Genomic DNA, 56,445 nt, shown 5'->3' on the forward strand with positions numbered 1-56,445 from the left:
CAGGGCGACAGCGCCTTTGCGGTTTGGGAAGTGAGCGGCGCGGCGGGAAGCGAGCGCTACATCGGCCGTTTCCGCGTAAGTGCGGCGAACGGCGTCGACGCGGTCACCGGCACCGACGGGCTCGATGCCTGGTCAGGCCCGATCGGCCAGTTCCCGCGCGGGCTCGTCGTGACGCAGGACGACGTCAACGAAGGCGGCTCGCAGAATTTCAAGCTCGTCGACTGGGGGGCGGTGCGAGCCAAGCTGATCCCCTGATCAAGGTGGGGGCAAGCTGACACCTTGCCCCCAAGCTCAGCCGGCCACGGGCAGGCGCAAGCTCCCGTCGGGTTCATAATGGAGCTGGCTGTACGCCGTCACGGCATCGAGCGGCAGCGGGGCATAGAGATGCGGGAAGAGCTGCCCGCCGCGCGACGGCTCCCATTTGACTGCTTCGCCCAGCGCATCGAGGTCGACTGCCGCAAGCCAGAGGTCCTGCTGACCTGCGAAATGCTTGTCGATCGTTTCCTGAAGCTGCGCCGCGGTGGAAAGATGGATGTAGCCGTCGGCGAGGTCCACGGGCGCGCCGCGGAACACTCGCTCGTGCTCCAGTACCGACATCTGCTCGGCGGTCAGAACCTTGTAGGCAGTCGAATCGGGCATGACGCGCTCTCCTGAATCCCTCTCCCGCAAGCGGGAGAGGGGAGGTGTTTACTGCCCGTCCTCCGGTCCCGCGGCCAGATCTTCGTTCGTGGTCGCGTCCGGCGTCGGCTCGCCAACGGTTGGGCCCTCGCCGAGGTTCACTTCGGCCTCATCTTCGCTCTCCTCGATCCGCGCCGCGGAGACGACATGTTCGTTCTCGGCGACGTTGAAGAGGCGCACGCCCGCCGATCCGCGCCCGATGACACGCAGATCGCCCAGCGACATCCGGATCATCTTCGCCTGATCGGTGACGAGCATCAGCTGGTGGCCCTTGCTCGCGGGGAAGCTCGCCACCACCGGACCGTTGCGGGCGATGTTGTCGATGTTGGTGATGCCCTGGCCGCCGCGGCCTGTCCGGCGATATTCGTAGGATGACGAAAGCTTGCCATAGCCGTTGGCGCAGACCGTGAGGATGAACTGCTCGCGGTCCCTGAGTTCCTCGTAACGCGCATCGTCCATCAGGCGCGGCGCGCGATCGGCATCCTCGCCCTTCCAGGGAGCGTGGCGCAGATAGTCGTCGCGCTCTTCCTGGTCGCGGATGCCCGCGCGGTGAAGGATCGAGAGCGAAATGACCTCGTCGCCCTCGGCAAGCCGCATGCCGCGTACGCCGGTCGAGGCGCGGCTCTGGAACTCGCGAACGTCGTCACCGGGGAAGCGGATCGCCTTGCCCTGGCGGGTGGCGAGCAGCACGTCGTCCTGCTCGTCGAGCAGCGCCACGCCGATGAGGCGATCGTCGGCGTCCTCGCCTTCGAACTTCATCGCGATCTTGCCGTTCGAGGGCACGTTGGTGAACGCGTCCATAGAATTGCGGCGGACGCTGCCCTTGCAGGTCGCGAACATGACGTGGAGCTTGCCCCACTCGCTCTCGTCCTCGGGCAGCGGCAGCACCGTGGAGATCGTCTCGCCGTCGGCGAGCGGAAGCAGGTTGATCATCGGCCGGCCACGGGTGGCGGGGCCGCCCTCGGGCAGCTTCCACACCTTCATCCGATAGACCTTGCCCAGCGTCGAGAAGAACAGCACCGGCGTGTGCGTCGACGTGACGAACAGCTCGGTGACCGCATCTTCTTCCTTGGTCGCCATGCCCGCCCGGCCCTTGCCGCCGCGGTTCTGCGCGCGGAAGCTGTCGAGGCTGGTGCGCTTAATATAGCCCTGCACCGTCACGGTGACGACCATGTCCTCGCGCTCGATCAGGTCCTCGTCCTCGATGCCATCGGCCGCCGGGGCGATCTCGGTGCGGCGCGGCGTCGCGTACTGATCGCGCACCGCAGTCAGCTCCTCGACGATGACTTCGTAGAGCTTGGCGCGGTTGCTGAGGATCTCGAGCAGCTCGGCGATCGATTCGGCGAGTTTGGCGAGCTCGTCTCCGATCTCGTCGCGGCCGAGCGCAGTCAGGCGGTGCAGGCGCAGGTCGAGGATCGCGCGAACCTGGATGTCGCTCAGGCGATAGCTGTCGCCGGTAACTTCGGTGTCGACCGCTTCGACGAGGCGGATATAGGGCGCGATTTCGGCGATCGGCCATTCGCGGGTGAGCAGCCGGTCCCGCGCAACTGCCGGGCTCGGCGACGAGCGGATGATCTTCACCATCTCGTCGAGGTTCGTCACCGCGATTACGAGACCGAGCAAGATGTGCGCGCGGTCACGAGCCTTGGCGAGCTCGAACTTCGAGCGCCGCGTGATCACTTCCTCGCGGAACTTGACGAACGCTTCGATAATGTCGCGCAGGTTGAGCAGCTCGGGGCGGCCACCGCGGATCGCGAGAATGTTGGCCGGGAAGCTCGATTGGGCAGGGGTGTTGCGCCAGATCTGGTTGAGCACCACCTCCGGGGTCGCGTCGCGCTTGAGATCGATGACGATGCGGACGCCCTCGCGCGACGATTCGTCGCGGATGTCGTTCACGCCTTCGATCCGCTTTTCCTTGGCGGCCTCGGCGATCTTCTCGACCAGCGCGTTCTTGCCCTGCTGGTAGGGGATCTCGGTGAGCACGATCGAACGCCGCTCGCCGCGCTGCTCGAAAGTGTGGCGCGAGCGCACGATGATCGAGCCGCGGCCGGTCTGATAGGCGTTGCGGCATCCGGTGCGGCCGAGGATCAGCGCGCCGGTCGGGAAGTCCGGCCCCGGCACGATCTCCATCAGCTCTTCGAGGCTGATCGCGCCGTTCTCGATATACGCCAGGCAGGCGTCGATCACTTCGCCCAGATTGTGCGGCGGAATGTTGGTCGCCATGCCGACTGCGATGCCGCCGGCGCCGTTGACCAGCAGATTGGGGAAGCGGGCGGGAAGGACCGTAGGCTCACTCTCCGAGCCGTCGTAATTGTCCTGGAAGTCGACGGTGTCCTTGTCGATGTCGTCGAGCAGCGCCGATGCGACGCGGGCGAGCCGCGCTTCGGTGTAGCGCATCGCCGCGGGCGGATCGGGGTCCATCGAACCGAAGTTCCCCTGGCCGTCGATCAGCGGCACGCGCATCGCCCAATCCTGGGCCATGCGCGCCATCGCGTCGTAGATCGAGCTGTCACCGTGCGGGTGGTACTTACCCATCACGTCGCCGACCAGGCGGGCGGATTTGCGATAGGCGCGGCCGGCGACATAGCCGCCTTCCTGCGCGGCATAGAGGATGCGGCGGTGGACGGGCTTCAGGCCGTCGCGAACGTCGGGCAGCGCGCGCGCCACGATCACGCTCATCGCGTAATCAAGGTACGAGGTCTTCATCTCGTCGACGATCGAGATCGGAGTAATGTCGGAGGGGTCGGCGAGCAGGGTCTCGTCGGTCAAGTTATCATGCTTTCGGAATGAATCTCGTGTCTGAACGGCTCTAGCGGGCCAGAGGCATCCTGCCAACCCCGCGCGCCCGCGCGTACGCGCACGCGAGGGCGCCGATCGAGGTCAGATGCCCGTTACGCCGCATGCACGGCCGATCGTCTGGATGTTGCCGAGCGAAAGCGAAGCCTTCAGCTGCTCCTCCATGGCGGAAAGGAACGCTGCCTCGCCGACGATCCCGCGCTTGGCGAGCGTCTCTCCGTCGAACCGCTGGGCCAGCGGCTTGAGCGCGGCATCGATGCGCGCGGCGGCGCTTCCGTCGGGTCCGCTGCCGCGCAATTCCTCCGCGGGGCCTCTTAGAACCGACAGCGCGCCCAGGCACATGACATCGCGATCGAATGCGTTCGCCGGCAGGCGCGGCGGAATCGAGGCCCGGGCGAGGGGATAGCTGCGGTCACAGCTGGCGATGAGCGTCTTTGCCGCTTCGGGCGCCAGCGCTTCTCCCTTTGTGATACTGGCGACCAGCTCGGTCATGCGATCGAAGAAGGGCTTGCCGCCGGGATCGGCCTTCGCCGCCTGCATGACGAAATACATGAAGTGCGACGTGGCTTGCAGTGAGGGCATGGATTCGCCGTTGGTCGCGATGATCGCGCTTCCGCATTTCAGCGCGGTTTCGGCGCTCGGGGTGGGGACGGAGGCAGTCTGGATCGCCAGCGCCAGCAAGGTCAGCATTATGGTGTTCCATCCCCGTTCGAATCGGCTGGCCTGCCAAAGCTGCGGCCGGCCTGCTCCGGGCCTGCATAGGCGGGAGTGCCCCGGCCATTCAATTGCGGTTCATGCGCCGATTGGCACCCGGCGTGCGACGCTCGCGCTTGAACGCGGCGAGAGGGCCATCTAGAGGGCGGCGGACTCCGTCTGCCACCCCCACAGGAGAGTTTCCAGATGACGTTCGTTTCCAAGCTCGCGCTGTCTGCGGTGCTTACGCTCGGTACCCCGATGCTGGTGGCGACGCCGGCTGCTGCACAGAAGAAGGACGAAAAGGCCCCCGAGCTCAAGGTGAGCGAGGAGTTCCGCACGCCCGCCGCCGCGGCCGACGCTGCGCTCAAGGCCAAGGACCTGGCCACCGCCGACACGCAGCTCACGGCTGCCGAAGGCGTTGCCAAGAACGACGACGAGCGTTTCTTCGCCGCGTCGCTGCGCCTCCAGCTCGAACTCGAGCGCAAGAACGTGGCCGGCCAGCTGAAGGCGCTGCAGGTTCTTTCGACCAGCCCGAAGACCCCCGCCGACAAGGCCAAGGTCTATGGCGCGGTCTACAACTACATGCTCGGCGACCAGCTGCTCGCGCAGAAGAAGCCGGCCGAGGCGCTTCCGGCGCTGCTCAAGGCGCGCGAGCTGGGCTCCGACCAGCCCGATCTGCCCGTGTTGCTCGCCAACGCCTATGCAGGCACCGGCAAGCAGGCAGAGGCCGTGGCTGAAGTCGATCGTGCGATCCAGGCGAGCAAGGCCGCCGGCCGCAAGGCGCCGGCCGAATGGTACAAGTTCGCGATTCCGCGCGTGCACCAGCTCGGCGACCGGGCGGCGACCGCGACGTGGCTGACTCGCTTCATCCAGGAATATCCCACCGTCCAGAACTGGCGCTGGGGGATTTCGGTATTCGGCCTGGGCGCCAGCGACGACAAGTTCGAGAAGATGAACCTCTATCGCCTGATGCGCTCGACCAATTCGCTGGCGGGCCGCAGCGACTATGCCAACTATGCCTATGCGGCGCAGCAGGCGGGCCTGCCCTGGGAAGCGGTGGCGGTGATCGACGACGGCCGCAAGACCGGCGCGATCCCCTCGGGCGATGCCGATGCGCAGCGGACCTACACGGCGTCGCAGGCAGCGGTGAAGGCCGAGGGTTCGCTCGACGGGCTTGCCAAGAAGGCGGCAGCTGCGGCGACCGGCAAGAATGCAGTGGGCACGGCCGACGCCTTCCTCGCGAGCGGCGACAATGCGCGCGCGCTGGAGCTCTATGATCTCGCCCTCCAGAAGGGCGGAGTGAGCGCGGACCAGGTCAACTTGAACCGCGGCATCGCGCTCCAGCGGCTCGGCCGCAAGGGAGAGGCCAAGGCCGCGTTCCAGCAGGTACAGGCTGGCCCCTATGCCAACCTTGCGCTGCTGTGGGCCGCGTCGGTGGATTTCCCGCCGCTCGCCGCCTGACGAAATCGCCTGGGTCCAGAGAGGGGCGGCCGCGTGCCGCCCCTTTTCTTTTCACATCTCGGGGACGGGAACGCCGGGCAGCGCCTTGGACGTGCGAATCGTGAGCGATGTCTTCACATGCTCCACGTTGGGCGCAGTGGTCAGCCGCGTCGTCAGGATCTGCTGAAAGCTCTGCAGGTCCTGTGCGACGATCTTGAGGATGAAATCGATCTCGCCGTTGAGCATGTGGCATTCGCGCACTTCGGGGATTCCGGCCACGAGCTGCTCGAAGGCGCGCAGGTCGCTTTCCGCCTGGCTCTTGAGGCTCACCATCGCGAAGACGGTGAGGTTGTATCCGAGTGCCGCGGGCTCCAGCGCGGCATGATAGCCGGTGATCGCGCCCTGCTGCTCCAGCGCCCGAACCCGCCGCAGACACGGCGGCGCGGTGAGGCCCACCCGTTCGGCAAGTTCGACATTGGTCATCCGGCCATTGTCTTGCAGAAGACCGAGAATTCGCACGTCGATGTCGTCGAACCGCATTTATTTGATTCTCCGCTTTGGGTTCGTTGCAATGGGGCTCGGATAACCGCAATATTATTTCAAGGCAACGCAATTGTCCCACATTGCGACGTGCCGAAATGAGCGGTTCCGGCGGCTCTCCGCACAGGTTAAGGAATCGTTACGACGCCCGGTACCGGTGCGTACTGCGGGGATGAGCTTGCGATTCGACGATACTCTGGAGACGGTGCTCGCCGCCGATCTGACCACGCCGCACGGCGTGCAGTCGGCGTGGCGCCAGCTCACCGATCTGGTCGGGCGCGGGCGGGTCGCCGCCGAGCCGAGGGTAATGGCGGTGCTGCACGCCATCCGCGCCGATGTTCCCCTGGAAATCCGAATCGCCAGCGCGCGCGCACTCGAGTTCGCCGATCCTCCCCTTGCGCTGGCGGAGCTCTTCGCACTCGACAGTTGCGGATCGGGCTCTGAGCGCGAGGAAGGTGCTGGCCCTTCCGGAATTGCGCAGGCGGCGGCCCGGATCGACGCCTATTGGTGCGACCGTGAGACGAACCCGGCGGACCGGGACGGTGCCGCACGGGCCACGCAGTTCCGGTTCGAAACCGATGCCGAGGGCGTGATCCGCTGGGTCGAGGGGATCAGCCGCGGCCCGTTGATCGGCCTCGGCCTGCGATCGCAGCCACTGGGTGACGGATCGCGCATCGATGCATCGGCCGCGGGGGCATTCCGGCACCGGACCGACATCACGAAGGCGCGGATGCGGATCGCAGGCGAATCCGAAGCCGCCGGCGAATGGCTCGTCTCCGCAGTTCCGGTGTTCGATCCGGCGAGCGGCCGGTTCACCGGCTATCGGGGCACCGGGCGGCGCCCGCGCGCGGACGAGCGGGTTGAGCCTGTCGCCGGCAGGCCTGCCTCGGCCGATTCGCTCCGCCAGCTGGTGCATGAGCTTCGCACGCCCACCAATGCGATCGCCGGATTCGCCGAGATGATCGAGAGCGAGATGCTGGGGCCCGTGCCCGAAGCCTATCGCCGGCGTGCCGAGGCGATCCGCATGCAGGCGCGCGAGCTGCTCGGCGCGATCGACGATCTCGACCTCGCCGCGCGGATCGACAGCGCCGCGCTGGCGCTGGTTCCGGGTGCCGTGCCGCTTCGGCCGCTGCTCGCCGCGATCGTCGACGATCTCGCGCCGCTGGCTGAGCTTCGCTGTGCGATGGTAGCGCTTCCGGTCGACGATTTCGCGGTGGTGGGGGACGGGCGCGCAGTCGAGCGCCTGCTGTCGCGCCTGATGGCGACGCTGGTTTCAGCGAGCGCAGCGGGAGAGCGGATCGAAGTGCGGACTGCCCTCGAAGGCTCCGACATGGTGGCGATCGCCTTCGATCGTCCGCGCGCTCTTGCGGAATATCCCGGCGATTCGGTGCTCGGCATCGACGATGAGCGCGAGGACGCGTCGCTGCTCGGTACGGGGTTCGCGCTCCGCCTGGCGCGCAACCTGGCGCGCGAACTCGGCGGAAGCCTGGTAATCGAGGCGACGAGCCTCACCCTGCGCCTTCGCGCCGCCGTGATCTCACCCACCGAGCAGGCGCATTCGAGCTGAGCCGGAGCGACCGGCGCCCCTCGAAATCCTCGACTCGGCTTGCGGCGCCCCCGCCACCTCCGCTAGGGCGGCTGGCGCTGGGGGCCTGTAGCTCAATGGTTAGAGCTGGCCGCTCATAACGGCTAGGTTGCGGGTTCGAGTCCTGCCGGGCCCACCAGCGCGCCGGCCGAAGCAGTAACGAAGCTATGCGTGGCTTCGCCACGCCGCGCTTGTATCCAACGTCGCTAGCCTCTAAGCGCGCTCAGCGTCGGGGAGTGGCGCAGTCCGGTAGCGCGCCTGCTTTGGGAGCAGGATGTCGCAGGTTCGAATCCTGTCTCCCCGACCATTCCTCAATCCGGATCGGTCTCCGCCGGCGGCGCCGCCGGCAGCGCGTCGGGGGTACCCGCCAGCGCACGATCGAGCGCACCCTTGTCGAGCGCGCCTTCCCAGCGGGCCACCACCACAGTCGCAACGGCGTTGCCGATGAAGTTGGTGAGGCTGCGGCACTCGCTCATGAAGCGGTCGATCCCCAGGATCAGCGCCATTCCGGCGAGCGGCACCTTGGGCACGATCGCGAGCGTGGCGGCCAGGGTGATGAAGCCCGCGCCGGTCACGCCCGCGGCGCCTTTCGAGCTCAGCATCGCCACCGCCAGCAGCCCGAGCTGCTCGCCGAACGTCAGCTCTACGCCGGTCGCCTGGGCGATGAACAGTGCGGCCAGGGTCATGTAGATATTAGTGCCGTCGAGGTTGAACGAATAGCCGGTGGGCACGACCAGGCCGACCACTTCCTTGCGACAGCCGGCGCGCTCCATCTTCTCGATCAGCGCGGGCAGAGCGGCCTCGGAGGAGGAAGTGCCCAGCACCAGCAGCAGCTCGGCCTTGAGATAGCGGATCAGCTTCAGGATCGAGAAACCGTTCACCGCGGCAACCGCACCCAGCACCACCAGCACGAAGAACAGCGACGTAAAATAGAAGGTGGCGACCAGCGCGCCGAGGTTGATCAGCGTGCCGATGCCGTATCTGCCGATCGTGAAGGCCATCGCGCCGAACGCGCCGATCGGCGCCGCGCGCATCACGATCGCGACGATTCGGAACACCACCAGCCCGATCCGCTCGAGCATGTCCGTCACTGGCCGCGCTGGCTCGCCGGCGACCACCAGCCCGGCGCCGAAGAGCACCGCGACCAGCAGCACCTGGAGGATCGAGCCGCTGGTGAAGGCGGAGAGCAGCGTGGTGGGGATGATTGCGAGCAGGAAGCCGGTCAGACTCGTCTCGTGCGCTTGCTTCTCATAGCTGTGGACCGCAGCGGCATCGAGGGTGGCGACGTCGACGTTCATGCCCGCGCCCGGCTGGACGAGGTGCGCAACGATCAGGCCCAGCACCAGCGCCAGCGTCGAGAAGAACAGGAAATAGGCGAACGCCTTGAATGCGACTCGGCCGACCGATCCCAGCCCATGGCCGCCCGCGATCCCGGTGACGACCGTGAGGAAGATCACCGGAGCGATGATCATCTTCACCAGCGCGATGAAGGCGTCGCCGAGCGGCTTGAGCGCGGCGCCCGTGGAAGGCGAGAGCGCTCCCAGCAGCACGCCCGCGGCGATCGCGATCAGCACCTGCACGTAGAGATGGCCGAGCATCGCCGACAGGCGTTTGCGGGGCGCGTCTTGTTCTGCCGCTCGTGCGATCGTGCCCGTTCCCATATCCAACCGAGTCATACGCCGATCCGGCCAAAGAAAAAGGGCGCCCCGCGAGGAGCGCCCTTTCTAACTCTCAGCTCCGGCCCATTCGGACCGGAAGTCCGATCAATGCGCGTTCGCCTCGGCGGCGTCAGCGGCATTCTCTGCGACTTCGGCGGCGTTCTCGAGAACGTTCTCGGCGATCGCATTGGTGGTGTTGTCGGCAGCCTCTTCGTACATCGCGGCGTTCGCTTCGTGCGACTCTGCGACGTTCTCGGCGACGGTGTTGGTGGTCTCGCCGCCGCAAGCCGCGAGCGACATCAGGCCGGCGGTCGCCGCAACAATGAGGATCTTCTTCATTCGGGTAGCTCCCATTGGAACGTAAACGTTTCGCACCCGGCCCGACAGCCGACGCGAAGCCGCTGACATAACGGTCGTTGCGCGCGCGTCAATCGAAAATGCGACGAGCTGCAAAGATTCGGCCGTGTTTCTGCCACAATTGCGCCGCTTGAGTGCCTGTTTCCGTGGCGTCAGCGCGGCGCGGCGGGAACCGGTCCGATCTCCTCGGGTGCATTGGCTGCAACTGCCAGCATCGCCGTCCAGGCCGCCACATTCTGCCGCAGCTGCTCGGGATCGACCTTGTCGAGCGTGTCGTCGGGCGTGTGGTGATAATCGAAATAGCGCAGCCCCGATTGCTCGAGGTCGACCGCGGTGACGCCCGAGGCGATCACCGCGCCTACATCGGCGCCGCCGGTCGCGCGATCGGTGCTGCGGCCGATGCCGAGCGGAGCGAGCGCTGCAGCGATCCGATCTCCCACGGGCTTCGCGCTGTCGGACCAATTTGCCTTGAACTGCCACACGCGATCGGCACCGAAATCGGATTCGGACGCGAGCACGTGCCGTTCGTTCTTGTGCGCCTCGAAATAGGCACGGCCGCCGAACACGCCAGGCTCTTCCGCGCCCGCCCAGAGCAGGCGGATCGTGCGGCGCGGCGTGCCTGCCTCCATGATCCGCTTGGCCGCCGCGGTGATGATGCCGCAGCCGGAGGCGTCGTCGATCGCGCCGGTGCCCAGATCCCAGCTGTCGAGGTGGCAGGCGATCACGACGATCCCAGCGGCGGGATCGCTGCCCGGCACTTCGGCGATGACGTTGCCCGAGGTGCCTTCACCCTTGAACTCCGGGGTCATATTGAGCTTCAGCCGCACCGGGCCGCGCTTCAGCAGCCGCTGGAGCTGCTCGGCATCGGGCAGCGCGAGCGCGGCGGCGGGGATCGGCTTCACGCCCTGGGCCCAGTTGGTGCCGCCGGTGTGCGGATTGCGATGATAGTCGGTGCCGATCGAGCGGATCAGCGTTGCGACCGCGCCCTTGCTCGCCGCGACCGTCGGCCCCGAACGCCGGGCCGCGCCGAAGACGCCATAGCTCGAGCCGTCCTGCGTCGGCGCCATACGGTGGTCGATGAAGACGATCTTGCCCTTCACGCTATCCGCCGGCGCGGCCTGGAGATCGGCGAAGGTCGGGAAATAGGCGACTTCCGCCTCGATGCCTTTCGGCCCGGTCGAGCCTGAATTGCCCAGCGCGGCGAGAGCGAGTTTCTGCGCCATCGGGCCGATCACTTCGGCACTCTCGTCGCCGCGGACCCATACCGGCATCTTGAACGGCTCGTTGCGCACATTCTGGAAGCCGAGCGCGGTGAGCTTCTTCACTGCCCAATCGCGCGCCCGCGCCTCGGCCTCGGTCGCGGCCAGACGCTGGCCGATCTCGGTGGTCAGCCCCTCGGTGATCTCCCAGGCGAGGTCGTCCTTGAGCGCGGCGTCGCGGAGCGCTGCGGCATCGTGGGTCTGGGCGAGAGCGGGGAGGGGAAGGGCGAGCGCAGCGGCGGCGGCGAGCAGGATGTGCTTGGTCATGGCCGGGATTGCTAACCACCCCCGAAACATTTGCCAATCGCCGCGTGCGTTTCCGGTGCGATTCAGCCGCGCGCGTTGCCAATCGCGCGGCGCATCGCTACATGCGCGGCCAACTTCCCGCATCCAGATATACCCATCGGAGACCCTATCGTGGCCGCCCAATACGCCTTCGTCATGAAGGACATGACCAAGACCTTCCCCGGCGCTCCCAAGCCGGTGCTGAGCAACATCAACCTGCAATTCTATCAGGGCGCCAAGATCGGCATCGTCGGCCCGAACGGCGCCGGCAAATCGACGCTGATGAAGATCATGGCGGGTGTCGACAAGGATTTCACCGGCGAGGCATGGCCCGGCGAGAACATCACCGTTGGTTATCTCGAGCAGGAGCCTCAGCTCGATCCGACCAAGAACGTGCTCGAGAACGTCAAGGACGGCGCGCGCGAAATTGCCGACATGGTCGATCGCTTCAACGCGATCTCGGCCGAAATGGGCGATCCCAAGGACGACACCGATTTCGATGCGCTGATGGAAGAGATGGGCGAGCTTCAGGGCAAGATCGACGCCGTCGACGGCTGGACGCTCGACAACCAACTCGAGATCGCGATGGAGGCCCTGCGCTGCCCGCCTTCGGACTGGTCGGTCGAGAATCTCTCGGGCGGTGAGAAGCGCCGTGTCGCGCTCACCCGGCTGCTGATCCAGAAGCCCTCGATCCTGCTGCTCGACGAGCCGACCAACCATCTCGATGCCGAGAGCGTCGAGTGGCTGGAAAACCATCTCAAGGAATATCCGGGCGCGGTGCTGATGATCACCCACGACCGCTATTTCCTGGATAACGTGGTCGGCTGGATCCTCGAGATCGATCGCGGCAAATACTTCCCTTACGAAGGCAATTACTCGACCTACCTCGAGAAGAAGTCCAAGCGCCTCGAGCAGGAGGAGCGCGAGGAGTCCGGACGCCAGAAGGCGATCAAGGACGAGCTCGAATGGATCCGGCAGGGCCCCAAGGGCCGCCAGACCAAGTCCAAGGCGCGTATCGCCAAGTTCGACCAACTCGTCGAAGCGCAGCAGAACCGCACGCCGGGCAAGGCCCAGATCGTCATCCAGGTGCCCGAGCGCCTCGGCGGCAAGGTCATCGAGGTCGAGAACATCTCCAAGGCCTATGGCGACAAGCTGCTGTTCGAGAATCTCTCGTTCACGCTGCCTGCCGGCGGCATCGTCGGCGTGATCGGCCCCAACGGCGCCGGCAAGTCGACGCTGTTCAAGCTGATCACCGGTCAGGAGCAGCCCGACACCGGCAAGATCGAGATGGGGTCCACCGTGCGTCTCGGCTATGTCGACCAGAGCCGCGATCACCTCGATCCCTCGAAGAACGTGTGGGAAGAGATCTCGGACGGGCTCGACTACATGAAGGTCAACGGCCACGATCAGTCGACTCGCGCCTATGTCGGCGCGTTCAACTTCAAGGGCGCCGACCAGCAGAAGAACGTCGGCAAGCTCTCGGGCGGCGAGCGCAACCGCGTCAACATCGCCAAGATGCTCAAGCGCGGCGGCAACGTGCTGCTGCTCGACGAGCCGACCAACGATCTCGACGTCGAGACGCTGGGTGCGCTGGAAGAGGCTATCGAGAATTTCGCGGGCTGCGCCGTGGTGATCAGCCACGATCGCTTCTTCCTCGATCGTCTCGCCACGCACATCCTCGCTTTCGAGGGCAACAGCCATGTCGAATGGTTCGAAGGGAACTTCGAGGCCTATGAGGAAGACAAGCGCCGCCGCCTCGGCGACGCCGCTGATCGTCCGACCGCGCTGGCGTACAAGAAACTGACGCGCTGAGCCGATAACGTCCGGCGGGTGGGATGCATCCCACCCGCACGGAGCGGGGTTGCGAAGGTGTGATACTACATTAATACGGTGCGATGATCCGCACTCTCTGCGCCGCAGCGGCGCTCCTCGTCGCTGCGTCGGCAACCGCCCAGCCAGCGCCCACCCCGTCCTTCGCGTCGTACGTCGATGCGTTCGACACCTTCGCGACCGAAACCGCGACGATGCCCGAGGCCGAACGTGCCCGTGCGTTCAGCGCGCGCTTCAATGCCTTGGTCCCGGGATTCTATGCGCCGCGTAACGGCGCGACCGAGGCGAAGTACGACGCGCGAGTCGCGCGCGTGCTCGCCTATTATCCCGCGCATCGCGAACGATTTCTGGCCGCTGCGCGCAACTTCACGACCAGCTATGCGACGGCGAACGATCGATTCCGCCAGGTCTTTCCTGACTATGCGCCGACGATGCCGATCTACCTGCTTCACTCGCTAGGGGAGATGGACGGGGGCACGCGCGAGCTGGAAGGCAGGGTTGTCGCGGTATTTGGCGGAGATGTGATCGCCCGGATCCACGATAGCTCTACCATTGCGCCGTTTCTTGATCATGAGCTGTTCCATTTCCATCACGCGCGATTCTTCCCAGACTGCGAAGCGCTATGGTGTTCGCTGTGGCAGGAGGGGCTCGCCACCTATGTCGCGGCGCGGATGAATCCCGAAGCGGACGACCGCGCGCTGCTGCTGACCATTCCGCGGCCGATCCGCGCAGAAGTCGATCCGCGTCTGGGCGAAGCAATGTGCCTCACCCTCGCCAAACTCGATTCGACCGCGCCGGACGATTATTCGGGTTTCTTCTTCGGCGACGGGAAGGGGACAGGCTTCCCGCCGCGCTTCGGCTATTATGTCGGCTATCGCCTGGCGCAGAAGCTCGGCGAGGGTAGGAGCCTACAGCAGCTCGCTGCCTTGTCGCCCGACAAGGTTCGCCTGATGCTCCGGGCAGCGATCGAAGATTTCGCCGCCTGCCCTCAATAAGTGACGATCTTGACCTTCTCCCCCGGCCGCAACGTTGCGTTGCGCGCAAGACCGTTGAGCACCAGGAAGCGCTCCGCCCGCGCCTGATCGAATGCCATTCGCGAGGCGAGCGACGCGACCGTGTCGCCCGGTTTGACGGTAACGACCCGCAGATAGCGCGGCCGCGCGCGCGAAGCCTCGGTGCCGCTCAGCGGGCGGAAGGATTCGAGCATCGAAGTTGCGGCGCCCAGTCCCCGTCCGGCGGGCGTCAGCACCACGAAGTGATAGGCGTTGCCATTCAGCGCATAGGCGAACACCGTCGCGTCCACGCGGGTTTTGCCGCTGTTGGCCTGCGTCTGCGCATAGGCTGCCGGCACGCCGTTTACCGTCGTCGTGCGCACGGTGGCATCGCTCACGCCAGTGGCACCCCCCAGCAGCGATTGAAGCAGCGCGGCGACGTGCGCGCGCAGGTTGCCCGAATAGCGTGCGCTGGAGAACTGCGCCTGAGTGTCGGGCCCGCTGATCGACACGGCGCGCGTGCCGTTCGTCATCTTGAAGCCCTGCGGGATCGTGAAGGCGAGCTTGAGCTCCGGGTGCAGGAAGTCACGACCCACGATCATACCCTGGCGCGGATTGTCACCATACAGCATGCCGTCGATCGCGGCGAGGAAGGCGTCGCGATTGCGGGGAAGGTTGGTTCCGCCCACCGCCTGCGCCCGCGACGTCGCACGCCGGATGCGGGAGGAGGGATCGGGGTGGGTGCTCGCCCATTCCGGCATCGAGCGCGCGTCGCCGGCGAGCTGCTGGTTTAGGCTGTTCTGCGCCGCAAGGCTCCCGAGCATCGAAGCGAGCCCGTCGGTATCGTAGCCCGCGCCGCGCAGATAGGTGACTCCCAGGTCGTCGGATTCGGTTTCCTGGCTGCGCGAATAGCCGAGCGTCGCGAGCTGGGCGCCGGTGTTGATGCCCTGGCCCAGCAGCTGGCCGAGCCCTGAATCGCCCGCGACGGCGCCCACCAGCACCTGCCCGAGCACGCTGAGGATCGAGTTGCGCTGCGCGGTCTGCTGCCGGCGCTGGCTGTGGCGCGCCGCGACATGCGCAACTTCGTGCCCCAGCACCCCGGCGAGCTCGGCCTCGTCGTTCATCAGCGCGAGCAACCCCCGGGTCACATAGACATAGCCGCCCGGCGTCGCGAACGCGTTGTCGACCGGACTGTCGAGCAGGACGACGGTGAAGTCGGAAGGGTTGGAGGAAAGGCTGGACTGGACCGCCACGCGGCGCGCCACATTGGCGACATAGCTCGCCTGCCGTCCCTGATAGGCGCCGCCGAACTCCGCGATCAGCGCGGCGCTGGCCTGCTGCCCCTGGCTTCGCTCGCTGGCGGAGATCGGCGCCGCCTGCCCGCGGTTGGCCTGGGGCCCACCAAGGCTGTTGGCGCTGCACAAAAGTGCCGCGGGTACGGTGCATGCTAGAAGCGCTCGACGGAACTTCATGGTCCCTCCTGTTCTCTCCCTGACAGGAGCGAAAAAGCCGAAACAGGGCGATCGTTCCGCGCGTGGAGCGATCCGGCTTTGGCGCGCGCCATCACATGCGGAAAACGCCGAAGGCCGGTCGCTCGGGGACAGGTGCGTTGAGGCTCGTCGCGAGTGCCAGCCCGAGCACGTCACGGGTCTGGGCGGGGTCAATGATTCCGTCGTCCCATAGCCGCGCGGTGGCGTGCCAGGGGTTGCCCTCGTCCTCGTAACGCTGACGGATCGGCGCCTTGAAAGCCTCGGCTTCCGCCTCGCTCCATTTGTCCGCGTCGCGGTGGACGGTGGCGAGCACCGAGGCTGCCTGTTCGCCGCCCATTACGCTGATCCGGCTGTTAGGCCAGGTGAACAGGAAGCGCGGGGAATAGGCGCGGCCGCACATGCCGTAATTGCCCGCGCCGAAGCTGCCGCCGATCAGCACGGTGATCTTGGGCACGGTCGCAGTGGCCACGGCGGTCACCAGCTTTGCGCCATGTTTCGCAATGCCTTCGGCCTCATATTTTCCACCGACCATGAAGCCGGAGATGTTCTGGAGGAAGAGCAGAGGGATGCGCCGCTGGCACGCGAGCTCGATGAAATGCGCACCCTTCACGGCGCTCTCGCTGAACAGCACGCCGTTGTTGGCGATGATGCCCACCGGCATGCCCCAGATGTGCGCGAAGCCGCAGACCAGGCTGGTGCCGTAGAGCGGCTTGAACGCGTGGAACTCGCTGCCGTCGACGATCCGCGCGATCACTTCATGAACGTCATAGGGCGCGCGCACGTCCTGCGGCACGATGCCGTACAGCTCCTCCGCGGCATATTTCGGTGGGCGCGGATCGATCAGCTTCACGTCGGGGGTGCGATCGGCGGGGAGATGGCTGACGATGTCCCGCACGATCGTCAGTGCATGCTCATCGTTCTCGGCGAGGTGATCGACCACGCCCGATTTGCGCGCGTGCAGGTCGCCGCCGCCCAGATCCTCGGCCGAGATGATTTCGCCGGTTGCAGCCTTTACCAGCGGCGGGCCCGCGAGGAAGATCGTGCCCTGGTTGCGTACGATCACGCTCTCGTCGCTCATCGCGGGCACATAGGCGCCGCCCGCGGTGCAGCTTCCCATCACGCAGGCGATCTGTGGGATGCCCTTGGCGCTCATGTTCGCCTGGTTGAAGAAGATGCGGCCGAAATGGTCGCGATCGGGGAAGACTTCAGCCTGGTGGGGGAGGTTGGCGCCGCCTGAGTCGACCAGATAGATGCAGGGGAGGCGGTTCTGCTCGGCGATCTCCTGCGCGCGCAGATGCTTCTTCACCGTCATCGGATAATAGGTGCCGCCCTTCACCGTGGCGTCGTTGCACACGATCATCACCTGCCGCCCCGAAACGCGGCCGATGCCAGCGATCATCCCGGCGCCGGGAACTTCGCCCTCATACATGTCGCAGGCGGCGAGCTGGCCGATCTCGAGGAAGGGCGAGCCCGGATCGAGCAGCCGCTCCACACGCTCGCGCGGGAGCAGCTTGCCGCGGCTGGTGTGGCGCTCGCGCGCGGCCTCGCTGCCGCCCAGCGCCGCGCGTGCCACATCGGCGCGCAGCCGCTCGACGAGCGCGTGGTTGTGCGCGGCATTGGCGCGATAGCCCTCGCCGTCGCGCACCACCCTGGTATCGAGCACGGGAGCGCTCATTAGGGCATCCTTCCTGACCTATTTTGGCCGTGCTTACACCGCGACCAGCCGCTTGGGAAGGTACTGGCGCGCAGCGGCGGGCGGGAGTAGCAGCGGGGCAGGACAATTCGGAGAGTAGCTACGTGAACAGCCGCGCAATCCTGCTGGCCGCACTTCTCGCCACTGCCGCGTGCACACCGGGTGGCGACGCCGGCAACCAGTCTTCCGCGACGGCAACCCCCACGATCGGCGTCGATGTGGAGGGGCTCAACAAGCAGGTGCGCCCCGGGGACGATTTCGACGAGTATGCCAACGGCGGCTGGCGGGCGCGGACCGAGATTCCGGCCGACCGGTCGAGCACCGGATCGTTCCTGCAGGTGTTCAACAAGGCCGAGGCGAACAACGCCGCGATCATCAAGGCAGCGCTCGAGGCGAGTGCGGGGGCTGGCAGCGATCAGCGCCGGATCGCCGACTGGTATCGCGCCTATACCGACACCGCGGGAATCGAGACGCGGGGTCTTGCCCCGCTCGGAAGCGAGCTCGACGCAATCGCCCGGCTTGGCGACAAGAAGGCGCTGTCGGCGATGCTTGGCGCGAATGTCCGCGCCGATGTCGATCCGCTCAACGCGACCGATTTCGAGACCGAAAATCTCTTCGGCATCTTCGTGACCCAGGCATTCGGCCAGCCCGAGGCAACGGTCCCCTATCTGCTCCAGGGCGGCCTTGGGCTTCCCGAGCGCGACTATTACCTCTCGGGCGAGTCCGAGATGGCGGAGATCCGCGACCAGTATCGCGCGTACATCGGCAAGCTGCTGAGCCTCGCCAATGTCACCGAGCCCGATGCGCGCGCGCAGCGGGTATTCAATCTCGAGCTCAAGATCGCGCGGGCCCACGCCGATCAGGTGGCCAGCCAGGACGCGAACAAGGCCAACAACCCTTGGAAGAAGGCCGATTTCGCGCGCAAGGCGCCGGGGATCGACTGGGACGCCTTCTGGAGCGCCGCGCAACTCGGCAACCAGCAGGACTTCATCGTCTGGCAGCCGGACGCTGTGGCGGGAATGGCGAAGCTGGTGGCAAGCGAGCCGCTTCAGGCGTGGCAGGACTGGCTCGTCTTCCACCGCATCAACGAAGTCACCGAGGTGCTGCCCGCGGCGTTCGATCAGGCGCATTTCGAGTTCTACAATCAGACGCTGCGTGGCCAGCTCAAGCCGCGCCCGCGTGACAAGCGCGCGATAGCCAGCGTCGACACCTGGCTCGGCGACGCCGTCGGCCAGCTGTACGTGAAGGATTATTTTCCGGCCTCGTCCAAGGCGGACATCCAGAACATGGTGAAGGGCATCCTCGCCGCTTTCGACAAGCGCGTCGCAGGGCTGCCGTGGATGGCGGAGAGCACCAAGGCGGAGGCGCGCAAGAAGATCGCGACGATGCGTGTGGGCATCGGCTATCCCGAGACGTGGCGCAGCTATGCGTCGCTCGACGTGAAGGCAGACGATCCGGTCGGCAATCTGCGCCGCGCCGAGCTCGCAGAATACCGCCACCAGCTCGCAAAGATCGGCAAGCCGGTCGATCGCGGCGAATGGTGGATGACGCCGCAGACGGTCAATGCCGTCAACCTGCCGCTCCAGAACGCGCTCAACTTCCCCGCGGCGATCCTGCAGGCGCCCTTTTACGATCCGAATGCCGATGCTGCTGCGAAATACGGCTCGATCGGCGCGGTGATCGGGCACGAGATCAGCCACGGCTTCGACGATCTGGGCGCGAATTTCGACGCGAGCGGGCGGCTGCGCAACTGGTGGACCCCGGCCGATCTCGCGCGCTTCAAGGCTAGCGGGCAGGCGCTGGTCGAGCAGTATAACGCCTATGAGGCGCTGCCGGGGCTCAAGCTCAACGGCAAGCTGACGCTGAGCGAGAACATCGCCGACGTCGCGGGGCTCGCCGCTGCCTATGACGCCTATAAGGCGTCGCTCGGCGGCAAGGAGGCGCCGGTGATCGGCGGACTCACCGGCGATCAGCGCTTCTTCCTCGCTTTCGCGCAAAGCTGGCGCGAGAAGCAGCGCGAGCAGCAGCTGCGCAACCGCGTAGCCACCGACGCGCACGCACCGGCACGCTGGCGCGCCCAGACCGTGCGCAACCTCGACGCCTGGTATCCGGCGTTCGACGTACAGCCGGGCCAGAAACTCTATCTCGCGCCCGAAAAACGCGTGAAGGTCTGGTGAGCCAGGGAGAGCTGCGAGCTAGCCAAAAATCCTCCCCCGACAGGGGGAGGTGTCGCCGAAGGCGAGGGAGGGGGATGAAGCACAACGATGATTGATCGCCGTCCGCCCCCTCCGCCACGCTGCGCGTGCCACCTCCCCCTGGCGAGGGAGGATTGGATTGCTCCTGCGGCGTTCCCGTTTGCAATGGATATGGACGCTGACGGAAAAGGGAGAGCAGAATGAAGGGTTTGCAAACGGTTGTTGCGGCGGCGCTCGTGTTTGGCGTGTCCGTGCCGGCACATGCGCAGCATTGGACGCCCGCATGGACGGCCAGCATGTGGGAAGGGCATGGGGACCGCAGCGTGGCGGTCGAGAATGCCACGATTCGTGCAGCTGTTCGTATTGGCGCGGGCGGCAAGTCGATCCGGCTCCGGCTCGCCAATGATTATGGTCCCGCGTTCGAGATCGGCGCCGCTACGGTACGCGTCCGCGGCGGCCAGACTGTCCGCGTATCGTTCGACGGCCGCCCGTCGGTGCAGGTGCCGGAGGGAGCGCCCCTCGTCAGCGATCCCGTTGCGCTGTCCACCAAGGCATTCGATGTGGTGGAGGTTTCGATCTATCTTCCCGGGGCGGTGCGGCTCGCCACGGTGCACGATGCCGCGGGCCAGCCGACGCAGATTTCAGCTACCGGCGATCACAGCGCCACCGATTTCGCCCCGGCATCGTCTACACGGTTCCGCCCGCTGATCGCCGGGATCGACGTCGAGACGCCGAAGCAGCGCCCGGTGGTCGTCGCCTATGGCGATTCGATCACCGATAATGTGGGCTGCCGGATCGATGCGAAGCCGATCTGCCGCTGGGGCGATGCGCTCGGCCGGCGGCTGGCTGCCGCGGGCAAGCCCCACGTCGTCGTCACCCAGGCGATCTCGGGCAACCGGGTGCTCGCCACTGGTGCGGGACCGAGCGCGCTCGCCCGCTTCGACCGTGACGTGCTGGCGATGCCCGGTGTCAGCCATGTCGTTCTGCTCGAAGGGATCAACGACATCGGCAATTCGGGCAAGGAGCGGAACGGGGAAAAGGCTCCGGTGGTGACGGCCGACGCGTTGATCCAGGGTTATCGCCAGCTCGTCCGCCGCGCGCACGACCACGGCATCAAGGTGATCGCGATGACGATCCTGCCTTATGAAGGCGCCGGCTATTATTCGCCCGAAGGCGAGGCGACGCGCGTGGCGGTCAACAACTGGATTCGCACCTCGAAAACCTTCGATGCAGTGATCGACATGGAAAAGGCCGTCGCCGATCCCGCCAACCCGAAGCGGCTGGCGGCGCATATCCAGGGCGAGAAGGGGGACAACCTTCATCCGAACGGAGCCGGCGAGACTGCGATGGGCGAGGCGATCCCGCTCGATCTGTTCCGCTGAGCTCCCGTTCCCGGAGCGGGACTAGGCCGTATCGACGTTCACTTTCCCCCTCCCTGCAGGCAGGGAGGGGAGATTAAACTCAGCCCGCGCCCACCAACTCGCGCCCGATCAGCATGCGCCGTATCTCATTGGTCCCCGCCCCGATGTCGAGCAGCTTGGCGTCGCGCGCGAAGCGTTCGACCGGCCAATCCTTGGTGTAGCCCGCGCCGCCCAGCGCCTGGATCGCCTCGAGGCTGACCTTCACGGCATTCTCGCTCGCCAGCAGGATCGCGCCCGCCGCATCGAACCGCGTGGTCCGCCCTGCGTCGCAGTTCTTCGCCACTGCATAGACGTAAGCGCGCGCCGAATTGAGCGCGACATACATGTCCGCCACCTTGGCCTGCATCAGCTGGAAGCTCCCGATCGGCTGGCCGAACTGCTTCCGCTCGCGCAGATAGGGCAGCACCACATCGAGGCACGCCTGCATGATGCCCAGTTGGATGCCGGCGAGCACGGTGCGCTCATAGTCGAGCCCGCTCATCAGCACGCCCACGCCGCCGTTGACCGGGCCCATGACGTTCTCGTCGGGCACCTCGCAGTCGTCGAACACCAGCTCGGCGGTGGGGGAGCCGCGCATCCCCATCTTGTCGATCTTCTGCCCGATCGAGAAGCCGGACATGCCCTTCTCGATCAGGAAGGTGGTGATCCCGCGCGATCCTTCACCGGTCTTGGCGTAGACCACCAAAGTGTCAGCATAGGCCGCGTTGGTGATCCAGAATTTGGTGCCGTTGAGAACATAGCCGCGGTCGGTCTTCTCCGCCCGCAGCTTCATGCTCACCACGTCGGACCCGGCGCCTGCCTCGGACATCGCCAGGCTGCCGACATGCTCGCCCGAGACGAGCTTGGGGAGGTATTTCGCCTTCTGCTCCTCGCTCGCCCAGCGGCGGATCTGGTTGACGCACAGGTTCGAATGCGCCCCGTAGCTCAACCCGATCGAGGCCGATGCACGGCTGACTTCCTCGCACGCGATGACATGCTCGAGATAGCCGAGCCCGAGCCCGCCCCATTCTTCCTCTACCGTGATTCCGTGCAGCCCCAGCTCGCCCATCGCAGGCCAGAGCTCGTGGCGCGGGAACCAGTCGTCGGCGTCGATCCGCGCGGCGAGCGGTTCGATCCGCTCCTTGGCGAAGCGCTGAGTGGTTTCGCGGATCATGTCCGCCGTTTCGCCCAGGCCGAAATCGAGCGTGGGTTCCATGTCGCATTCTCTCCCGAATCGTTCGTCCGGCCTTGTCGAGGCGCGGGTGATGTCCCTAGGCTTGGAGAAAGTGCGCGGCTTCGACAAGCGCATGCCGGCAGGGGGACGAACATGACGAGCCTTTTTCGACGCAAGACCATTCTCGCCGCCGAGGAGCAGCCTGCGGCGCACCGCATGGCGCGCACGCTTTCCTGGCCGCATCTGGTTGCGCTCGGCGTCGGCGCGATCGTCGGCACCGGCATCCTGACGCTGATCGGCGTGGGCGCCGACCGTGCCGGGCCCGCGGTGCTGCTGAGCTTCGTGGTTGCCGGCGCGGTCTGCGCCGCCGCGGCGCTCTGCTATGCGGAGATGGCGACGATGATCCCCGCATCGGGAAGCGCCTACACCTACAGCTATGCGACGCTTGGCGAGATCGTCGCCTGGGTGGTCGGCTGGTCGCTGATCCTCGAATATTCGCTGGTGGTGGCGACGGTGGCGGTCGGCTGGTCGGGTTATGCCGTGGGATTCCTCACCGGGCTCGGCATCCACTTGCCCGAATTCCTGACCCACGGGCCCACCGCGGACGGCAGGTTCGGCATCAATCTGCCCGCGATTGTCATCATCGGCGTGGTCGCCGGCCTGCTGATGCTCGGCACGCGCGAGAGCGCCCGGGTCAACTCCGCGCTGGTAGTGCTCAAGCTGGTGACGCTCGCGCTGTTCGTCGCGGTCGCACTCCCGCATTTCGATCCCGCCAACCTCGAACCCTTCGCGCCGTTCGGTTACGGCAGCGTGGCGGGCGAGGCTGGTGTGAAGTTCGGCGTGATGGGCGCCGCGGCGATCATCTTCTTCGCCTTCTACGGCTTCGATGCGATCTCGACTGCGGCGGAGGAAGCCAAGAACCCCGAGCGCGATCTTGCGATCGGCATCGTCGGATCGATGGTCGCCTGCACCGTGATCTACATGGTCGTCGCGGCTGCCGCAGTGGGCGCGCTCAGCTACACCCGTTTCTCGAACAGCGCAGAGCCGCTTGCGCTGATTCTGCGCGAGATCGGCCAGGGCCGTGTCGCGACGATCGTCGCGGCGGCGGCGGCGATCGCGCTGCCTACCGTGCTGCTCGCCTTCCTCTACGGGCAGAGCCGCATCTTCCTAGTGATGGCGCGCGACGGCTTTCTGCCTGCCAGCCTCGCCAAGATTTCGTCGCGCGGCACGCCGGTGCGGATCACGCTGGTGACGGCGGTGGTGGTGGCAGTGCTCGCCGCGCTGACTCCGCTCGACATGATCGCGAGCCTGGCCAACGCCGGGACGCTCTGCGCCTTCATCGCCGTCGCGATCTGCGTGCTCGTCTCGCGCCGCCGCGATCCGGGGGCGAAGCGGCCGTTCAAGACGCCGCTACCGTGGCTGGTGGCGCCTATCGCGGTGCTCGGCTGCCTCTATCTGTTCAGCAGCCTGCAGGAAGTGACGCAGTGGTCGTTCCTGGCGTGGAATGTCTTCGGGCTCGCAGTCTACCTGCTCTACGCGCGCCGCCGGGCGACGCTCACGCAGTGACGATCGTCCCGTCGATGACGGTGACGGGCCAAGGCTGAAGCGCCGCGCCTGCGCAGGGGCCACCCACGCATGCGCCGTCATGGATCCGGAACAGCGCGCCGTGCCATGAGCAGGCGATTAGGCTGGCGTCCTCGGTCAGGTACGCGTCGAGCTTCTGCGCAAGCGGTAGGCCCATATGCGGGCAGCGGTCGACATAGCCGTGCACGGCCTCGCCCCGCCGCACGACGAAGCCGTGGAAATGCCCGGCGCGGAGCTCGAGCACGAAGTTGCGTGCCTTGCCGTCGGAGATCACGTCGAGCGGCCCGAGCGCGACGCCGGCAGGGGTGGAATAAACCCGCTCACCCATTCCCGTTCGCCCTGAGCTTGTCGAAGGGCCGTTCTTCTCTTCTCCGGCGGCACGAAGAAATACCGCCCTTCGACAAGCTCAGGGCGAACGGAGGAAATGGCCGCGGAATCACTTCGGCAGCTTAGCCTTTGGAAACCCCGCCCAGGCCGCGTCGTAATCCGGTTGCGCCCGCTCCAGGGCGAACCGCGTCGGGCGGTACGGCCAGCAAGTCTCGACCATGAACGCCAGCGTGCCTTCGATCTTGTGCGGCTTCAGCTCGGCCTCGCTAGCGCCGCGCCAGCTCGCGACATCGGGGCCGTGCCCGGACATGAGGTTGTGAAGCGAGAGCCCGCCCGGCGCGAACCCTTCGGCTTTGGCGTCATAGGCGCCGTGGATCAGCCCCATCGCCTCGCTCATCACGTTGCGGTGGAACCAGGGCGGACGGAACGTGTCCTCGGCGACCATCCAGCGCGGCGGGAAGATCACGAAATCGGCGTTGGCGCGGCCCGGCACGTCGCTTGGACTGGTCAGCACGGTGAAGATCGAGGGATCCGGATGGTCGAAGCTCACCGTGTTCATCGTGTTGAACCGCGCGAGGTCATAGCGCCACGGGGCCAGATTGCCGTGCCACGCCACCACGTCGAGCGGGCTGTGGTCGAGATCGGTGATCCACAGACTCCCCAGCGATTTCTGGATCACTTCGAAGGGCGCGTCCCGGTCCTCGAACCACGCGCAAGGCGTCTCGAAGTCGCGCGGATTAGCCAAGCCGTTGGCGCCGATCGGCCCCAGATCGGGCAGGCGGAACAGCGCGCCGTGGTTCTCCGCGACATAGCCGCGTGCTTCGCCGTCCGGCAGCAGTGCACGGAACTTCACTCCGCGCGGCACCAGTGCGATCTGTCCGGGTGCGACGTCGATCCGCCCCAGTTCGGTCAGCAGCGTCAGCCGCCCTGCCTGGGGCACGAACAGCAACTCGCCGTCGGCATCGACGAACACGCGCGCCACCATGTCCTTGTTGGCGACATAGACATGCATCGCGACACCCTCGAGATCGGCGGGATCGCGGTTCACCAGCATCGTCGTCATGCCGTCGATCAGGTCGACGGGCGCGGTTGGGGAGGGGAGGGGATCCCAGCGCAGCCGGTTGGGCGCCAGCGGCTCCTGCACTATGCCGGGCGCGAAGTTCTTCGCGCCTTCATAGCGCCGATAGGGCGGATGCTCGGCAGTCGGCCGCAGCCGGTACAGCCAAGAGCGCCGATTCTCGTGCCGAGGCGCGGTGAAGGCAGTCCCCGAAAGCTGCTCGGCATAGAGCCCGAACGCCGGCTTCTGTGGCGAATTGCGCCCGATCGGAAGCGCACCGGGCACAGCCTCGGTCGAGACGTGATTGCCGAAGCCGGGGAAATAGTCGGTAGCCATCGAGCAATCCTCTAAGCCTTCTCCCTTGATGGGAGAAGGATAGCGTAGCTTGGATGAGGGTGATGGCGGGGCTTGAGGCGACGTCACCCTCACCCTCCCACCGCCTTCGGCGGCGGGCCCCTCCCTCTCCCATCAAGGGAGAGGGCACGAAGGAAGTTCGGCCGGACTCGCCCGCGAACACCACTGGCGGCGCGGTCCGGCTCTTCCTCTCCAAACTATGCGTCGACCTTGATGACGCCCCGCCGGATCTGGTCCAGCTCGATGCTCTCGAACAGCGCCTGGAAGTTTCCGTTCCCGAAGCCTTCGTTGCCCTTGCGCTGGATGATCTCGAAGAAGATCGGGCCGAACATGTTCTCGGTGAAGATCTGGAGCAGGATGCCTTCGCCGTTCTCGACCGAGCCGTCGATCAGGATGCGGTTCTTGCGCAGCCGTTCCAGGTCCTCGCCGTGCCCAGGCACGCGCTTGTTGACCAGCTCGTAATAGGTCTCGATCGTGTCCTGCAGCTTCACGCCGCGTGCGCGCAGCCGCTCGACCGTGTCGTAGATATCGTCCGTCGTCAGCGCCAGGTGCTGGATGCCCTCGCCATGATATTCGCGGATGAACTCCTCGATCTGGCTCTTGTCGTCCTGGCTCTCGTTGAGCGGGATTCGGATCGCCTTGTCCGGCGCGATCATCGCCTGGCTGAACAGGCCAGTGGCCTGGCCCTTGATGTCGAAATACTTCTGCTCCTCGAAGCCGAACAGCGTCCTGTAGAACTCCGACCACACGCGCATCTGTCCGCGGCGGACATTGTGGGTCAGGTGATCGAGCAGGTCGAGCCCGACATTGTTCTCGGCCTCCGCCTGCTGCCAGCCGGGAACTTCCTCCCAATCGGCATAGAGGTCGCTGCCGTCCTTGATGAAATAGAGGTACGAGCCGCCGATGCCCTCGATGACGGTGTCGTCCTCGATCGTGCGCTTGGCGCCATGCTCGAGCGCCCACTGCATCGCCGCCTCGGGATCGGCGACGCGGAACGCCATCGCGCTGGCCGAGGGGCCATGCGCCGCGCGGAACTCGGCGACCCGGCCGGTCTCGTCGCGGTTGAGCATCAGATTGATGCGCCCCTGTTTGTAGCGGGTGATGTTCTTGCGCGGATGCCGGTGGCTCGCGACGAAGCCCATCTGCTCGAACTGGCGCGCCATCGCGTCCGGATCGGGGGAGGTGAATTCGACGAACTCGAAGCCGTTGAGGCCGAGGGGATTTGCGGGATCGGTCATGCGCCGATTGTATCGTCTGCGACCGGATAGTGTCAAATGATACTAACGCACTTGGTACACCCTTCGTCATGCTCCCTGCGTTCTCTGCGCCTCCGCGCGAACAAAGCCGTGCGAATATCTAAAGCCCTTCGCCGCCCACCCAATGCGCATTGGACAGGCGCCGCGCGACGTTCCACGTCTGCGTCCGTATGTCGGGCACGGCGACGATCTCCCAAAAAGCGCCCCGCGTCATCGGTCCCAGCGCGTAGAGATTGGCATTGGGCAGGCCCTCGGCATCGATCGTCTGTCCCTGATTGTCCACGTCGATCCCGAGATGCGCGGCGTCCGGCCGGATCACGCCGCGCGCAGCCAGCTTCTGGAGCAGCGGTTCGTCGGTCCGGGCGAGGTCTCCGAGCGGGCCCGTGCAGTTGACGATTCGCTGGACGCGCAGCGTTTCGGCCGTATCGCTGCCGCGGCGGCGCAGCCTCACATCGACGCCGTCGCGGCCTTCGCCGAAGCCGAGCGTCCTGCCGGCGATCACTTCGAGCTGTCCGCGATCGACGACAGCGGTCAGCCGCGCGTGGACCTCGGGCGCCAGGCGGTGGCGGTGGACGTCCCACCACGGCCGCAGATGGCGGAGGAAGCGGCCGCGCTCGGCTTCGCCGGCATTGCCCCACATCGCCTGCGTGAAGGGGCGGAGCTCGTCGACCGCGTTGCGCCAGCCGATCTCCGCGGCGCGGCGGCGGACGTTCCGGACCAGTTGGGAAGCCAACGTCGCGGGGCGCTCGGCGAGCTTCAGCCAGTCGGCGCCCGGAGCATGGCTGCGCGGCAGCAGCCCGCGCCGCGAGAGCGCGACGATCTTCCCCTTGAAGCCCCTCGCGTCGAGCAGCAGCACCACGTCGACCATGGTGAGCCCGGTGCCGATGATGAGGACGGTGTCGCCGTCCGAAAGACCTTCGGGCACGCTCGGGTCCCACGGGTCGCCCTTGTAGCGTTCTGCAGAAAGCTTCTCGGGGTCCAGCCCGGGCGGATCGTGAGGAGGAAGATTGCCCACCGCGAGCACCGCCGCATCGGCGTCGATCGTCCGGTCGCGCAGGTGTACCCGCACTCGGTTTGCGAATTCCAGGTCCTGCACTTCGTCGCGCATCAGCGTGAGCCGCCCGTTCGAGTCGCGCAGCGCCGCCTCGAGCAGCTCGCGCAGATATTCGCCATAGGTCACGCGCGGGATGAAGGCGTTCGCTGCGTTCGCCACGCCACGCGCTTCCAGCCAGCGCACGAAGTGTGACGGATCGTCGGGGAACGCACTCATGTTCGCGGCGCGCACGTTGAGCACATGGCTCGGATGCGCAGCGCCATAGGCGAGACCGGTGCCCGCCACCGGCGCACGTTCGATCAACGTGGCGCGGGGGCCTTCGTGGCGCAGCAGGTTGATGGCCTGCAGCGTGCCCGAAAAGCCCGCGCCGATGATGGCGACGTGCTCGATCACGCGATCAGATCTCGTATTCGATCTGCCACTCGGGCTGCTGAAAGGCCGGGCGCTGTTCGGAGAAGGCGGGCTGCCGCGCCTTCATCTGCCCATAGAGGCGCTTCACTGTATCGCTCGCGGTACGCGCGAACAGCGCGGGAACCACGGCATGGACCAGGCAGGCGACGCCACCGGCGACCATCGTCACGCCGAAGCGCGCCGCAGTCGCTGCGTGCTCGCCATAGCTCTCGCCCACGCTGCGCGGATGGGAGAGGAAGATGCGATCGATCATGATGCTGATGAAGCCCCGGGGCGGGCACCGCGTCAACCTGCCTTCTTCGCAACCGCAGCTATCCGCGCCGTATCGTGGGGTGTCTGCGCTCGGGCGTGGAAACCCGCTGGACAAAAAAATACTGGCCGGTATAGAAAGGTCCTTGACGCGGCGCAGCACGGTTTCTATACCAGTCGGTATGGAATGATCCTCCACCTTCGGATCTGGGACCTGCTGAAGGAGCCGCCTATGAACAACGTCAGCGAAAAACGGGTGCAGGCCCAGGCCTGATCCATTGGCGCCCCAGCGCGCCGCAATCTGAAGGGCCGGAACCTTAGCCGCGAGAGCAATCTCCCGCGGAAGGATCTTCGCGTCCTTTGCCACAGAAATTCGCCGGTGACCGCCAGCCGAGGAGCTGCGCGGAAGGGAGCGGTGCGTCCGCCGCCGGCCAGGAGCAGGGAGAATGACCATGGCTTATATGGACTTCGCCGCACTGCAGGGCACTCGCGTCGCCGCTCCGGCGGGCATGCCGGCGCCGCTTCGCAGGGAAACCAGCTGGGAAACCGGCAAGGAAACCAAAAGCGGCTTCTCGGCACTCGAATGGCAGGTCGTCGCGATTGCGCAGCGAGACCGTCTTTCATCGCTGGAGGAGCCGGGCCGGCTTTCGGTCGCGCTCGGCATGATCTTCGGCGGGCAGCGCCCCAATCCGCGGCTCGCCGACGCGCGGCTCGAGGCGCTTCGTCGCGTCGCGGTGCTCGCATGGCATCGCGGTTATGCGCTGCCGCCGCACGAGATCCGCGCCTTCCACCAAGCGGGCTTCACGCCCGAGCAATATGAAACGCTGCTCGCCAGCATCAGCCAGGGCCGTGCAGCGCTCAACCAGGGGACCAACCGATGAATATGATTACGCGTATCGAGTCCACCGATGCGGGCGAGCCGCAACCGGGCACGCTGGGCCGCTTCCGGCGGCTGCCTCTGTGGCAGCGCGGCGGGCTGGTGCTCTTGCCCGTGGCGCTCGTCGCCGGCGGCGTGAGCCTTGCGAACAAGGACGCGCCAACCGTTGCCGCGCCGCCGCCGCCGACCGTCACAGCAGCCACTCCGCTGGTCCGCGAAGTCAACGAATGGGACGATTATGTCGGCCGGTTCGAGCCGAGCCGCGCGGTCGAGGTGCGTCCGCGCGTTTCGGGTGCGATCGTCGGCGTCCACTTCACCGACGGTGCGGTGGTGCAGAAGGGCCAGCTTCTCTTCACGATTGATCCGCGGCCCTTCGCCGCGGCGCTCGCCGAAGCGCGTGCCGGCCTCGCCAGCGCACAGAGCGAGTTGGCGCTCGCCCAGTCCGATCTCGGCCGCGCCGAACGTCTGGTGTCGGTCGAGGCGGTGTCGAAGAGCGACGTCGAACGGCTCCAGGCTCGCGTCCGCGCTGCCCGCGCAGCAGTTGCCGGGGCCGAGGCCCGCGTCCGCAGCCGTGCGCTCGACGTCGAGTTCACTCAGGTCCGCGCGCCGATCGCCGGCCGTATCTCGGATCGCAAGGTCGATCCGGGCAATCTGGTCGCGGCGGGCGAGGGGGCGGGGAGCAGCCTGCTCACCACGATCAACGCGCTCGATCCGATCTACTTCACCTTCGAAGGCTCGGAGGCGCTGTTCCTAAAGGCCAAGCGCGCCCAGGCGGCCGGCAGCAAGGACTCGCCCGTCGAGATCCGCCTGCAGGACGAGGCGGAGTATCGCTGGAAGGGCCGGCTCGACTTCACCGACAACGGACTCGATCCGCGCTCGGGCACGATCCGGGGCCGTGCGGTGCTCTCGAACCCCGACATGTTCCTGACTCCGGGCATGTTCGGCAACATGCGGCTCGCCGCCGGCGGCACCGCCCAGGCGCTGCTGGTGCCCGATGCTGCAGTGATGACCGATCAGGCGCGCAAGCTGGTGATGACCGTCGGTAAGGACGGCACCGTGCAGCCGCGCCCGGTCGAGGTCGGCCCCGTCGTCAACGGGCTCCGCGTCATCCGGTCGGGCCTCACGCCGCAGGATCAGGTCGTCATCGCCGGCGCCATGACCGCGCCGCCCGGTGCCAAGGTCCAGGTGAAGCCCGGCAAGATCCAGCCGCTCGCGGCACCCGACACTCCGGTGACATCCGCTCCGGTCACGGGCGAAGCGACCTTCGCTCGCTGATCGGCCTGCCGCCGGGCGGTCCCCAAAGGCCCGGCGGCAGGACTAATTCGCCACCGTTCGGCCCGAGCTTGTCGAAGGCCGCATCGCCACTCGGCGATCGGCCCTTGGAACGCCTTCGACAGGCAGGGCGAACGGACGGAAGTAGAAACCTTTTTACGAGGAGAAGGCCATGCGCCTCTCACGTTTCTTCATCACGCGACCGATTTTCGCGGCCGTCATATCGGTGACGATCGCCATCATCGGTGCGCTCGCCTATCTCGGGCTGCCGGTGTCGCAATATCCCGACATCGTCCCGCCCACCGTCACCGTTGCCGCCAGCTATCCGGGCGCCTCGGCCGAAACCGTCGCCGAGACCGTTGCCGCGCCGATCGAGCAGGAAATCAACGGCGTCGACAACATGATCTACCAGTCGTCGCAGTCGACCGGCGACGGCAACCTCACGATCACCGTCACCTTCAAGCCCGGCACCGATCTGGATGCCGCGCAGGTGCTGGTGCAGAACCGCGTCGCGATCGCGCTGCCGCGGCTTCCCAATGAAGTGCAGCGCCTCGGCGTCGTGACGCGCAAGACCAGCCCCGACTTCCTGATGGTCGTCAACCTGATCTCGCCAGACAAGTCGCTCGATCGCGGCTATATCTCCAACTATGCGCTGACGCAGGTGAAGGATCGCCTCGCCCGCATCGACGGGGTGGGCGACGTCCGCATGTTCGGCGCGCGCGACTATGCGATGCGCGTGTGGATCGATCCGGGCCGCGCCGCCGCGCTCAATCTCACCGCGGGCGAGATCGTCCAGGCGCTCCGCGCGCAGAACGTCCAGGTCGCCGCCGGCGCGCTGGGCCAGCCTGCCGCGAGCACCACCGGCCAGGCCTATCAGCTCAATGTCGAGACCCAGGGCCGACTCAAGAACCCGGATGAGTTCTCGCAGGTCGTGATCCGCACCGATGCCGATGGCCGCCAGGTCCGCGTGTCGGACGTGGCGCGCGTCGAGCTCGGCGCCGCCGACTATTCCTCGAACACCTATCTGTCGAACGAGCCCACGGTGATCCTGGGCATCTTCCAGCGCCCCGGCTCGAACGCGCTCGCCGCCGCCGAGGCGGTCCGCCACGAGCTCGACTCGATGGCAAAGACCTTCCCCAAGGGTCTGGAATATCGCGTCATCTACAACCCGACCGAGTTCATCGAACAGTCGATCGACGCGGTCATGCACACGCTGGGCGAGGCCGTGGTCCTCGTCGTGCTCGTGATCATCGTGTTCCTCCAGCGCTGGCGCGCGGCGATCATCCCTGTCGTGGCGATCCCGGTGTCGCTGATCGGCACGATGGCGGTGCTTGCGGGCTTCGGCTATTCGATCAACAACCTCTCGCTGTTCGGCCTGGTGCTGGCGATCGGCATCGTCGTCGACGACGCGATCGTCGTGGTCGAGAATGTCGAGCGCAACCTCGCGCGCGGGCTCAGCCCGCTCGAGGCGGCCAAGACTTCGATGGACGAAGTCTCGGTCGCGCTGGTGGCGATCGTGCTCGTGCTGTGCGCGGTGTTCATCCCCACCTTCTTCATCACCGGCCTCTCCGGCGCCTTCTATCGCCAGTTCGCGCTGACGATCTCGGCGGCGACGGTGATCTCGCTGATCGTGTCGCTCACTCTTTCGCCCGCACTCGCGGCGGTGCTGCTGCGGACGCACGAGGAGGAGCACGAGCCGAAGAACCCGGTCATGCGCGTGATCCGTCGCGCGGGCGACTGGTTCAACCGCGGCTTCGAGCGGATGAGCGTCGGCTATGGCAACCTCACCCGCGCGCTGGTGACCCGGCCCAAGCGGATGATGGTCACCTATGCCGGCCTCATCGCGGCGACGGGTGCGCTGTTCTGGGCGACGCCGACCGGCTTCATCCCGGCGCAGGACCAGGGCTATTTCCTCACCGTCATCCAGCTTCCGCCCGGCTCGTCGCTCGAGCGCACGGATGAAGTGATGCGCAAGGTCGTGGCCCGCATCCTGCCGATCCCCGGCGTCAAGGGCTCGGTCATGCTCGCCGGCTTCGACGGTGCGTCGCAGACGCTCGCCCCCAACGCCGCCGCCGCCTACGTCCCGCTCGAGAGCTTCGAGAAGCGGCGTGAGCTCGGCGTCAGCTTCCAGCAGATCATGGACGAGGCGCGCAAGCGCACCGCGGACATCAACGAAGCGATGCTGCTCGTCGTGCCCCCGCCGCTCATCCAGGGCATCGGCTCGGCCGGCGGCTACCGCATGATGATCCAGGATCGTGCCGGCCAGGGCTATCAGGCACTGGGCCAGCAGGCGGGAGCCGTGATCGGCAAGGCCAACCAGACCGAGGGACTCCGCCAAGTCTATACGCTGTTCAACACCATGACCCCGCGCGTCTTCGCCGACATCGACCGCCGCAAGGCGGACATGCTCGGCGTGCCGCCGGAGCGCGTGTTCGAGGCGCTCAACGTCTATCTCGGCTCGGCTTTCGTGAACGACTTCAACCTGCTCGGCCGCACCTATCGCGTCACCGCCCAGGCGGATGCCCCGTTCCGTGCCACCGAGGCGGATATCGCCAACCTGAAGACTCGCTCCAACTCGGGCGCGATGGTGCCGATCGGCTCGGTCTCGACCTTCCAGGACAAGACCGGTCCGTATCGCGTGGTCCGCTACAACCTCTTCCCCGCGGTCGAGGTCGATGGCGACACCGCACCGGGCTATTCGAGCGGCCGTGCCCTGACGACGATGGAGAAGATCGCCGACGAGACGCTGCCGGCCGGCTACAGCCACGAATGGACCGGCATCGCCTATCAGCAGGAAGTGGCGGGCAACACGGCACCCCTGGTGTTCGGGCTGGCGGTGCTGTTCGTCTTCCTCGTGCTGGCGGCTCAGTATGAAAGCCTGACGCTGCCGCTCTCGATCATCCTGATCGTGCCGATGTGTCTGTTGGCGGCGATGGCCGGGGTGAACATGCGCGGGATGGACAACAACGTCCTGACGCAGATCGGCCTTGTCGTGCTCATCGCACTCGCGGCGAAGAATGCGATCCTGATCGTCGAGTTCGCCAAGCAGGCCGAGGATATCGACGGGCTCTCGCCGGTCGATGCCGCGGTCCGCGCTGCCCGCGATCGTCTGCGCCCGATCCTGATGACCTCGTTCGCCTTCATCCTCGGCGCCGTGCCGCTGCTGATCGCGACCGGGGCAGGCGCGGAGCTCCGCCAGGCGCTCGGCACCGCCGTCTTCTTCGGGATGATGGGGGTGACCGCGTTCGGCCTGCTCTTCACGCCGACCTTCTACGTCGTCTGCCGCGAGCTTGGACAGCGTCTCGCGCGCAGGCGGCGTGGATCGGCGCCGGAGGCCGAGCTGCAGCCCGCGGAATAAAACCGATGCGATCTCTCGCCCTTCGCACCTCCTTCAAGGAGACGAAGGGCGAGGATGACGCCACATAAGGAATGCACAAGATGCGTATCTTTCTCGCCACCGCTTCCGCGCTCGCCCTTGCGGCGTGCGCGGCGGGGCCGGACTATGCTGCCCCTGCCAGACCCCAGGCGGCTGCCGGCCCCTTCATCTCCACCAGCCAGGCCGTCACAGCCGAGCCTGTCCAGGGCAATTGGTGGAAGCTCTACAACGATCCGGTGCTCGACGGCCTCGTCACCGACGCGCTCGCCGCCAACACCGACATCCGCGTGGCTACCGCCCGCATTGCCCGCGCCCGCGCAGCGCTGCGCGGGGCAGGGGCGGACCGGCTTCCCCAGGCCCAGGCCGGTGCCAGCGCCAACTACGTCCGGATGTCGCAGATGCAGCGCCCGCCGGGCATCGCGCGCGAGGACTGGCAGATCGATGCCGGGCTCGACGTCTCCTATGAGGTAGACCTGTTCGGCCGCGTGAGCCGCAACGTCGAGGCCGCGCGCGCCGATGTCGACGCCGCCCAGGCCGACGCCGATGCCGTGCGCGTAATCGTCGCAGCCGAGACTGCCCGCGCCTATGCCGACGCAGTCTCGGCGGGCGAGCGGCTCGCGGTGGCCGAGCGGATCGTGAAGCTGCTCGATCAGTCGCTCGGCCTGACCGAGCAGCGGCGCGAGGTGGGGCTCGCGACACGGCTCGACACCGCCCGGATCGGAGCGCTGCGCAACCAGCGCCGCGCGGAGGTGCCGGCGCTCGCCGCCGAACGCGATGCAGCGCTTTTCGCGCTGGCGACGCTCACGGGCCGTGCGCCTGCCGAGCTGCCGGCGGAGGCACGCACCCGCACCACGACGCTGCGGCTCGACCAGCCGATCCCGGTCGGCGACGGCGCGACGCTGCTCGCCCGCCGTCCCGACATCCGCGTAGCCGAGCGGCGCCTCGCCGCGGCAACCGCGCGGATCGGCGTCGCCACGGCGGACCTCTATCCGCGGATCACGCTCGGCGGTTCGATCGGCTCGACCAGCAACGATATCGGCGACATGTTCGGCGCCGGTCCGCTGAACTGGCTGCTTGGCGGACTGATCAGCTGGGCGGTCAACCCGGAGCCCGCGCGTGCCCGCGTCCAAGCGGCTGAGGCCGACACCCAGGCCGCGCTCGCCACCTTCGACGGAACGGTGCTGCGCGCGCTCCAGGAAACCGAGACCGCGCTTTCGGCCTACGGCCATTCGCTCCAGCGGCGCACCGCGCTGCAGGCGGCGCTCGAAGAGGCGCAGGTGGCGGTCAATATCGCCCGTTCGCGCCAGCGTGAGGGCGACATCGACTCGCTTGCGCTCCTCGACGCCGAACGCACCTTCGCCGACGCGCAGGCCGACCTCGCCAGGGCAGATGCGGAGATATCCCGCCGCCAGGTCGACCTCTTCCGCGCGCTCGGCGGCGGCTGGCAGGCCTAGCTAATCCTCCCCCGCCAGGGGGAGGTGGCGCCGAAGGCGACGGAGGGGGAGGAAGCACACGGATGCGTTCTGGCATCCGCCCCCTCCGTCAGGCTGGCGCCTGACACCTCCCCTGGCGGGGGAGGATAAGGCGCTACCCCCGCTGCCCAGCCACGTGCCGGTCGATCACGTGCCCCAGCACGGTCATCGGCACGTTGCCGCCCAGCACCACCGCGTCGTTGAACGCCTTGAAGTCGTAGCGGTCACCCAGCGCCGCCTTCGCCAGGTCGCGAAGGCGGTTGATCTCGCTGTGGCCCACCTTGTAGCCGCACGCCTGGCCCGGCCATGAGCAATAGCGGTCGACTTCGCTGGTGACTTCCTCGATCCCCGATCCGTTGGCAGTGACGAACCAGTCGATCGCCTGCTGGCGCGTCCAGCGCTTGGCGTGGAGACCGGTATCGACCACCAGCCGGCACGCGCGGAAGCCCAGCGACTGAAGGTAGCCCAGCTTCTCCGCCGGGTTCTCGGCATAGACGCCCAGCTCGTCGGCGAGTTGCTCGGCATAGAGCGCCCAGCCTTCCGAATAGGCGTTGAACGACAGCAAAGTGCGGATCAGCGGCAGCTTGTTGGCATATTCGCCCTGCCAGACATGCCCGGGGATCGCCTCGTGATAGGCAAGGTCGGGCAGGCTGAAGCGCGTGTGCAGCTCGGTGGTGCGCAGGTTGATCCAGAACTTGCCGGGAACCGTGCCGTCGATGGATCCCGCGCCACCATAGGCGCCCGGCGCACCGGGCTCTTCCTCGGGCGGCATGCGGCGCACTTCGACATTGCCCTTCACCAGCGTGTTGAACGCCTGCGGCATGCGGCTGCGGATGTCGGTGATGCGCTCGTTCAGGAACTTCATGATCTCGGCACGGCCGGGATCGCCTTCGGGGAAGGTGAAGCGCGGGTCCTTGGCGAGCGCCGCCATCCGCGCGCCGACGCTGCCCTGGCTATACCCCTCCTTCTTCAGGATCACGTCCATCTCGGACTGGATCGCGGCGAGCTGGTCGAGTCCCATCTTGTGGACCTCGTCGGGCGTCATGTCGGTCGTGGTGCCGGCCCTGAGCGCCCAGGCGTAATAGTCTGCGCCGTCCTTGAACTTCCACACGCCGGCGTCGGAGGTGGCCCGTGGGCGGTGTCGCTCCAGCTCGGCGATCTGCCGGTCGAGCGCGGGGGCGACCTTGTCGGTGCACAGCAGGAACGCGCGCTGGCCGAAGTCGCCTTCCATCCCCGCGCTGCGGTTGGCGAGCGAAGTCACCAATCCCCAGCCAGCGATGTGGCCGTCGCGCGCGAGCTTCAATTGCTTCAATGCCTTGTCGAGCAGGAAGTCGGGCGCGATCACGCCCTGGCCCGCGGCGATCTTCAGCCGCTCGGTTTCGCCGTCGAGCGCCTCGGCATAGGATTCGACGCGGTCGAGATAGGCTTCGGCGTCCTCTGCCGCCTTCACCTGGTGATCGGTGTCGAGCATCCGCGGCACGTCCAGGAAGGCGCCGACGTTCTGCACCACCACATAGGGCGTGTTGCGCCAGCTCCCCACCGCCACGTCACCATAAGGGAAAGCGAAGCCCTGGAGGGCGTTGCCGTAGCTCGCCTGCACCACTTCGACATTGGTGCGGACCACCGGGCTCAGTGCATTGGCGTCGAGCTTGGCGAGGTCGGCGAGCGCCTGCTTGAGGTGCGCTGCGATCTTCGCCTGCCCCTCGGGCGATGCGTCCTTGAGCCGGTGCTTGAGGGCCGCGCGCTTGTCCTTGTCGATCCCGAGCGTGGTCGCGCTTTCGGGATAGTCGGTCAGATAGGTCTCGGCGATCCGGTCGAGCAGCGCCGCGGCGCGGGTGTCGGCGGCGCTGGTTTGTCCGAAAGCTGCGGACGGAATCAGGCTGGATGCGGCAAGCGCGCTGCTGCCCAGCAGGAACTGGCGACGGTCGGTACGCATGGGAAACTCCGGAGAGGTCAGGATTGGGGAGCGGAGAGCGAGGGCAGGGGCTCGACTTCGAGCGTTCCGCCCTTGGCGCCGGTGATGCGGACGCGCGCGCCTGCCGGCTGATCGGGCCCGTGCGCGGGCCACTCGCCGTCGCCCACCCGCACGCGGCCGCGCCCGCCCTCGATCGCTTCGACCACGGTCACCGTCTCGCCCACCAGCCGCGCGATGCGATCGTTGAGCAGCGGATCGCTCGTCTCGACCGGGAAGTCGCGATACCAGCGCTTGCCGATCAGCACCGCGGCGAGCGACCAGGCAGCGAAGCCGATCAGCTGCCCGCCCACCGAAAGCTCGGGAAAGAGCAGCGCGATCGCTCCGGTGATCGCCGCCGCGACGGCGAAGAACACCAGATAGACGCCCGGTACGAGCAGCTCGGTGATCGCGAGCAGCACGCCCGCGATCAGCCAGAGCACGCCCGAGTTCTGGAGCCAGTCCACCGGCTCAGTCCTTCTGCTCGAAGGGGCCGCGGCGCGGCGGCTGCTCGGGGGCAGTGGCGGCCGGCAGCTTGCCGAGCGCATCCTTGGCCAGTTCGCCGATCCCGCCCAGCGTGCCGATCAGCTGCGTCGCCTCCACCGGGAACAGGATCGTCTTGGCATTAGGCGAAGTCGCGAACTTGCCCACTGCCTCGACATATTTCTGCGCGATGAAGTAGTTGAGCGACTGCGACGAGCCCTTCTCGATCGCGTCGGAGACGAGCCGGGTCGCCTCGGCCTCGGCCTGCGCCGCACGCTCGCGCGCCTCGGAGTCGCGGAACGCCGATTCCTTGCGGCCCTCGGCCTCCAGGATCCGTGCCTGCTTCTGCCCCTCGGCGCGCAGGATCTCGGATGCGCGGGTGCCCTCCGCCTCCAGGATGTTGGCGCGCTTCTCGCGTTCGGCCTTCATCTGCCGGCCCATCGCGTTGACGATGTCGGCGGGCGGGCGGATGTCCTTGATCTCGACGCGAGTGATCTTGACGCCCCAGGGCGTGGTCGCATGGTCCACCACCGAAAGCAGCCGCGCGTTGATCTCGTCGCGCTTCGACAGCGTCTCGTCGAGGTCCATCGATCCCATCACCGTGCGCAGGTTGGTGGTGGTGAGTTGGAGCAGCGCCACATAGAGATCGCTGACCTCATAGGCCGCCTTCGCCGCGTCGAGCACCTGGAAGAAGACCACGCCGTCGGTCGAGATCATGGCATTGTCCTTGGTGATGATCTCCTGCCCGGGGATATCGATCACCTGCTCCATCATGTTCACCTTCCGCCCCACCCGATAGAAGAAGGCGGGGTAGAAGTTGAAACCCGGCACGGCAACGGTGGTGAAGCGGCCGAAATGCTCGATCGTGTATTGATAGCCCTGCGTGACGATCTTCACGCTCGACATGACGTAGAGGAACACCAATACGGCCAGCACGACCAGAAATGCAGAAACGACGTCCATCCCCCGACTCCCTGTTAATCTGTCCCCATTGCTAGCATAGAGAGGGGCCATGACCACAGCCCGCTTGGCGCCGCGCACGGCGCTGTTCCTTCCGGCCTCCAATCCCCGCGCGATCGCCAAGGCGCGGACGCTCGGTGCGGACATGATTATCCTCGATCTCGAGGACGCCGTGCGCGACGATGCCAAGGCTGCGGCGCGCGCCGCGGCGGTCGAGGCGGCAGGGGAGGGGTTCGGCCCCCGCCTCGTCGCGATCCGCATCAACGGCATCGACTCGCCCGAGCATGCCGCCGACCTCGACGCCGTCGCCGCCTCGACCTGCGATTTCGTGGTGGTTCCCAAGGTCGAGACTGCCGCCGACGCCGCCGCACTGGCCGAGGCGACCGCCAAGCCGCTGCTAGCGATGATCGAAACCCCGCTCGGCGTTCTCGCCGCCGCGGAGATCGCTGCGGTTCCCGGCGTCTCCGGCCTGATCGCGGGCGTCAACGATCTGCGCGCCTCCCTCGGCATTCCCGCTGGCGCCGGCCGCGAGGGGCTGTCGCTCGCGCTCCAGACGATCGTCCTTGCCGCCCGCGCGAGCCAGGTCTGGGCGATCGACGGCGTCCACAACGCGCTCGACGACACCGAAGGGCTCGCCACCGAATGCCGCCACGGCCGCACCCTCGGCTTCGACGGCAAGTCGCTGATCCACCCCGGTCAGGTCGCGATCGCAGCCGAAGCCTTCGGCCCCGGCGAAGCCGAGCTCGCCGACGCCCGCGCGCTCCTCGAAGCCGCGACCGGCGGCGCCCAGCGTTTCGCCGGTCGCATGATCGAAGCGATGCACGTCGCCCAGGCCCGCGCGTTGATCGAGCGGGCCCGCACCCCCTAGCGCATTCCCACCCTCGCGTTTACATGGGCCGCCAACTTCCGATTCTCGAACACGGACTTGGCGCTCCCATGGATATTCCTCTCGGCCTCACCTTCGACGACGTCCTGCTGTACCCGGGCGAGTCCGAGGTGGTGCCCAGCATGGCCGACACCCGCACCCAGGTGACCAAGGGCCTCGCGCTCAACATCCCGATCCTCTCCTCGGCGATGGACACCGTCACCGAGGCCGACATGGCGATCGTGATGGCGCAGCTCGGCGGCATCGGCGTGCTCCACCGCAACCTCGACATCGAGCAGCAGGTCGAGGCCGTCCGCCAGGTCAAGCGCTTTGAGAGCGGCATGGTGGTCAACCCGATCACCATGACGCCCGACGGCACCTTGGGCGAGGCCACCGCGCTGATGGAACGCCACCGGATCAGCGGCATCCCCATCGTCGAGGCATCGGGCAAGCTCGTCGGCATCCTCACCAATCGCGACGTGCGCTTCGCGGGCAACCCGAACCAGCCCGTCTCCGAGCTGATGACGCACCAGAACCTCGCCACCGTGAAGATCGGGGTCGCGCAGGAAGAGGCCCGCCGCCTGCTCCACGCCCGCCGGATCGAGAAGCTGCTCGTCGTCGACGATGCCTATCGCTGCGTCGGCCTGATCACGGTCAAGGACATCGAAAAGGCCGTCACCTATCCCAACGCCACCAAGGATCCGGCCGGCCGCCTCTGCGTCGCCGCCGCTTCCACTGTGGGCGACAAGGGCTTCGCGCGCACCGAGGCGCTGGTCGACGCCGAAGTCGACCTGATCGTGATCGACACCGCGCACGGCCACAACAAGGACGTCAGCCGCGCCGTCGAGCGCGTCAAGAAGCTCTCCAACCGCGTCCAGGTCATCGCCGGCAACATCGCCACCGCCGAGGCGGCGCGCGCGCTGATCGACGCGGGCGCGGACGGCGTGAAGGTCGGCATCGGCCCGGGCTCGATCTGCACCACCCGCGTCGTCGCGGGCGTCGGCGTGCCCCAGCTCACCGCGGTGATGGACGCCGCGAACGAAGCCGCCAAGTCGGGCGTCCCCGTCGTCGCCGACGGCGGCCTGCGCACCTCGGGTGATCTCGCCAAGGCGCTCGCCGCCGGCGCCTCCACCTGCATGGTCGGCTCGCTGCTCGCCGGCACCGAAGAGGCCCCGGGCGAGACCTTCCTGTACCAGGGCCGCGCCTATAAATCGTACCGCGGCATGGGCAGCGTCGGCGCAATGGCGCGCGGCTCGGCCGACCGCTATTTCCAGCAGGACATCAAGGATCAGCTCAAGCTCGTCCCCGAAGGCATCGAGGGCCAGGTCCCCTTCAAGGGCCCCGCGCGCGACGTGATCCACCAGCTCGTCGGCGGCATCAAGGCCGCAATGGGCTATGTCGGCGCCCCGACCATCCCCGAGCTCCAGAAGAAGGCGCGCTTCGTCCGCATCACCAACGCGGGGCTGAAGGAAAGCCACGTCCACGACGTGACGATCACACGCGAGGCGCCGAATTACCCGACGCGGTGAGGGTGTGTAGCTGCAACCTTTTCTTCCCTCTCCCTCAAGGGGAGAGGGTTGCGCAGACTTAGGCCTTGCGAAGCAAGGTCTTGGTCGGAGCTGGGGGAGGGGTGTGCGGCTGCGATAGCAGGCGCTCGGCGCTTCGCGCCCATTTAACCGATCCACCCTGAGGGGAGAGTTAAGTCCGAAATCCTAGGCCGCGTTGCAGGTGTTCGGAGCGCTTCCTTTTGCGATCCGCCAAGTACGCTGCTGCCTTGCCGGATTCGATGAGTTCAAAAATTTGAAGCTTGGCGTCTAGCAAGCTGTCATAATCGATCTTGCCTTCAACATCATCGAAGCCTACCCGGAACTTGCTACCATTTTGAAATATAAAGGCTACGATCCTGGCGCGCTTAATCGTAAGAAGTCCGGAAGGTGTTTGCTTCCACTTCTGGGAATCAACAAAGCGTTTCCTCATATCTACGAGTTTGATGTAGCGCGTTTGATATTCACTCGCTTCCGTTGTTAACGTTAGCTTATCGCAACAATCTGTGCCGACCGCCATAGCTCCCCAACTGGGATGCTCTACGGCAAATATGTAGCGAAGCTCGGTCCCGCACAGCTCGCAGTTACCACACAAATCGCCTAGATCGTCGCTGGCGATCAGGGTCCAACCGCTTTGCGGCATGATCTTGCCATGTTCTTCAGCATGACAGCCTTTGCAGAGGGCCTCGCATTCAGTGTGCCCGTATTCCCAGGGCCTTCGGCCAGAAATGTAGTGTTTGTGGTGAACTTGAAGAACAGCACCGGCAGCTACAGTACGGTGACATCGAGCGCATCGTCCGCCATGCAGCGTTATGACCTCTCTTCGAAACTGAATCCAAATCTCGGTGCCGGTATAGATTTGCCATGGATGCTACTCCCTAGCATTCAGGAACCTATTTATAACAACTTTGCGGACAGAGAGCATTATACGCGCATCAGCTCATTTATAGATACTCGGTCTATTGAAAAAATGCATTAACTACATGCTATCTAGGCACCGGCGTGTAACTGCCACTCCGCTTCTCAATCAATCGCCATACCCAATCCACACCTTACCCGCCGCCTCAGCCGCCACCCGCCGCGCCGCATCGGTATCGCCCGCCAGAGCCAGCGCCACCCCCATCCGCCGATACGGTCGCGAAGTCGGTTTCCCGAAAATCCGCACATCCACGTCACCGCCCGGCACCGCGAGCGCCTCCGCGAGCCCCTCATAGGACGGCGTCTTCGAATCGCGATCCGCCAGGATCACCGCCGAGGCCGACGGCCCGCGCAGCACAATCTCCGGGATCGGCAGCCCCATCACCGCGCGCGCGTGCAGGTCGAACTCGCTCAGATTCTGCGAGATCAGCGTCGCCATTCCGGTGTCGTGCGGCCGCGGTGACAGCTCGGAGAAGATCACTTCCTCGCCCTTCACAAAGAACTCGACGCCGAAGATGCCATGGCCGCCCAGATCATCGACTACCTTGCGCGCCATGTCCCGCGCATCGGCGATCGCGGAGGCCGACATCGCCGCCGGCTGCCAGCTTTCCTGATAGTCGCCGCGCTCCTGCCGATGCCCGATCGGAGGGCAGAAGGTCACGCCGTCGCGGGTGCGCACGGTCAGCAGCGTGATCTCGTAATCGAAGTCGACGAACTCCTCGACGATCACCCGCCGCCGGTCACCGCGCATGTTGGCGACGGCGTAGCCCCACGCCGCCTCCAGCTCGCTGGCCGAGCGCACGGTGCTCTGGCCTTTGCCCGAGGAGGACATCACCGGCTTGATCACGCATGGCAGCCCGGTGTGCTCCGCCCCTGCGCGCACCTCCTCGAAACTCTCGGCATAGCGATAGCGCGAAGTCCGCAGCCCCAGCTCCACCGCGGCGACTTCGCGGATACCGTCGCGGTTCATCGTCATCTGCGTCGCACGCGCCGAGGGGACGATCGTGAAGCCCTCCCTCTCCAGCTCGGCCAGCACTTCGGTGCGGATCGCCTCGACTTCGGGCACGACATAGTCCGGCCGGTGCTTCTCCACCGCCGCGCGCAGCAGATCGCCGTCGAGCATCGAGAAGACCTCGAAGCTATCCGCCACCTGCATCGCCGGTGCGCCTTCGTAGCTGTCGCACGCCACCACATGGGCGCCCAGCCTTTTGGCCGAGATCGCGAACTCGCGCCCGAGCTCGCCCGAGCCGAGGAGCAGGATCTTCGCCGTGAACGCCATTTGCTTGCCTCGGTGCGGTTGCGGGGGGACGAGAGCGTCGATGGCGTCAGATCGCGGGCTTGTCCATCGCTCGCGGCAACGGTCCATCCTCAAGATTTCGCTACCAATGTAGGATTTCTTCTGCTTGGTCGGTGGCGATGCAGCCGCCGTTCGCCTTTCGTCTTTCCGTGCAGCGCCGACGCTGCCGCAGGGGCAGGGGAACGAGGCGCGAACGGTGTCAACTTAGTGTCAACTTCGGCCGATGAACCCCTCGGCGCGTCTCCAGGCGGCGATCGACCTGCTTGACCGGATCGTGGTCGCCGCGCGCGACCAGGGCGGCTCGGCGGACACGATCATCGCGCGCTGGTTCGCCGAGCGCCGCTATGCCGGCTCCAAGGACCGCCGTGCGATCCGTGAGCTGGTCTATGATGCCATCCGCATGCTCGGCGAGCGCCCGCAGAGCGGCCGCGCAGCGATGCTCGCGGTGGCGGAGAAGCGCCCGGAGCTTGCCGCGCTGTTTGACGGTTCGCCCTATGGCCCTGCACCGATCGCCCCCGGCGAGCCGGTGGCCGAGGCAGGGGTGCTTCCCGCATGGCTCAAGGCCGCGTTCGAAGTCTCGGAGCTCGAGGCTGACGAGCAGGCTGCGCTGCTCGAACGCGCTCCGCTCGATATCCGCGTCAACCGTCTCAAAGCCGATCCCGCGGTGATCGCTGCCGAGATCCCCGGCGCGGTGCCGCTTCCCTGCGCGCCTGATGGGCTGCGGCTGCCCTCGGATACGCCCGTCGAGCGGCTTCCCGCGTTTCAGGAGGGCGCGCTCGAAGTCCAGGACTGCGGCAGCCAGGCCGTCTCGCTCGCCGCAGGCGCCGAGCCCGGCCAGCACGTGATCGATCTCTGCGCGGGCGCAGGCGGCAAGACGCTCGCGCTGGCCGCGGCGATGCGCAACCACGGCACGATCCTCGCCTGCGACATCGACCGCGCACGCCTGTCGCGCCTCGCGCCGCGCGCCGCGCGGGCAGGGGTGACGATCGCGGAGACGCGCCTCCTCGATCCGGGCCGCGAGGCGGAGCTGCTTGCCGATCAGATCGGCCGCGCCGATCTCGTCCTCGTCGATGCCCCATGCTCGGGCACCGGCACCTGGCGCCGCAATCCGGAGGCGCGCTGGCGCCTCACCCCCGATCGGCTCGCGCGCTACGTCGCCATCCAGGCCGCGCTGCTCGATCTGGGGGCCGCGCTCGTGCGCCCGGGCGGCGCGCTCGTCCATATCGTCTGCTCGGTGCTCGACGTTGAAGGGGCGGGGCAGGCGCAGGCATTCCTCGATCGTCACGCGGGCTGGCAGTCCGTGCCGCTTTCGCTGGGAATCGGAGTCCAGCGCGGTCCCGGATTGCGGCTCACGCCGCTAAACGATTCGACGGACGGCTTTTTTGTCGCGAAGATGGTGCGGCCATGATAGCTGCCCGAACTCCAATGTCGGAGATTTTCATGCGGATCACTGCGATCTCTGCCGCCGCGGCGCTGGTGCTGCTGTCGGTCTCCACGTCGCTGCTGGCGCAGCGGCCGGACGATCAGATCGATCCCAAGTCGCTTTCGCTGCTGCAGGAGGGCCGGCTGGCGCTCGCCGCGGGCGATGTCGATGGCGCGCAGGATGCGATCGAGAGCGCGCTCGCCGTCGATCCGCGCAACCGCCAGGCCTTTGTCGCGCTCGCCGAGATCGCGCGCAGCCGCGGCCTGCCCGGCAAGGCGATCCGCTTTTACAAGGAAGCGCTGGCGCTCGAGCCCAATGACGTCACGGCGCTGCGCGGCCAGGGCGAGGCGCTGGTCGCCAAGGGTGCGACCGAGAAGGCCAAGGAAGTCCTCGCCAAGGTGCGCGCGGTGTGTGGCGACCAGTGCGGCGACGCCAATGTTCTCGCCGCGGCGATCGCCAAGGGTCCGCCGGTGACCGCTACTGCCCAGGCCGAACCGGCCAAGCCTGCGTCGGGCAATCCCTGAGCGGACTTGCTATGTAGGATTTCGTCTGCTGGGCTCTTTACGGATCAGCCCAGCGCGCGGGCCAGTGCGACGAACTCTTCGATCGTCACCGTCTCGGCACGGCGGCTGGAGTCGATCCCCAGCCGCTCCATCGCCTCGATCGCGCCGGACACGGGCTTCAGGCTCTGGCGCAGCATCTTCCGCCGCTGCCCGAACGCCGCGCCGGTGAGCTTCTCCAGCGTCGCCAGCCGCACGCCTTCGGGTGCTTCGGTCGGGGTGACGTGCACCACCGCCGACATCACCTTGGGCGGCGGGGTAAAGGCAGAGCGGTGGACGGGCATGGCGATCTTCGGGGTCGATCGCCACTGGGCGAGCACTGCCAGCCGGCCATAGGCGTCGCTCCCCGGCGCGGCGACGATCCGCTCGGCGACTTCCTTCTGGAACATGAGCGTCAGGCTCTGCCACCAGGGGAACCAGTCGGCGGAGAGCCAGCCGACGAGCAGCGCGGTGCCGACGTTGTACGGCAGGTTCGCCACGACGTGCGGCTCGCCGGCGAACAGGGCAGGGGCGTCGATTTCGAGCGCGTCGCCTTCGATGACGCGGAGCTTGCCGGGGAAATATTCCCCCAGCTCCTCCAGGGCCGGGATGCACCGCCGGTCCCGCTCGACCGCGGTGACGCTGGCGCCCGCTTCGAGCAGCGCCCGGGTCAGTCCGCCGGGGCCGGGACCGACCTCGAACACCTCGGCGCCCTGCAGGTCGCCGGGAACCCGGGCGATCCGGGCGAGGAGCTGGTGGTCGAACAGGAAGTTCTGCCCCAGCGCCTTGCTGGCGCTGAGCCCGTATTTGCGGATGACCTCGCGGAGCGGGGGAAGCTGGCTCACTGGGCTCCCGCCGCGGCGAGCTCGGCGCGCCGCTCGGCCTGCATCGCCGCCATGCGGATCGCGGCGATCATGGCCCCCGGGTTCGCCTCGTCCTTGCCGGCGATGCCGAAGGCGGTGCCGTGGTCGGGCGAGGTACGGACGATGGGAAGCCCCAGCGTGGTGTTCACCCCGTCGTCGAAGTGGAGCGTCTTGATCGGGATCAGCGCCTGGTCATGGTAGAGGCAGAGCGCCGCGTCATAGCCGGCCCGGGCACGGGCGTGGAACATGGTGTCGGCGGAGAAGGGGCCGACGGCGTCGATCCCTTCGTCGCGAAGCTGGGCGATGGCAGGCGCGAGGATGTCGATTTCCTCCCGCCCGATCGCGCCGCTCTCGCCGGCGTGGGGGTTGAGCCCGGCAAAGGCCAGCCGCGGCTTCTCGATCCCGAAGTTGCGGAACAGGCCCCGCGCCGTGACCCGCGCCTTCGCGACGATCAGCTCGCGCGAGATCAACCGCGGCACCTCGGCCAGCGCGACATGCACCGTGATGGGCACTACCCGGAGCGTGGGGCCTGCGAGCATCATCACGGTATTGTCGTCCGCCACGCCGCAGCGCTCGGCCACGAACTCGGTCTGGCCGGGGTGGGGGAAGCCGATATGATAGAGCTGCGCCTTGGAGACAGGCCCCGTCACCAGCGCGGCGGCAGCGCCCGAGCGGGCGAGGCCGACCGCCAGCTCGAGTGACTGGAGCGCGGCATGCGCGCTGTCCACGTTCGGCGCGCCGGGAACCACTTCGCCCGCTTCGCCGATCGACAGGATGGGAAGCGCGTCGGTGAAGACCGCGCCCGCTTCGGCCGGATCGTTGATCCGCACCACCGGGCCGTCCCACACCTTCTCGACCGCCGCCGGATCACCCACGGCGAAGAACGGCGCAAGCGAATGAAGCTCGCGCGCCGCCCACGCCTTCGCGGCGATCTCGGGGCCGACTCCTGCCGAGTCTCCCATTGCGATGGCGATCGGCCGGATCACGGGCCCGGCCGCTGCGTCAGCGATATTCGACCAGCGCGTCGCGGCGCAGGTCGCGCAGCATGCGCTGGGCGCGCAGATTGACGCGCTCTTCCTCGAGCCGCTCCTGGACCTGCTCGACGGAGGGCATGTTCGGCGGCGGCGGATCGTCGCGGCCGCACAGCACGAGCACGCGCACGCCGTCCTCGATCGAGCCGAACGGCTGGGTAGCCTGGCCGATCTGGAGACCGAGCATCATGTTCTGGAGCGCAGGCGGCAGCTCGCGAATGGTGATGTTGTCGCGGTCCACCACTTCGGCTTTTTGCGCGGTTGCCACATTGGCGACATCGCCGCAGCCGCGGATCGCACGGGTCGCCTCGGCGAACTCGGCAGCGCGCGCGGTCGCCTGGGCTTGGGTGGTGCCGGCCGGGAAGTTGATCGCGAGCTGGCGCAGGCTGAGCTTGGCGTCGCGTTCGTCGGCCGTCAGCGTCTTGCGCTTCTCGGCGATGTACAGGATCGAGAAGCCGGTCGGCAGCTCGATTGGGCCGGCGACCTGCCCGGCCTGCATCTCCTGTGCTGCCTGGGCGAGCGCATCCGGCAGCATGCCCGGCTGGACCCAGCCGAGATCGCCCCCCACGGCCTTGGTCGATGCTTCCGAATAGGTGCGGGCGAGATATTCGAACGGCGCACCCTCGCGCATCTGCTGAATCATCTTCTGCATCGCCCCGCGCACTTCGGCGGCGCGGTCGGGCGTTGCATTCATGTAAATCTCGTAGACGTGGATCTCCTCCGCGCCCTTCTGCTGCTTCATCTTCTCGATGATCGCATTCGCCTCGGCCTCACCCACGTTGATGTTGACGCGGCGGCGCAGCAGGCGGCTCCAGGCGATCTCCGCCTCGATTTGGCGGCGTACGGTGCGCTCGGACGAGTTCATTTCCTTGAGCCAGGTGCGGAACTGCTCCGGCGTGCGCTGGAAGTTGCGCGCTACGCGGCTGAAGCTCGACTCGATCTCGCGCGGCTCGACGGTGATCTCGTTGGCCTTGGCTTCCTGGATCTGCAGCGTCTCGTCGATGAGCTGGCGGAGCACGGTGAGGCGGAGCTGGTCGCGTTCCTCGGGCTTCAGGTTGAGTTTGTTGATCGCGACGATCATTGCCACGCGCTGGTCGATGTCGGTGCCGGTCAGGACGGTATCGTTGACGATCGCCGTCGGTTTACGGACGTTCGGATCGGCCTTGCCGAAGATCTGGAGATTGGCGGGGAGGTCCAGCCCGGACGAAGGCGGCGCCGGCTGGTCTTGTGGCGTCTGCTGATCCTGCGCCGTCTGCGCGAGCGCGATCGTGCCGATTCCACCTAAAGCCGCCGCTAAAACCGCCTTGCGGCCGATGCGGACCGCCTTTGCAACACCGATGTTCACGTGAACCCGTACCCTCATCCTGCCGGAAGACAGAGGCGCTTAATCGCCAATTGTGCCTGAACCAAGGCTTAGCGAACCAGTGCGCCTCCCATGCCTGAAAGGGTTAGCGTCCCAGGTTCTTGAACGCCAGCGCCAAAAGGAAAGTGTTGCCGCGCTGCGCGTCTCCCGTTGTGGCATAGTCGCGCTTCCAGGTGAGTCCAAGCCTGAGACAATCGTCTTCATAGGCGAAGCCCAACCGGTGCCGCACAGGCTGGAAGCCGTCGCTGCCGGACAGAGGGTCCTCCTCATAGTCGGTCAGGTCGACCAGCACCGAGCCATAGACCGACCAGAAGCGCGAGACCTGCGCACGGCCGCCAACGCGCGCCTCTTCGCGATCGCGCAGATCCTCGAGCGCGGGAGCGATATTGCGGTTGAGCCGCAGATAACCGACCTGCACATAGGTGTTGCGCGATCCCACCGTGGCATCGATTTCGTTCCGGCGAACCGCAAACCCGTCCTTGTCGAGCCGATAACGGTGCGTGAAGCTCACGAAGTCCCGGAAGCGGACTACAGTACGTCCGACGATGTCCGACACGCGGTCGGTCAGTCCGGTTCCGTCCGGGAAGATCGTCGGCCGTGAGGTGAGGCGATAGCTCTGGCCGACGTTGGCGTCGATGCTCAGTCCCGGGAGATAGAGCGCATAATCCACCCCCCAGGTGAAGCGCGTCGAGTCCTCGAACCGGTCGTAGCCGGGAAAGCGATTGAGCGCGAACAGGTTGGAATCCTCCAGATCCACTGCGCGCGCATCCTCGTTGGGGACGTCGAGGTTCTCGATCCTGGGAGCGGCGACCATCTGGAGGCGTGGCGTGATGCGCTGGGTGCCGCCGAAGATCTCGCCCACGAAGGGCCATTTCATGTCGAGCGCCACGGCGCCCACGCCGCGAAACTGGAAACCCTCCAGCCCGCGATAGCTCGGTATCTCGGTCTCGAGTGTGTCGTCGGCGTTATAGGCATCGGCACGCGCATAGGCCGTCAGGGTGATTTCCTGGCCCCAATTGGTGAGCCGGCGCAGGTCCCATCTGGCGCTGGCGAACGCCCGCTGCGAATCCTGCCCCTCGGAGCGGGCGATCGCGAGCGTATTGACCTGCAGCTCGACCCGGCCGCCCACGATCCCGTCGTCCAGCCGGCGCCGGTAATCGAGCTCGGGCAGCGCTATGGGCTGTGTGCCTTGCCGTTCGCCGACCCGCAGCGTCTGCACCGCCCAGGCATTGATCGACAGATAGCTGTCCTCGTCGATCCGCTCGGCGCGGAGATTGTTGCGCAGCCGGTCGTCGCGCGAGATGTCGTAGCGCCGCAGGAAAGTTCGGTCGGTGACCAGCCGCAGCGAGGCGCTGGCGCTCCAATGGGGATCGAGCTGGAAGCGGCCGAGCGCGTCCAGATAGCCGCGGAAGTCGTTGCGCGAGGTCGCCGGGGTTACCGGTACGGTAAGATCGTCGGCGCGGCGGCTGTAGGTTCCATAGCCCGTCACCCGATAGGCACCCGCCTGGGTGAGCGCGCGATACTCGGCCTGGAGCATCGGCAACGTGTCGGTGAAGACCCGCGGCGTGATCGTCAGATCGCGGTTGGGCGCAAGGCTCATGAAATAGGGAAGCGCGAACTGGAATCCGTTGGTGCGATCGTACCGGATGTCGGGTGTCAGGAAGCCGTCGTCGCTGCTGCCGCCCGCGGGATGCGAGAACACCGGGAGCGGGATCGTCACGAAGCCGAAGACCGAGACGCGTGCGCCGGAATAGCGGATGCGCTTCCTGGACGGATCGTAGACCACCCGGTCGGCGGTGATCTTCCACGACGGTTCCTTGGGGCATCCCGCGGAGTCGGTGACGGCGCAGGGTGTGTACGCCGCGTTCTCCACCGTGATGATTCCGTTGTCGCGCCTTCCGCGCTGCGCTGCGAGCCGTCCGCCGGCATCTAGCACGACGAGCATGTTCTCGACCACGCCGTCCTTCAGCGTGTCGGTGAGCTCGATCCGGTCACCATAGGCGGCGTCGCCTTCCGGATTGGTGATGACGATATTGCCTTCGGCCACCACCTGGCCCGACTTGCGGTTCCATACCACGCGATCCGCTCGCAAGCGGTCGCTGCGGCGGAACAGGCGCACGTCGCCGCTCGCCGTGACCACGTCTTTCTCATAGTCATATTCGAGCTGGTCGGCAGTGAACTGGATTTCGTCCGCATCCTCGGGAAGCGGAACCGCCGAGGGTGGAGGCAGCGCGACATCGCGGTTCTGGAGATCCGGCCCGGAGGGAGGCGTCTGTGGCAGGTCCGGCTGGCTGGCCGGCGTATCGCGCGGGTCGGCGGCCTCCTGCGCCCGGGCCTGTGCGGCAAGGCACAATCCCAACGCAGCCGAGAGCAGCAGGGCCTTGCGCGTCACTCTAGTTCCCACCTTTTCTTTTCACTCCCGGCACACGGCCGTCCCGCCCTATCGCAGCGGTTGCGGCATCGCAATGTCGCGCGCGTTGGCCCGAACGCTCAAGGGCGCTATCAGGAGCCATGCAGGTCGATTTCTATCATCTGACGCACCAGCCGCTCGATCGCGTGCTGCCGCGCATTGCCGAACGCGTATTGGAGCAAGGCGGCCGCCTGCTCGTGGTGGCGGAAAGCGAGGAGCAGCGCGCGCGCGTCGATCAGCTGCTATGGAGCTACACCCCCGAGAGCTTCCTTCCGCACGCACAGGCGGGCGGCGGCTTCGATGCCGAGCAGCCGGTACTGATCGCCGAGCGTGTGGAACCGGCGAACGGTGCGCGAAACGTGGCACTGGCTGATGGAGTCTGGCGCGACGAGGCGCTGGCGTTCGACCGCGCGTTCCATTTCTTCGACGAAGAGAAGATCATCGAGGCGCGGGCAGCCTGGAAAGCGCTGGCCGAACGCGACGGCGTCGAGAGGCGCTACTGGAAGCAGAACGACGCAGGCCGCTGGGAACAGGCGGCCTGAACTTGCATTGACGAGGCTGCCCGACTAGGGAGCCGCGACTTTTCCACAACACCCAAAGCAGGAGCCGCACGGCCATGGCCGCGACCCGGACCTTTTCGATCATCAAGCCCGATGCCACCCGCCGCAACCTGACCGGCGCAGTCACCAAGATGCTGGAGGAAGCGGGGCTTCGCGTCGTCGCTTCCAAGCGCATCCAGATGACTCGCGAGCAGGCCGAGGGCTTTTACGGCGTTCACAAGGAGCGCCCCTTCTTCAACGATCTGGTCGAGTTCATGATCTCGGGCCCGGTCGTGGTGCAGGTGCTCGAGGGCGAGAACGCCGTCCAGCGCAACCGCGACATCATGGGTGCCACCAACCCCGCGAATGCTGAGCCCGGCACGATCCGCAAGGAACTGGCCGAGTCGATCGAGGCGAACTCGGTCCACGGTTCGGACTCGGAAGAAAACGCCGAGATCGAGATCAACTTCTTCTTCAAGCCGGAAGAGATCGTCGGCTGAATTTGAGATACTCCCTCTCTCAACGGGAGAGGGAGGGGTGAGGGTCGACGGCATCGTTTGCATCGACCCTCACCCTTCCGCCGCTTCGCGGCTCCTTCCCTCTCCCAAAGGGAAAGGGAATATTAGCGCGGCAGGTTGATCGTCGCGACGAGACCGCCGCCCTCTCGATTGGCGAGCGCGATGTCGCCGCCTGCATCGCGCACGATCGCGCGCGCCAACGCCAGGCCCAGCCCGATCCCTCCCGTCTCGCGGTTGCGCGAAGTCTCCAGCCGAGTGAACGGATCGAAGACCGCGGCAAGCTTGTCCGGCGGAATGCCCGGCCCGCGATCGGCCACTTCGATCGCCACCGTTTTATTCCCCGGCACCAGCTGCACCTCGGCACCACCGCCGCCATATTTGACGGCATTCTCGATCAGGTTGCGCACCGCACGCCGCATCAGCGTCGGGCGGAGCCGCATTCTCAGCCGCGGCGCCTCCTCGAAGCTCACCGGATGATCGAGGTCGCGGAAATCCTCCACGACGGCGTCGATCAGCGCAGAGAGATCGACGTCGGTCAGCGGCTCGCTGGGGCGGCCAAGACGCGCCAGCGAGAGAATATCCTCCAGCGTGCGGTTCATCTCCTGGATGATGTCCGCCATGCGTGCTCGATCGTCTTCGTCCTCCACCGACTCGATCCGCACGCGCAGTGCGGCCAGGGGCGTGCGCAGATCGTGCCCGATCGCGCCGAGCATCCTATCCTTCTCATCGAGCATCGCGTTCACACGAAGGCTGAGCGCATTATAGGCGCCGATCACCGCGCGCACGTCGCTGGGTCCGCGCTCCTCGAGCGGTGCCGATCCGTCGCCCGGACGAAAGCCGCGCGCGGTCCGCGCCAAAGTCTGCAGGGGGCGAGCGATGCGGCGGCCGGCGAGCAGCAGCGGGATCAGGACGACGATGTAGAGGATCAGCGTTTGCCCGGCGAGCTGCCAGATCAGCCCGCGCTCCGCCCGCGGCCAGCCGGAGCGCAGTGAAAGCCAGCCTTTTCCGGGAAGCTCCACCGCCACCCGCAGCTCGCCGCCCAACCGCCGCAGCCGCTCGGCGCGACCGCGACCCATTCCGGGGAGCGGATCGTCGCGATCGATGCTGCGGAGCGACGCGAATATCTGACCGGTCTGGATGCCCGCTTCCTGGAAGGCCTGGCGCACGTCAGCTTCGATGTCGCTACGACGCGGCTCACCCGCTGCAATGGGATTGGCCGTGACGATCTGGACGCGTGTTGGTCCTTCTAGTTTTAGCATCCGCCGCTGGCGAGGGCGGGGCGGGGCCGTCGGGTTGGTGAGCCGGTCGCCCGCGTCGACCAGCCGCGTTACCGCCGGGCCGATCACCTGGCCATAGCGATATGCCCTGCGCTCGCGCAGCAGCATCGCGAAGTTGATTGCCTGAGCCAGGAACAACGCGATGGCGACGAGCAGCGCCATCTGGCCGGCAAGGCTGCGGGGGGCGAGACGCCTCAAAGCCGCGTCACCTCGGCAGCGAGCGTGTAGCCGCCGCCCCACACCGTCTTGATGATCGTCGGGTTCTTGGCATCGGGTTCGATCTTCCGGCGGAGCCGGCTGATCTGGTTGTCGATCGCGCGATCGAACGCCGCGGCTTCGCGGCCCTGGGTCAGGTCGAGCAACTGGTCGCGCGTGAGCACTTGCCGCGGACGCGTCACCAGCGCGTGAAGGAGGTTATACTCCCCGGTCGAAAGCGGCACCGAGACGCCCTCGCGGTCGACCAGCGCGCGTTCGCCGGTCTTCAGGACCCAGCCGGCGAAGGCGAAGCTGCCGGTCTCGGGCGCATGCTGCTTGATGCCGCCGGCCGCAATGCGGCGAAGCACCACCTTGATTCGCGCGGCGAGCTCGCGCGGGCTGAATGGCTTCACCACATAATCGTCCGCACCCATCTCCAGGCCTACGATCCGGTCGGTTTCCTCGCTGCGCGCAGTGAGCAGGATCACCGGCGTCTCGCTCGTCTCACGAATATGGCGGCACAGGCTGAGCCCGTCCTCGCCGGGCATCATGATGTCTAGGATCACCAGGTCGATCGCATAGGCGGCCAGCCGCGCCCGCGCACCTTCGGCATCGCCCGCCTGAGTGACGCGAAAACCCTGTTTGGTGAGATACTGGGCAAGGGGCTCGCGGATCGAGCGTTCGTCATCGACGAGCAGGAGATGTGGGGTTTCTGCCATGATCGGACCCTAGGCAAGGCGCTCGGCACAGGGAAGGGCCCCGGACCGGCAAGCACGTGCCGGTCCGGGGAGTATTTGTTTCGGCTCAGTTTACGCTTGAGGGCGCGGGAGCGCTGGCCGGAGCCGCAGCGCGACGCTGATCGCGCATCGCCTTCCTCTTCGCTCGGGCGGCTTCGCGCTCGGCCGCGTCGATTCGCCCATCCTTGTTGGCGTCGACGCGATCGAACATCGCCAGCGCCGCGGCACGGCTTTCCTCGCGGCTGATCAGCTTGTCGCCGTTGGTGTCGATGCGCGCGAACCCGTGGCGATGATGCCCGCCGCGCATGCCCTTGCGGGCTTCGCGCGCGGCGGTGCGCTCGGCATCGCTCAGCTTGCCGTCCTTGTCCGTGTCGAAGCGTTCGAGCATTTTGGCACGGCGGGCTTCGCGATCGCCCGTGCCGGCGCCGCGCTCTGCTTCGAGCGTGGTGCGCGCGGTCGCGCGCTCGGCATCGCTGAGCTTGCCGTCCTTGTCGGCGTCGAAGCGCTCGAGGATCGGCGCCCAGCGGTTAGTCGCGTCGAGACGCTGGCCGCGCCTGCCGGGACCTCGATCGGGACGCGCGGCCCGGCGCTCCTCAGCGCTGATCTGGCCGTCCTTGTTGGCGTCGTCCTTGGCGAAGCGCGCGTCGACACCGGCGAGCACTTCGTCGCGGGTTACGATGCCGTCGTTGTTGGCATCGGCGTGCATCATCGGCCCGCGCGGTGCAGACGGGGTTTGGGGCTGGCTCTGCTGGGCAGCATAGGCGCCGCCGCCGGCGAGCAGGCTGGCGCCGAGCAGCGCCGCAATGATCTTCTTGTTCATGACGTAACTCCATTGGCGATCCCGCGTGCTTCGCGGTTCCTGGCCTTTTTGAAGCTCGGCTGTCGCACGCGTTTGTCACCGCACGGGAGAAGTGTCGCAAGTTGTATCGGCGGTCAGCCGAAGATCGCGACGCCCTGCATCGCTTCAGCGATCGGTTCGCCCTCGGCGTTCCATATCGCCATGTGCTGGCTGGAATAGCCGTGCCGCGCCATCTCCGTGCGCGCCGAAAGCAGCCACCAGCCCTCGTGCGTGGCAGGCACGTCGGTGAGGAAGTTGATCTGCCAGTTGAGCGAGCTGAGCGGCGTCCGGCGCTCTGCCGCGAGCTTGAACGCGGCGGGCGGCAGTGCATCGCCGATCGCCATCAGCTCGACCATGGGATGGAGCCCCTCGCGTGCGCGCAGCCGCGCCCAACGGCGCCATTCGGCAGGGGCGAGATCGAGCTTTGGATCGAGGAAATTGAAATTGCCGGTGAAGAAGTCGTCGGGCCCGGTGTAGAGTTCGGCTGCAGGCGATGGCGGGCGCTGTGTTTCGCGCAGCGCCTCGTCGTGCGCGATCACGGAAGCGAGCTCGGCCATGAAAACGAAGGTCGCGCGCAGGCCCAATCCGGCTTGCGACACCACATCGGCCTGAATGAAGGCCGCATTGCGCCCACGGCGAAGCCGTGTCGCAGTCACGCTGACCTCACCTGCGAGCGGCCCGATGAACGCAACTTGCGCCGAGCGGAGCGGCGGAAGGTCCGGCTCGAACTCGATTGCCGCCTGAAGCGCGAGTGCAGCGGATAGCCCGCCATAGGCCGTTCGGCCCTGCATCCAATCAGTCGGAATAGCGGTGCGGAACCCCGTATCGTCGCGAGTCGCCTGAGCCAGCAGATCGGCGATCGGCGTCATTAGGCGAGATAGGCGTCGCGTAACGCGCGCTTGAGGACTTTGCCGATCTCGCTGCGCGGCAACTCGTCCAGCTTCTCAAGCGCCGCGAGCCGCTGGGTCTTGCCGACGCGATGATTGAACCAGTCGAGGATTTCATCGGTCTCCCCGGGGCCGGCGAAGAATCCGACGGGGGCTTCGCCCCATTGCTCGGAAGGAACGCCCACAACGGCACAGTCGGCCACGCCCGGGTGCTCGGCAAGCACCGATTCGAGGTCCGAGGGATAGATGTTGAAGCCGCCCGAGATGATCAGGTCCTTCTTGCGGTCCATCAGGATCAGAAAGCCGTCTTCGTCGAACCGTCCGATGTCGCCGTGGCGGATGAAGCGATTCCCCTGCGAGTCGTGCCAGGTTGCCGCGTCGGTCGCATCGACGCGGCCATGATAGCCGCTCATCATCGCCGGCGAGCGGCCGACCACCTCGCCGGATTCC

48 protein-coding genes and 2 tRNA genes (2 of these 50 running past the window's edge) are annotated in these 56,445 nt (G+C 66.7%); 21 read left to right on the plus strand and 29 right to left on the minus strand.

Features of this window, described 5'->3' with window-relative positions; all coding sequences use genetic code 11:
* Positions 1-255, plus strand: partial view of a phytase gene (locus tag ACMGDH_RS07270; protein ID WP_436827288.1) — the final stretch only. It extends 801 nt beyond the left edge of the window; the window shows 255 of its 1,056 coding nt (coding positions 802-1,056); its start codon lies beyond the left edge, outside the window; its stop codon occupies positions 253-255.
* 36 nt (positions 256-291) lie between these two features.
* Here ACMGDH_RS07270 and ACMGDH_RS07275 read toward each other — a convergent pair whose 3' ends face one another.
* The 3 genes from ACMGDH_RS07275 to ACMGDH_RS07285 form a co-directional block, all read right to left on the minus strand.
* Positions 292-639, minus strand: a complete 348-nt coding sequence (locus tag ACMGDH_RS07275) for a DUF952 domain-containing protein (protein WP_436827289.1) — start codon at positions 637-639, stop codon at positions 292-294.
* A gap of 48 nt (positions 640-687) precedes the next feature.
* A complete protein-coding gene (gene gyrA / locus ACMGDH_RS07280) occupies positions 688-3,447 on the minus strand; it encodes a DNA gyrase subunit A (protein ID WP_436827290.1) in 2,760 nt (919 codons plus the stop codon).
* 111 nt (positions 3,448-3,558) lie between these two features.
* A complete protein-coding gene (locus tag ACMGDH_RS07285) occupies positions 3,559-4,164 on the minus strand; it encodes a hypothetical protein (RefSeq protein WP_436827291.1) in 606 nt (201 codons plus the stop codon).
* Between the two features lie 210 nt (positions 4,165-4,374).
* Here ACMGDH_RS07285 and ACMGDH_RS07290 point away from each other — a divergent pair, with 210 nt between their 5' ends.
* Positions 4,375-5,631 carry a tetratricopeptide repeat protein gene (locus ACMGDH_RS07290; RefSeq protein ID WP_436827292.1) on the plus strand — a complete coding sequence of 419 codons (1,257 nt, stop codon included), beginning with the start codon at positions 4,375-4,377 and terminating at the stop codon, positions 5,629-5,631.
* A 51-nt stretch (positions 5,632-5,682) separates the two neighbouring features.
* Here the strand turns inward: ACMGDH_RS07290 and ACMGDH_RS07295 are convergent, their stop codons facing one another.
* On the minus strand, positions 5,683-6,150 hold the full coding sequence (locus ACMGDH_RS07295; protein ID WP_436827293.1) for an Lrp/AsnC family transcriptional regulator: 468 nt from the start codon (positions 6,148-6,150) through the stop codon (positions 5,683-5,685).
* Positions 6,151-6,322: 172 nt separating this feature from the next.
* Here ACMGDH_RS07295 and ACMGDH_RS07300 point away from each other — a divergent pair, with 172 nt between their 5' ends.
* The 3 genes from ACMGDH_RS07300 (at position 6,323) to ACMGDH_RS07310 (ending at position 8,042) form a co-directional block, all read left to right on the plus strand.
* On the plus strand, positions 6,323-7,717 hold the full coding sequence (locus ACMGDH_RS07300; protein ID WP_436827294.1) for a sensor histidine kinase: 1,395 nt from the start codon (positions 6,323-6,325) through the stop codon (positions 7,715-7,717).
* Between the two features lie 81 nt (positions 7,718-7,798).
* Positions 7,799-7,874: transfer RNA gene (locus ACMGDH_RS07305), tRNA-Ile, on the plus strand.
* Positions 7,875-7,965: 91 nt separating this feature from the next.
* Positions 7,966-8,042: transfer RNA gene (locus ACMGDH_RS07310), tRNA-Pro, on the plus strand.
* Between the two features lie 4 nt (positions 8,043-8,046).
* Here the strand turns inward: ACMGDH_RS07310 and ACMGDH_RS07315 are convergent.
* The 3 genes from ACMGDH_RS07315 to ACMGDH_RS07325 form a co-directional block, all read right to left on the minus strand.
* The gene (locus ACMGDH_RS07315; RefSeq protein ID WP_436828210.1) at positions 8,047-9,333 is read right to left on the minus strand and encodes a dicarboxylate/amino acid:cation symporter; all 1,287 of its coding nucleotides are present in this window, start codon (positions 9,331-9,333) and stop codon (positions 8,047-8,049) included.
* Positions 9,334-9,498: 165 nt separating this feature from the next.
* Complete coding sequence (locus ACMGDH_RS07320; RefSeq protein ID WP_436827295.1) at positions 9,499-9,732, minus strand: hypothetical protein; 234 nt, start codon at positions 9,730-9,732, stop codon at positions 9,499-9,501.
* Positions 9,733-9,902: 170 nt separating this feature from the next.
* The gene (locus tag ACMGDH_RS07325; protein ID WP_436827296.1) at positions 9,903-11,276 is read right to left on the minus strand and encodes a M28 family peptidase; all 1,374 of its coding nucleotides are present in this window, start codon (positions 11,274-11,276) and stop codon (positions 9,903-9,905) included.
* Between the two features lie 150 nt (positions 11,277-11,426).
* On the opposite strand from ACMGDH_RS07325, the gene ettA reads away from it, so the two are divergent.
* Both ettA and ACMGDH_RS07335 read left to right on the plus strand, forming a co-directional pair.
* Positions 11,427-13,106 (plus strand): energy-dependent translational throttle protein EttA, encoded by a 1,680-nt coding sequence (ettA, locus tag ACMGDH_RS07330; RefSeq protein ID WP_436827297.1) that lies wholly within the window; start codon positions 11,427-11,429, stop codon positions 13,104-13,106.
* 83 nt (positions 13,107-13,189) lie between these two features.
* Positions 13,190-14,119 (plus strand): DUF2268 domain-containing putative Zn-dependent protease, encoded by a 930-nt coding sequence (locus tag ACMGDH_RS07335; RefSeq protein WP_436827298.1) that lies wholly within the window; start codon positions 13,190-13,192, stop codon positions 14,117-14,119.
* Here the strand turns inward: ACMGDH_RS07335 and ACMGDH_RS07340 are convergent.
* Together ACMGDH_RS07340 and ACMGDH_RS07345 are read right to left on the minus strand one after the other, a co-directional pair.
* Positions 14,113-15,588 carry a M48 family metalloprotease gene (locus ACMGDH_RS07340; protein WP_436827299.1) on the minus strand — a complete coding sequence of 492 codons (1,476 nt, stop codon included), beginning with the start codon at positions 15,586-15,588 and terminating at the stop codon, positions 14,113-14,115. The two genes, ACMGDH_RS07335 and ACMGDH_RS07340, sit on opposite strands and share 7 nt — an antisense overlap.
* A 91-nt stretch (positions 15,589-15,679) precedes the next feature.
* Complete coding sequence (locus ACMGDH_RS07345; RefSeq protein WP_436827300.1) at positions 15,680-17,281, minus strand: carboxyl transferase domain-containing protein; 1,602 nt, start codon at positions 17,279-17,281, stop codon at positions 15,680-15,682.
* 122 nt (positions 17,282-17,403) lie between these two features.
* On the opposite strand from ACMGDH_RS07345, the gene ACMGDH_RS07350 reads away from it, so the two are divergent.
* Together ACMGDH_RS07350 and ACMGDH_RS07355 are read left to right on the plus strand one after the other, a co-directional pair.
* Positions 17,404-19,476: a M13 family metallopeptidase gene (locus ACMGDH_RS07350; RefSeq protein ID WP_436827301.1), complete on the plus strand. Its 2,073-nt coding sequence runs from the start codon at positions 17,404-17,406 to the stop codon at positions 19,474-19,476.
* Between the two features lie 218 nt (positions 19,477-19,694).
* Complete coding sequence (locus ACMGDH_RS07355) at positions 19,695-20,876, plus strand: SGNH/GDSL hydrolase family protein (RefSeq protein ID WP_436827302.1); 1,182 nt, start codon at positions 19,695-19,697, stop codon at positions 20,874-20,876.
* A 79-nt stretch (positions 20,877-20,955) separates the two neighbouring features.
* On the opposite strand, the gene ACMGDH_RS07360 is transcribed toward ACMGDH_RS07355, so the two are convergent.
* The gene (locus ACMGDH_RS07360; RefSeq protein WP_436827303.1) at positions 20,956-22,110 is read right to left on the minus strand and encodes an isovaleryl-CoA dehydrogenase; all 1,155 of its coding nucleotides are present in this window, start codon (positions 22,108-22,110) and stop codon (positions 20,956-20,958) included.
* Between the two features lie 111 nt (positions 22,111-22,221).
* Between ACMGDH_RS07360 and ACMGDH_RS07365 the strand changes: the two genes are divergently transcribed.
* Positions 22,222-23,634, plus strand: coding sequence for an amino acid permease (locus ACMGDH_RS07365; RefSeq protein WP_436827304.1), 1,413 nt, complete (start codon positions 22,222-22,224; stop codon positions 23,632-23,634).
* On the opposite strand, the gene ACMGDH_RS07370 is transcribed toward ACMGDH_RS07365, so the two are convergent.
* The 5 genes from ACMGDH_RS07370 to ACMGDH_RS07390 all read right to left on the minus strand — a co-directional run bounded on the left by ACMGDH_RS07370 (position 23,624) and on the right by ACMGDH_RS07390 (position 28,364).
* Positions 23,624-23,980, minus strand: a complete 357-nt coding sequence (locus ACMGDH_RS07370; RefSeq protein WP_436827305.1) for a Rieske (2Fe-2S) protein — start codon at positions 23,978-23,980, stop codon at positions 23,624-23,626. The genes ACMGDH_RS07365 and ACMGDH_RS07370 overlap by 11 nt on opposite strands.
* Before the next feature lie 108 nt (positions 23,981-24,088).
* Positions 24,089-25,372, minus strand: coding sequence for a homogentisate 1,2-dioxygenase (gene hmgA, locus ACMGDH_RS07375; protein ID WP_436827306.1), 1,284 nt, complete (start codon positions 25,370-25,372; stop codon positions 24,089-24,091).
* Between the two features lie 215 nt (positions 25,373-25,587).
* On the minus strand, positions 25,588-26,628 hold the full coding sequence (gene hppD / locus ACMGDH_RS07380) for a 4-hydroxyphenylpyruvate dioxygenase (RefSeq protein WP_436827307.1): 1,041 nt from the start codon (positions 26,626-26,628) through the stop codon (positions 25,588-25,590).
* 118 nt (positions 26,629-26,746) lie between these two features.
* On the minus strand, positions 26,747-28,093 hold the full coding sequence (locus tag ACMGDH_RS07385; protein ID WP_436827308.1) for an FAD/NAD(P)-binding protein: 1,347 nt from the start codon (positions 28,091-28,093) through the stop codon (positions 26,747-26,749).
* Positions 28,094-28,097: 4 nt separating this feature from the next.
* Positions 28,098-28,364, minus strand: a complete 267-nt coding sequence (locus ACMGDH_RS07390) for a DUF6356 family protein (RefSeq protein ID WP_436827309.1) — start codon at positions 28,362-28,364, stop codon at positions 28,098-28,100.
* A gap of 442 nt (positions 28,365-28,806) precedes the next feature.
* On the opposite strand from ACMGDH_RS07390, the gene ACMGDH_RS07395 reads away from it, so the two are divergent.
* The 4 genes from ACMGDH_RS07395 to ACMGDH_RS07410 all read left to right on the plus strand — a co-directional run bounded on the left by ACMGDH_RS07395 (position 28,807) and on the right by ACMGDH_RS07410 (position 35,339).
* Positions 28,807-29,241 (plus strand): hypothetical protein, encoded by a 435-nt coding sequence (locus ACMGDH_RS07395; protein WP_436827310.1) that lies wholly within the window; start codon positions 28,807-28,809, stop codon positions 29,239-29,241.
* Positions 29,238-30,512: an efflux RND transporter periplasmic adaptor subunit gene (locus ACMGDH_RS07400; protein ID WP_436827311.1), complete on the plus strand. Its 1,275-nt coding sequence runs from the start codon at positions 29,238-29,240 to the stop codon at positions 30,510-30,512. Before ACMGDH_RS07395 ends, ACMGDH_RS07400 begins: the two co-directional genes overlap by 4 nt.
* 169 nt (positions 30,513-30,681) lie before the next feature.
* Complete coding sequence (locus tag ACMGDH_RS07405) at positions 30,682-33,867, plus strand: efflux RND transporter permease subunit (protein ID WP_436827312.1); 3,186 nt, start codon at positions 30,682-30,684, stop codon at positions 33,865-33,867.
* 71 nt (positions 33,868-33,938) lie between these two features.
* The gene (locus tag ACMGDH_RS07410; RefSeq protein WP_436827313.1) at positions 33,939-35,339 is read left to right on the plus strand and encodes an efflux transporter outer membrane subunit; all 1,401 of its coding nucleotides are present in this window, start codon (positions 33,939-33,941) and stop codon (positions 35,337-35,339) included.
* Positions 35,340-35,472: 133 nt separating this feature from the next.
* Here the strand turns inward: ACMGDH_RS07410 and ACMGDH_RS07415 are convergent, their stop codons facing one another.
* Genes ACMGDH_RS07415 through ACMGDH_RS07425 form a run of 3 tightly spaced genes read right to left on the minus strand, consistent with a single transcriptional unit; the run spans position 35,473 to position 38,754 of the window.
* Positions 35,473-37,293, minus strand: coding sequence for a DUF885 domain-containing protein (locus ACMGDH_RS07415; protein WP_436827314.1), 1,821 nt, complete (start codon positions 37,291-37,293; stop codon positions 35,473-35,475).
* A gap of 17 nt (positions 37,294-37,310) precedes the next feature.
* Positions 37,311-37,775 (minus strand): NfeD family protein, encoded by a 465-nt coding sequence (locus tag ACMGDH_RS07420; protein ID WP_436827315.1) that lies wholly within the window; start codon positions 37,773-37,775, stop codon positions 37,311-37,313.
* A 4-nt stretch (positions 37,776-37,779) separates the two neighbouring features.
* Complete coding sequence (locus tag ACMGDH_RS07425; RefSeq protein ID WP_436827316.1) at positions 37,780-38,754, minus strand: SPFH domain-containing protein; 975 nt, start codon at positions 38,752-38,754, stop codon at positions 37,780-37,782.
* A gap of 49 nt (positions 38,755-38,803) precedes the next feature.
* On the opposite strand from ACMGDH_RS07425, the gene ACMGDH_RS07430 reads away from it, so the two are divergent.
* Both ACMGDH_RS07430 and guaB read left to right on the plus strand, forming a co-directional pair.
* On the plus strand, positions 38,804-39,619 hold the full coding sequence (locus ACMGDH_RS07430; protein WP_436827317.1) for an HpcH/HpaI aldolase/citrate lyase family protein: 816 nt from the start codon (positions 38,804-38,806) through the stop codon (positions 39,617-39,619).
* A 68-nt stretch (positions 39,620-39,687) separates the two neighbouring features.
* On the plus strand, positions 39,688-41,145 hold the full coding sequence (guaB, locus tag ACMGDH_RS07435) for an IMP dehydrogenase (protein WP_436827318.1): 1,458 nt from the start codon (positions 39,688-39,690) through the stop codon (positions 41,143-41,145).
* 169 nt (positions 41,146-41,314) lie between these two features.
* Here the strand turns inward: guaB and ACMGDH_RS07440 are convergent, their stop codons facing one another.
* Positions 41,315-41,803, minus strand: a complete 489-nt coding sequence (locus tag ACMGDH_RS07440; RefSeq protein WP_436827319.1) for a hypothetical protein — start codon at positions 41,801-41,803, stop codon at positions 41,315-41,317.
* A 9-nt stretch (positions 41,804-41,812) separates the two neighbouring features.
* Between ACMGDH_RS07440 and ACMGDH_RS07445 the strand changes: the two genes are divergently transcribed.
* The gene (locus ACMGDH_RS07445) at positions 41,813-42,139 is read left to right on the plus strand and encodes a hypothetical protein (protein WP_436827320.1); all 327 of its coding nucleotides are present in this window, start codon (positions 41,813-41,815) and stop codon (positions 42,137-42,139) included.
* A 48-nt stretch (positions 42,140-42,187) separates the two neighbouring features.
* Here the strand turns inward: ACMGDH_RS07445 and purT are convergent, their stop codons facing one another.
* On the minus strand, positions 42,188-43,357 hold the full coding sequence (gene purT, locus ACMGDH_RS07450; RefSeq protein ID WP_436827321.1) for a formate-dependent phosphoribosylglycinamide formyltransferase: 1,170 nt from the start codon (positions 43,355-43,357) through the stop codon (positions 42,188-42,190).
* 241 nt (positions 43,358-43,598) lie between these two features.
* Between purT and ACMGDH_RS07455 the strand changes: the two genes are divergently transcribed.
* Positions 43,599-44,783 carry an RsmB/NOP family class I SAM-dependent RNA methyltransferase gene (locus ACMGDH_RS07455; protein ID WP_436827322.1) on the plus strand — a complete coding sequence of 395 codons (1,185 nt, stop codon included), beginning with the start codon at positions 43,599-43,601 and terminating at the stop codon, positions 44,781-44,783.
* Between the two features lie 32 nt (positions 44,784-44,815).
* A complete protein-coding gene (locus ACMGDH_RS07460) occupies positions 44,816-45,322 on the plus strand; it encodes a tetratricopeptide repeat protein (protein ID WP_436827323.1) in 507 nt (168 codons plus the stop codon).
* Between the two features lie 44 nt (positions 45,323-45,366).
* Here ACMGDH_RS07460 and rsmA read toward each other — a convergent pair whose 3' ends face one another.
* From rsmA to ACMGDH_RS07480, 4 genes are all read right to left on the minus strand, one after another.
* The gene (rsmA, locus tag ACMGDH_RS07465) at positions 45,367-46,182 is read right to left on the minus strand and encodes a 16S rRNA (adenine(1518)-N(6)/adenine(1519)-N(6))-dimethyltransferase RsmA (RefSeq protein WP_436827324.1); all 816 of its coding nucleotides are present in this window, start codon (positions 46,180-46,182) and stop codon (positions 45,367-45,369) included.
* On the minus strand, positions 46,179-47,186 hold the full coding sequence (gene pdxA / locus ACMGDH_RS07470) for a 4-hydroxythreonine-4-phosphate dehydrogenase PdxA (RefSeq protein ID WP_436827325.1): 1,008 nt from the start codon (positions 47,184-47,186) through the stop codon (positions 46,179-46,181). Before pdxA ends, rsmA begins: the two co-directional genes overlap by 4 nt.
* Before the next feature lie 16 nt (positions 47,187-47,202).
* Complete coding sequence (locus ACMGDH_RS07475; RefSeq protein ID WP_436827326.1) at positions 47,203-48,594, minus strand: peptidylprolyl isomerase; 1,392 nt, start codon at positions 48,592-48,594, stop codon at positions 47,203-47,205.
* A gap of 85 nt (positions 48,595-48,679) precedes the next feature.
* Positions 48,680-50,986 carry an LPS-assembly protein LptD gene (locus ACMGDH_RS07480; RefSeq protein WP_436827327.1) on the minus strand — a complete coding sequence of 769 codons (2,307 nt, stop codon included), beginning with the start codon at positions 50,984-50,986 and terminating at the stop codon, positions 48,680-48,682.
* Between the two features lie 119 nt (positions 50,987-51,105).
* On the opposite strand from ACMGDH_RS07480, the gene ACMGDH_RS07485 reads away from it, so the two are divergent.
* Positions 51,106-51,546 (plus strand): DNA polymerase III subunit chi, encoded by a 441-nt coding sequence (locus ACMGDH_RS07485; protein WP_436827328.1) that lies wholly within the window; start codon positions 51,106-51,108, stop codon positions 51,544-51,546.
* A gap of 74 nt (positions 51,547-51,620) precedes the next feature.
* Positions 51,621-52,043: a nucleoside-diphosphate kinase gene (gene ndk / locus ACMGDH_RS07490; RefSeq protein ID WP_436827329.1), complete on the plus strand. Its 423-nt coding sequence runs from the start codon at positions 51,621-51,623 to the stop codon at positions 52,041-52,043.
* Between the two features lie 122 nt (positions 52,044-52,165).
* Here ndk and ACMGDH_RS07495 read toward each other — a convergent pair whose 3' ends face one another.
* The 5 genes from ACMGDH_RS07495 to ACMGDH_RS07515 all read right to left on the minus strand — a co-directional run.
* Entirely contained in the window at positions 52,166-53,500 is a 1,335-nt protein-coding gene (locus tag ACMGDH_RS07495; RefSeq protein ID WP_436828211.1) for a sensor histidine kinase, read from the minus strand.
* 32 nt (positions 53,501-53,532) lie between these two features.
* Complete coding sequence (locus tag ACMGDH_RS07500; protein WP_436827330.1) at positions 53,533-54,252, minus strand: response regulator; 720 nt, start codon at positions 54,250-54,252, stop codon at positions 53,533-53,535.
* Between the two features lie 85 nt (positions 54,253-54,337).
* Entirely contained in the window at positions 54,338-55,090 is a 753-nt protein-coding gene (locus tag ACMGDH_RS07505; RefSeq protein WP_436827331.1) for an EF-hand domain-containing protein, read from the minus strand.
* 113 nt (positions 55,091-55,203) lie between these two features.
* A complete protein-coding gene (locus ACMGDH_RS07510; protein WP_436827332.1) occupies positions 55,204-55,977 on the minus strand; it encodes a thioesterase family protein in 774 nt (257 codons plus the stop codon).
* On the minus strand, positions 55,977-56,445 hold the 3' portion of the coding sequence (locus ACMGDH_RS07515) for a class I adenylate-forming enzyme family protein (protein WP_436827333.1). It continues 1,022 nt past the right edge of the window; the window shows 469 of its 1,491 coding nt (coding positions 1,023-1,491); the start codon falls outside the window, past its right edge; its stop codon occupies positions 55,977-55,979. The genes ACMGDH_RS07510 and ACMGDH_RS07515 overlap by 1 nt, the downstream gene beginning before the upstream one ends.

Origin of the sequence: Sphingomonas radicis, assembly GCF_051400635.1 — a bacterium.
Lineage (GTDB): Bacteria > Pseudomonadota > Alphaproteobacteria > Sphingomonadales > Sphingomonadaceae > Sphingomonas.

Bases quoted from the DNA above. Each gene is read 5' to 3' on its own strand.
- ACMGDH_RS07320 (WP_436827295.1), bottom strand. From the start codon at position 9,732: ATGAAGAAGATCCTCATTGTTGCGGCGACCGCCGGCCTGATGTCGCTC.
- hppD (WP_436827307.1), bottom strand. From the start codon at position 26,628: ATGACCGATCCCGCAAATCCCCTCGGCCTCAACGGCTTCGAGTTCGTC.
- ACMGDH_RS07460 (WP_436827323.1), top strand. From the start codon at position 44,816: ATGCGGATCACTGCGATCTCTGCCGCCGCGGCGCTGGTGCTGCTGTCG.
- ACMGDH_RS07300 (WP_436827294.1), top strand. From the start codon at position 6,323: ATGAGCTTGCGATTCGACGATACTCTGGAGACGGTGCTCGCCGCCGAT.
- ACMGDH_RS07335 (WP_436827298.1), top strand. From the start codon at position 13,190: ATGATCCGCACTCTCTGCGCCGCAGCGGCGCTCCTCGTCGCTGCGTCG.
- ACMGDH_RS07425 (WP_436827316.1), bottom strand. From the start codon at position 38,754: ATGGACGTCGTTTCTGCATTTCTGGTCGTGCTGGCCGTATTGGTGTTC.
- ndk (WP_436827329.1), top strand. From the start codon at position 51,621: ATGGCCGCGACCCGGACCTTTTCGATCATCAAGCCCGATGCCACCCGC.
- ACMGDH_RS07340 (WP_436827299.1), bottom strand. From the start codon at position 15,588: ATGAAGTTCCGTCGAGCGCTTCTAGCATGCACCGTACCCGCGGCACTT.
- ACMGDH_RS07415 (WP_436827314.1), bottom strand. From the start codon at position 37,293: ATGCGTACCGACCGTCGCCAGTTCCTGCTGGGCAGCAGCGCGCTTGCC.
- ACMGDH_RS07285 (WP_436827291.1), bottom strand. From the start codon at position 4,164: ATGCTGACCTTGCTGGCGCTGGCGATCCAGACTGCCTCCGTCCCCACC.
- ACMGDH_RS07475 (WP_436827326.1), bottom strand. From the start codon at position 48,594: ATGAGGGTACGGGTTCACGTGAACATCGGTGTTGCAAAGGCGGTCCGC.
- guaB (WP_436827318.1), top strand. From the start codon at position 39,688: ATGGATATTCCTCTCGGCCTCACCTTCGACGACGTCCTGCTGTACCCG.
- ACMGDH_RS07455 (WP_436827322.1), top strand. From the start codon at position 43,599: ATGAACCCCTCGGCGCGTCTCCAGGCGGCGATCGACCTGCTTGACCGG.
- purT (WP_436827321.1), bottom strand. From the start codon at position 43,357: ATGGCGTTCACGGCGAAGATCCTGCTCCTCGGCTCGGGCGAGCTCGGG.
- ACMGDH_RS07390 (WP_436827309.1), bottom strand. From the start codon at position 28,364: ATGATCGATCGCATCTTCCTCTCCCATCCGCGCAGCGTGGGCGAGAGC.
- ACMGDH_RS07405 (WP_436827312.1), top strand. From the start codon at position 30,682: ATGCGCCTCTCACGTTTCTTCATCACGCGACCGATTTTCGCGGCCGTC.
- ACMGDH_RS07505 (WP_436827331.1), bottom strand. From the start codon at position 55,090: ATGAACAAGAAGATCATTGCGGCGCTGCTCGGCGCCAGCCTGCTCGCC.
- ACMGDH_RS07510 (WP_436827332.1), bottom strand. From the start codon at position 55,977: ATGACGCCGATCGCCGATCTGCTGGCTCAGGCGACTCGCGACGATACG.
- ACMGDH_RS07355 (WP_436827302.1), top strand. From the start codon at position 19,695: ATGAAGGGTTTGCAAACGGTTGTTGCGGCGGCGCTCGTGTTTGGCGTG.
- ACMGDH_RS07485 (WP_436827328.1), top strand. From the start codon at position 51,106: ATGCAGGTCGATTTCTATCATCTGACGCACCAGCCGCTCGATCGCGTG.
- hmgA (WP_436827306.1), bottom strand. From the start codon at position 25,372: ATGGCTACCGACTATTTCCCCGGCTTCGGCAATCACGTCTCGACCGAG.
- ACMGDH_RS07315 (WP_436828210.1), bottom strand. From the start codon at position 9,333: ATGCTCGGCCATCTCTACGTGCAGGTGCTGATCGCGATCGCCGCGGGC.
- ACMGDH_RS07360 (WP_436827303.1), bottom strand. From the start codon at position 22,110: ATGGAACCCACGCTCGATTTCGGCCTGGGCGAAACGGCGGACATGATC.
- ACMGDH_RS07495 (WP_436828211.1), bottom strand. From the start codon at position 53,500: ATGGCGCTGCTCGTCGCCATCGCGTTGTTCCTGGCTCAGGCAATCAAC.
- ACMGDH_RS07400 (WP_436827311.1), top strand. From the start codon at position 29,238: ATGAATATGATTACGCGTATCGAGTCCACCGATGCGGGCGAGCCGCAA.
- ACMGDH_RS07275 (WP_436827289.1), bottom strand. From the start codon at position 639: ATGCCCGATTCGACTGCCTACAAGGTTCTGACCGCCGAGCAGATGTCG.
- ACMGDH_RS07430 (WP_436827317.1), top strand. From the start codon at position 38,804: ATGACCACAGCCCGCTTGGCGCCGCGCACGGCGCTGTTCCTTCCGGCC.
- ACMGDH_RS07325 (WP_436827296.1), bottom strand. From the start codon at position 11,276: ATGACCAAGCACATCCTGCTCGCCGCCGCCGCTGCGCTCGCCCTTCCC.
- ACMGDH_RS07370 (WP_436827305.1), bottom strand. From the start codon at position 23,980: ATGGGTGAGCGGGTTTATTCCACCCCTGCCGGCGTCGCGCTCGGGCCG.
- ACMGDH_RS07290 (WP_436827292.1), top strand. From the start codon at position 4,375: ATGACGTTCGTTTCCAAGCTCGCGCTGTCTGCGGTGCTTACGCTCGGT.
- ACMGDH_RS07365 (WP_436827304.1), top strand. From the start codon at position 22,222: ATGACGAGCCTTTTTCGACGCAAGACCATTCTCGCCGCCGAGGAGCAG.
- ACMGDH_RS07440 (WP_436827319.1), bottom strand. From the start codon at position 41,803: ATGCCGCAAAGCGGTTGGACCCTGATCGCCAGCGACGATCTAGGCGAT.
- ACMGDH_RS07500 (WP_436827330.1), bottom strand. From the start codon at position 54,252: ATGGCAGAAACCCCACATCTCCTGCTCGTCGATGACGAACGCTCGATC.
- ACMGDH_RS07445 (WP_436827320.1), top strand. From the start codon at position 41,813: ATGTTCTTCAGCATGACAGCCTTTGCAGAGGGCCTCGCATTCAGTGTG.
- ACMGDH_RS07295 (WP_436827293.1), bottom strand. From the start codon at position 6,150: ATGCGGTTCGACGACATCGACGTGCGAATTCTCGGTCTTCTGCAAGAC.
- ACMGDH_RS07395 (WP_436827310.1), top strand. From the start codon at position 28,807: ATGACCATGGCTTATATGGACTTCGCCGCACTGCAGGGCACTCGCGTC.
- ACMGDH_RS07410 (WP_436827313.1), top strand. From the start codon at position 33,939: ATGCACAAGATGCGTATCTTTCTCGCCACCGCTTCCGCGCTCGCCCTT.
- ACMGDH_RS07345 (WP_436827300.1), bottom strand. From the start codon at position 17,281: ATGAGCGCTCCCGTGCTCGATACCAGGGTGGTGCGCGACGGCGAGGGC.